This window comes from Protofrankia symbiont of Coriaria ruscifolia (genome assembly GCF_900634745.1).
In the GTDB taxonomy this organism is placed as follows: domain Bacteria; phylum Actinomycetota; class Actinomycetes; order Frankiales; family Frankiaceae; genus Protofrankia; species Protofrankia californiensis.
In genome coordinates, this window is sequence record NZ_CAAAFR010000032.1 from 1 (window position 1) to 57671 (window position 57671).

Consider the following 57671-nt stretch of genomic DNA (forward strand, 5'->3'; position numbering starts at 1 on the left):
ACGATGGTGGAGCAGCTGTCGTCGTTCGCGGCGGAGGTGACGCGGGTCGCCAAGGAGGTCGGCACCGAAGGCAAGCTCGGCGGCCAGGCAACGGTCGACGGGGTGGACGGCACCTGGAAGGCCCTCACCGACAACGTCAACCAGCTCGCGTCCACGCTGACCACCCAGCTCCGGGCGATTGCCGAAGTGTCGACCGCGGTCACCCGTGGTGACCTTACACGTTCGATCACGGTGGAGGCCGAGGGCGAGGTCGCCGAGCTCAAGGACAACATCAACCAGATGATCGCCAACCTGCGGGAGACGACCGAGAAGAACGCCCAACAGGACTGGTTGAAGTCGAACATCGCCCGCATCGGCAGCAAGATGCAGGGCCAGCGTGACTTGTACGCGGTCTGCCAGATGATCATAAGTGAGATGACGCCGGCGGTCGGTGCCCAGCTCGGCACGGTCTACCTGCTCGACTTCATAGAGGGTGACAAGCTGCGGCATGTCGCCGGTTATGGTTCGGCGCCCCGCAAGCGTTCCGACGGCACCTTTCTCTTCGGCGAGGGCCTTATCGGCCAGGCCGCGCTGGAGAAGAAGCGTATCCGGGTGGAACAGGTACCCACCGGCTACCTCTACATCCGCAGCGGTCTCGGGGAGGCCCCACCGGGTGATCTCGTCGTCGTGCCGGTCCTCTTCGAGGAACAGGTGCTCGGGGTCATAGAGCTCGCGTCCTTCACCCGGTTCTCCGACCTGCACCTGCACCTGGTCGACCAGCTTGTCGGCACGATCGGCGTCGTCCTGAACACGATCATGGCGAACGCGCGGACGGAGGAACTGCTCGCCCAGTCGCAGCGCCTCACCCAGGAACTGCGTTCGCAGTCGGTGGAGCTCCAGCGCACCAACAACGAGCTGGAGGAGAAGGCCGCGCTGCTGGAGGAGAAGAACCGGGAAATCGAAATGGCCCGCATAGGTCTGGAGGAGAAGGCCGAACAGCTCGCCCTGTCGTCCCAGTACAAGACGGAGTTCCTGGCGAACATGAGCCACGAGCTGCGTACACCGCTCAACAGCCTGCTGCTGCTCGCGAAGCTGCTCGCCGACAACCCGGAGGCGAACCTCACCACTAAGCAGATCGATTTCGCCGAGACGATCCACTCGGCCGGTTCCGAACTGCTCGAGCTCATCAACGACATTCTCGATCTGTCGAAGGTCGAGGCTGGCAAGATAGACGTCGAAGCCACCACGCTCCGCACCACAACCCTCTGCGACGCGGTCGCGCAGATATTCGGCCCGCTGGCCGAGGAAAGGGGGCTGGCATTTGAGGTGACTGTCGCGAGCGACGTCCCGGCGGAATTCGTCACCGACGAGCAGCGCATCCAGCAGGTACTGAAGAACCTGCTGTCCAACGCGGTGAAGTTCACTGATTCCGGTGAGGTGCGCCTGGACGTGACCGTCGCCTCCGACGAGGTCACGTTCACAACGCCGAGCCTGTCCGCCGCGCCCGTGGTGCTGGCGTTCAGCGTGTCCGATACCGGTATCGGTGTGGCGGCCGACAAGCTCCGCATGATTTTCGAGGCATTCCAGCAGGCGGACGGGACGACGTCACGCCGCTACGGCGGCACCGGACTCGGTCTGTCGATCAGCAAGGAGCTCGTGCGGCTGCTCGGCGGGTCCATCGGGGTTGCCAGCGCTGTGGGTCAGGGCAGCACCTTCACCCTGTACGTGCCGTCGGTGATGCCCTCGGAGGTCCTGCCCTCCGCCACTCCCGGGGACAACGATGAGATCATCATGCTGTCCGGGGCACCCCGCGTGGCGCTGCTGCGGCGACCGGCCGGGGCGCCGGTCAGGCAGCTGTCGGAGGGATCCCAGCCGGCGGGGGAACCGGCCGGAACCGGTCGGGGCATCCGTGCGTCCGGGTTCGTCGACACGTTGGACCAGGAAGTCAACCGTGAGCCGACCGTCACGACCTGGCCGGGCAAGGAGGGGCTGGGCACGGTGTCGGTGCCGGCGGCACGCCGTTCGTTCCGCCCGGGCGCCAGCCCTGGGCTGGTGACGACGGGCATGTCGTTCCTCACCGAACCGCCTGAGGAGCTCACCCGCCGGGAGCTCGTGAGCGGGCCGGACGAATCCGACCCGCTGGTCGGCTCGACCGTGCTTGTCGTCGACGACGACGTCCGCAACGTGTTCGCGCTCACCAGCGCGTTGGAGATGCACGGCATGCGGGTGCTGTACGCGGACAACGGTCACGACGCGATCCGGCTGCTGCAGCAGGAGGGCTCGATGATCGATCTTGTGCTGATGGACGTGATGTTGCCGGGCTTGGACGGGAACGAGACGACGTCGACGATCCGGCAGATGCCCGCTTTCGCCACCCTGCCGATCGTGGTGCTGACCGCGAACGCGATGCCGGGCGACCGGGAGAAGAGTTTCGAGGCAGGTGCAACCGACTACATCACCAAGCCTGTCGATCTCAATCATCTGCTCGGTGCCATGCGGTCACAGCTGTAGAGCACCGAAGTCGCTGATGCTCGCTGATGTGGGAGCCCGAGGATAGGGCCCAGGGGGCGCAGGTGTGGTCCGCGGGTACCGCGGGCACCGCAACGGCAGGGCACTGTCTGGCCGAGCGCTTTGTCGGTGATACTTCCGGAGAACGGAACGTGAGTATTGCGGAAGGCGCGTGGCCGTAGATGCTCGCACAGTTGAGGTTGCTTGTACGGTTGAACTTTGATGCATGTCCCAATGGTGGCGACACGCCGTGAGCGAGGAGGCGGGCAGGTGACCGAGCGCAAGGGCAGCCTCGTGGGCGCTGCGGACGCCGAAGACGCGCACGGTACGGAGCGTCCGCGCAGCAAGATCCTTCTGGTGGACGACAGGCCCGACAACCTGATGGCCCTTGAGGCGATCCTGGCCTCCCTCGACCAGGACCTGATCACCGCGTCGTCGGGGGAGGACGCCCTCAAACGCCTCCTGGTGGACGATTTCGCCGTGATCCTGCTCGACGTCCAGATGCCGGGCATGGATGGTTTCGAAACCGCACACCGCATCAAGCAACGCGGCCGGACGCGGGATACCCCGATCATCTTTCTCACCGCGATCGACCGGGAGCCCCATCACGCGTTCCGCGGTTATGCCGTCGGCGCGGTCGACTACATCGCCAAACCGTTCGACCCGTGGCTCCTGCGCGCGAAGGTCACGGTGTTCGTCGAGCTGTTCGAGAAGAACGAGAGGGTCGCCGAGCTCGCCCGGGCAAGGGTCCGTGACTTCGACCTGATGACCGAGATCGCCGAACGGCTCTCCGCGCTTGAGGTGCTGCTGGAGGGTGTATCCCCGAGCGTGCCAGAGGAGACCATTGCCGCGGCCGCGGCCGAGGTTCGCGGCCTGGTCGCGCGGCTGCGACCGTTTTCCCGGGCCGGCGGTGGCGGTTCGGCCGCGGCATCCTGACGCCTCGCGGCTGCGGGAGGCGGGCCTCCCCGACCTGCCGGATCCGGCAGGAACCCCGGCTGTGAAAACATGATCGCTCCGCTTTTGCTCCTCGCGGTCACGGATGATTGTCGTGATCGGGCCGCGGATGCTGTCGAGTGGTGCTGTGGTCGGCCAGGGCGTCCACCAGGTGGGTCAACGCGGGCAGGGCGGCCATGATCGCCTCCCGGTCCGGGTCCGACAGGCGGCCGAGCGCCTCCCCGAGCCGGCGCTCGTGCGCATGCTGCCAGCCGGCAAGCCGCTGGGAGCCGGCGTCGGTGAGTGACACCTGGGCGGCGCGACGGTCGAGCGGATCCCGGTCACGGCGGACCAGGCCGGTGTTGGCGAGCTGCTGGACGAGGGTGGAGACACTGTTGGGAGCCAGGCGCAGCAGACCGGCGAGTTCACCGACCCGCGTGCCGTCCCGCTCGTCCAGGCATTGGAGAAGCTCGATCTGGGCCATCGGCACAGACTCCCATGGATAGTCCGAGCGGATGCTCGTGCGTAGGACACGGCGCAGGCGGGTCACCACCTCGGTGAGACCTCGGACGTCCGGGTCGGCCACGGTCACAGACACAGACGGTACGCCCGAGGTGTCACCTCCGGTCGGGTCAGGACTTGTCGAAGTTGAGCAGGACCTCTATGACCCCGTTCTGCTCGACCTTGATCCCGCCGATGTTCGGCGGGCTGACGTCGTAGTCCCTGAACGTGACCGGGATCTGCCCGCTGGCCCGGATCTGCCCGCCGGCGCGCTGGGCGTCCAGCGAGATGGTGACGGTCCTGGTGACGCCGTGCAGGGTCAGGTCACCCGTTGCCTGGTAGGTCCTCTTCTCGCCCTCCGCGGGCACCGATCCGAGGTCGATCGGCCTGGTCAGTTTGAAGGTGGCCGTGGGAAACCGGGACGTTTCCATGATCTGACCGCGGAACTGGCTGTCGCGCTGTGACTGGTCGCTGGTGACCGTGGTCATGTCCACGGTGAAGTCGGCGGACGGCACGGTGGTACCGCTGACGACCAACTGCCCGGTGACGCCCGAGGTCCGACCGACCGCGGTGGTGTCCTGCCCGAACAGGACCTCCTTGACACGGTAGCCGGCCTGCGAGCCGGAGGCGACCTTCCACGTCCCGTCGAGCGTGGCATATGCGGTCCCACCGGCGGCGCCCCCGGCGGTCGCGGCGGTGCCCGGCGCCGGCTGGCTGTCCAGCGACAGTTCGGCCGGCGGATCCCCCTCGATGAAGTTGATGTAGACGAACGGCCCGCCGACCACGAGGGCAGCCACGACCACCCCGCCGATCACCACGCCCTTCAGCCAGCTTGGCCGTTTCTTCTTCGGCGGACTCGGCGGACTCGGCGGACTCGGTGGATCCGGAGGACCCGGCGGGTTCGTCTGCCGGGAGGTGTCGGCTGTCATGGATTACTCCTCGTAATTACATGGTGAATTGTGACCGGTTAGTGGCATTACGGTCTGGCGGACGATCGTGTCCGTGGCCGGCTGCATGAATTGGATGTTGCACGGGCAACATCAGGAAATCATCAACCTGATTCGGTCCAGCAGTCTGTCAGCGCGGCGCCAAAGATGGCTACGGACTGTCGCTACCGGGACGTCCGGGTCGCGGCGGTGAGTCAGGCCGGGGGAGCGCCGAGCGCGCGCAGGTCGGTCTGCATCTGGTCGATCTCGACCGCCTGGTTGATGACCATCGCTCGGGCCAGGGCTCGTACGTCCGATTCCTGCGCGCGGGCCGCGGCCTGCTGGGCCATCGTGATCCCACCGCGATGGTGGCGGATCATAAGAGTGAGGAAGAGGACGTCCAGATCCCGACCCTGCGCTCTGGACAGCTGGGTCAGTTCGGGATCAGTGGCCATACCAGGCATTCGTGATGAATCCGGCGGGATTCCGGCGGCCGCGCTGCCGGTCGAACCGCTGTGCGCGACGTCGTGGCCGGTCTCGGCGCTGTGGGTGTCATGACCGCTGTCGTGCATCCAGCGCATCGGCGGTTCGGTCGAGACCTGCGGCAGGTGCCAGCTGGTGAGCCAGGCCGACATGATGCCGATCTCCCGCTGCTGGGTGAGCGCGATGTCCTGAGCGACGCTACGTTGAGTCATGTCCGCGCCGCCGCGGAACTCCACCATCGCCATCTGGACGGCCTGGGAGTGATGGGCGGACATGTCATAGGCGAACCCGGCGTCCACGGAGTCCGCATCCGGCGGACGATCGACGAGTCCCCGCAGGCCCGCACCGGCCGCCACCAGGGCGAGCGCCACGACAGTCAGCGCAACCACCCACGGCGCCCGAGGCACGATCCGGCCCCTGCGCCTGACCGCGCTCCCGCCCGCGGCCTCGTCCGCCGTCTCGTCGGTGCTGTCGTCGACCACCGTGGTCAGATCTGCATCTGGGAGTTGAACACGAACGTCCGCTTGCCCACCTGGACCCGGGTTCCGGGGACCAGCGGAGCCGGCTCGTGCGGGTTCAGCGGGGTCCACACCGTCGCCTCGGGCGGGGCGATGTAGGTACCGTTCGCGGAGCCCTGATCCGCGATCACCGCGTCCCAGCCGTTGAGCGTGATAACCGCGTGGACGCGGGAAACCGCACTCTCGCCGTCCTCGACCAGTAACGGAAGCGCGCGGCCGGCGCGGACGGCGTCGTCACGGTCGGGCTGTCTGCCGATCACGATGTCCCTGTCCACGTTGATGGTCCGCCCGTCCTCGAAGACGATCACGCCGATGGTCGGTCGGGGTCCCCGGACCGGATTGCCGGTCTGCTGGGCCAGGGACAGCCCGCACTCGGTGCAGTAGGGCGCGGCCGGGTGGTTGAAGTGGTTGTTGGCGCAGAGTATGCCCTCGACCTGGGCTTCGGACCCGCCTGGCAGCATGGTCGGAGCATCCTGGTCGTCGAACAGGTCGGCGACGTCGAATCCGCGGCCGGGCAGCTCGGTGAGTGCCTCGCTCTCGGTGTCCTCGATCCGCGCGGCCGGGTCACGCCCGGCAAGCTCGGTCGGCGGATCGTCGCCCGAGGCGGTGAGGGTGGCGAAGTCCGCGGCCTGCGTGGGCTGGCCGGCGCGCAGGTGAGCGGCAGTGTCGATCTCCTTGCCGTGCAGCGGTGTCAGAGCCGGCGGAGCCGTCGACACCGACTCGGCGGAGGAGCCCTTGGACGGGCCGGCGTCCGCTGACGGGATCGGCGCCGCCCCGGTCATCGGGTCGCGGGGCCCACCGAAGCCGGCCGCGAAGTCCTCCTCGGTTCCCCTCTGCGGGACGAACACGGGCACGTCGCAGGCCACCAGGCTCGCCCCGATTCCGGGTACCGCGCCTATCCGCAGGTCCAGCGGGAAGGCGTCGGCGGCCGGGCTGTTCGCCGCGCCCCCGACACCGGCGACACCCGCGACACCGGCCGGTCCGAGCGTGCCGGCCGGGCCTATGTCCAGGCGGCCGAGTTCGGCCGGAAGCAGACGGTCCACCCAGGTGGCCGACTCGATCCCGGAAAGGGTGAGCGGGGTCGGGCCGTGGGCGGCCACCTCCATCGAACCGTGGATCAGCACGGCCAGCCGGTCGCCCACACCTGCCAGCAGCGCGAAGTCGGGTACGGCCTCCGGGTCGGCGTCGGCGAGCAGCCCGGCGACCCGGCGCACCAGCCGGCGGCCCGCACCCGAGGCCGGCCCCGCCTCCCCGGCCACGTCGGCGCACAGCGCCAGCAGGGTCTTGGTCATCTCCGACGTCCCGGGACGTCCGGTGCTGGCAACGACGAGAACATCCGACAGGCGAACCACCACACCGGTCTCGGCTCCACGCCCGGCTGCCACCACGACCCGGAAACCGTCAAGTCCCGCCATCGTCGCGCCCCTCGTCCCTCGTCCCTGGCCTGCCTCGGCCTCTGCCCCGCCCCTGCCGGCGCGTCCAGCCCGCCGGGGGCGGATCATCCGCCGGCATCCGGCGTGTCCTACCCCGGTGAGCCACGTGTACCCACCCATCCTGCCGGTGGATCGGGCACACGTCAGCAACATGTCAGCTACCAGCTGACTTTCCGTCGGAAGCGGGCTTTCACCTGGTCGCCGCCGGGATGCTGTCTGGTCGGCGCCGGGATGCGCTCAGCCGAGGGTGAGGCGCTCAGCCGAGGGTCCTGTCCAGATGGAGGGCCGCGCTGATCAGAGCGAGGTGCGTGAACGCCTGTGGAAAGTTACCAAGCGCTTCTCCGGACGGCCCGATCTCCTCGGCGTACAGGCCGACGTGGTTGGCGTAGGTCAGCATCTTCTCGAACACCAGCCGGGCCTCGCCGACCCGGCCGGCCCGGGTGAGCGCCTCGACGTACCAGAACGAACAAAGGTTGAAGGTGCCCTCGTCCCCGTGCAGGCCGTCGCTTCCGTCTGCCGCGTAACGGCGCACCAGACTGTCACTGACCAGTTCTTCGCCGAAACGGTCGAGGGTCGACAGGAAACGGGGGTCGGTGGGCCCGGAGAACTTGACCAGCGGCATGCACAGCAGGGAGGCGTCCAGCCGTGACGACCCGGGATGTTCCATGTATGCGCCGCGGGCCGGATCCCACGCCGCGTTCTGGACGAACCGGTATGCGCGGCCGGCGTACTCCTTCCACTCGTTGGTGGGGCCGGGCAGGCCGCGCTGTCGGGATATGCGGCACGCACGCTCGAAGGCCACCCATGTCATCAACGCCGAATAGGTGAAGCGCTGCCGGCCGCCACGAGTCTCCCAGATGCCCTCGTCGGGCTCCTCCCAGTGCTTGGCGAGCCAGTCCAGCTGACGGGAGAGCGCCTCCCAGAGCTGGAAGGAGATCGGCGCGGCGAGCTTGTTGTAGAGGTACACCGAGTCCATGAGCTCGCCGTAGATGTCGAGCTGGAGCTGCCCGGCGGCGCCGTTGCCGATCCGCACCGGTTTCGAGCCGCGGTAGCCGCGCAGATGGTCGAGCACGATCTCGTCGAGGTCGGCGTTGCCGTCCACGCTGTACAGGACGTGCAGGCCCTTGTCGCCTGGGGCCTCCTGGCAGCGCTGTTCCAGCCAGTCCATGAAGGCGGCGGCCTCGTCGGTGAACCCGAGCGTCATGAGTGCGTAGATGGTGAACGCGGCGTCACGGATCCACGTGTACCGGTAGTCCCAGTTGCGGATACCGCCGAGTTCCTCCGGCAGGGAGGTGGTGGGCGCCGCCACCAGCGCTCCGGTGGGCCGGTAGACCAGCAGTTTGAGCACGAGCGCGGAGCGGTGCACCATTTCGCGCCAGCGGCCGTGGTAGCGGCTGCGGCGCAGCCAGTTCTGCCAGTAGGTCAGGGTACGGTTGAACAATCGTTCGGCCTCGCCCTCCACCAGCGGGCGGATCGGAGTGTTCCACTCCAGGACGACGTCCGCGCTCTGCCCCATGTCGAGTGCGAACGTCGCCGTGACACCGGTGCCGTCCCTGGCAAGCGGAATGGAGGTGCGCAGGGTGAGGCTGCCGACGGGAGAGTCGAACACCGCTCCCTGACCTTCGACAATTGTTACCGTGTGCGACGCCCGCCCGTAGTCGAAGTGCGGGTGACAGCGCAGCGAGAACTCTGCCCGACCGCGTACCGCCCTGGCCTGCCGGACGACCACGTGTGGCGACTCGGTGACGTCGCTGTCGACCGGGACCATGAAGTCGACGACCTCGCCGACGGCCTGGGGGGCGAGGAAGCGGGTCATCAGGACGTTGGAGTCCGGCAGGTAGAGCTGCTTGGCCCGGGAGCCAGGGCAGTGGATGCGGAAGGCTCCGCCGCGTTCGACGTCCAGCAGGCTTGCGAACACCGAAGGTCCGTCGAAGCGCTGCGGGCAGTACCAGTCGATGGTGCCGTCGGTCGCAACGAGCGCCACCGTGCGCAGGTCGCCGATGACCGCATGCTCCTCGATGGGCGGATAGCCGGTGTCGCGCATGGGTGGCCTCTCCGGTGGGCTGCCAATAGGATCATCGTTTAGGGCTCCCGCGAACGTACGTCCGGCCACCGGCTCGTGAGCGTCAACTTCTCGAAGTGTCGGGCGATACCGATCATTACGTGTGAACGTCAGATCACGCGGACGCCGCTGCCAGCGTTGCGGAGCCGGCTTGCGGAAGCCCGGGGCCATACAGAATTGATCATCAGGTCGGATCGCCGGTGGGGTGCCTGCCGATGATGGCCGAGATGGGCTGGCCCTGACCTGGGGCTATCATAAATTCATAACAAAAAGTGTTCAGATGGGCGCAATCCGGGCTGGGGGTTTGGGCGTCCGTGCTGGTAGCCGTCGATACCACTCTACGATCACGCCATGCCGGCACAGAGGCCAACGGCACAGGATGGTCAAGGCGGTCTTGTCATGTTCGCCAAAGGTGACCGGGTGTCCCCAGTTGATGATCTTGGCGGCGGGGTCTGGTCACGCTGCGGGACCGTCCTGGCTGTGCACGCGGCACCGCGCCGTGAACTCGCGCCGGGTGAGGACCGGGTCCGGGTCGAGGCGGCCGGATGGCTGCCGTCCAACGCGGCCCGGGCAACCGTGCTGTGGGACGACGGCACGGCAGAGATCATCGCGGAAGACCGACTGCTCATGGTGTACGACCGGGCGGAGCCGCTGGGCATCCGGGTCGTGACCATGGCCATGACGGCCCCTGCCGACGTTGTCGAGCACGGCGGGCATGTTGTGCTGCTCCTGCGCGAGGGTCTGCTACCACCGCAGGAGGTCCAGTATCTGCGGGAGAAACTGCGCGGAGTCCGTGCGTCGCTCGCCCCGGCCGGCCCGGACGGCCGTTCGCCGGCGGAGATCCGCCGCCGCGATCTCGAACTGCTGCGAGCACTCATCGCCCAACTGACAGATTAGCGGCTCTGCGCACCCGACTGGATATCGTAGCCACTCGATCGCAAATGGTTACCATCTGGCGTCCGTGTTCTGGCCCAAGTACGCCGACCTGGGCAAACGTGGCGACCGAGTTGAACGGATGAGCTGCGGGACGCCTTCTTCTCCAGGCTTGCCTGAATACACTTTCCGGTCAGCTGCGAAGAGCCGCTTATCAGGGGGAAGGATGTGAATGCGGTGCTGTCACAACAGCACCGCATTCACATCCTCGGGCCTGGTCGGGGACAGTACGTCTGTGGTTGGTATTTGTTTATGGCTTGGCGATCACCTGTCGGCGATCACCAAGGGGGCTCGTGTAGGTGGAGTTGCTTTGCGACAGTACAGAAACCCTTGCGTCTGCGGTTGGCCGTTTCCGGTGGATCAACGATCACCTGACCGGTGCTCCGGAGGGCCAAAGGCGGCGCGATCATGCTTTTCTCGCGCTGCCGGCGGCCCAGGTCCCCGGGGCGCTGGTGGTTGTCTGCTTGGTGACGGTGCGGGGCCCCTGCGTCTGTGGTTGGCCGTCAGGAAGTCGAGTAGGGGCCGGGGCGCACGGACGGACCGCCGTAGGAGTTGCCGTTGAGGCTTCCTCGTGGCGGCTGTTCCGTCATGGCCTGACTGACCTTGGATGCGATGGCTTCGGTCAGTCGGATCGCCTGCGTGAGTGACAGGTTCAGCACGATCTCACTGTCATCGGTCATCGCAAAGCGTACCGAGACATCCGCCATAGTAGTTCCTTCCCTCCTGTGTCGGCCGCGAGAAGCCGGTTTGGTCCCTCCCACCATCCCTGATTGCGTCGCCGTGCTGGCAGGCACCCCCTGGCAGCCTATGGGCGCATCCTCGGAGTTCGGTAAATGATATTTCTAAATGCAAGGTATATCTTACTCAAAGTAGGCGACCCGCGGTTCACTCCCGCCACTCTTTCACTTTAAGTGTTAGTACCGTCACCGATAGTGCCTATTGTTGATCACAACGGGAGGTCTGGTGACTGAGAACTCGGTGGCCCTTACGACCCGGCCGGCGGCCCCGGGCTGCCCAGCACCGCAGGGCCGACAGCGGCGTGATCATGCTTCTTGCGCGCCCGGGGCTCCGGCCGGATCTGCAGTCCGGAAGCCGATCCGGGAGGTCCGGCAGGCCCGGGTTCCCGGGCCGCTGAGCGGATCAGCCATCGGCGGTTCCGCCGCCGGCGTCACGCAGGAGACGGGCATCACGGTCACGATCGTGGAGTCTGCTGCGGACGGTCCCGCCGGTCCCGCCGGTCCCGCCGGGCTCGGCGCCGTTGCCGTCGAGCTCTGCGTTGTTGAGCCTTCTGCCGTCGAGCCTTCTGCCGTTGATCTTTGCGCTGTCGAGTCCGGCGCAGTCGAGGTCTCCGTGGTCATGCCGTGCCTCAACGAGGAGGCATCGGTCGGGATCTGCGTGGCCAAGGCGTTCGCCGGCATCGCTGATGCCGGGCTTACCGGCGAGGTAATCGTCGTCGACAACGGTTCCGCGGACGCGTCGATCTCGGTTGCTCTCTCGGCCGGCGCACGCGTGCTGACCGAATCGCGACAAGGCTACGGAAACGTCTGCCTAACCGAATTCGCGGCGGCGCGGGGACACTACCTGGGTAATCCACTGCTCACCGGGATGCTCAACAGGCTCTTCGGCGTCACCTCGTCCGACGCCCACTCCGGAATGCGCGCGTTCACCCGCGCCGCGTACGAGCATATGCGGCCCCGATGCGAAGGCATGGAACTCGCCTCGGAGCTGGTCATCTCGGCTGCCCGGGCCGGCCTGCGGGTCGAGGAGGTGCCGATCACCTACCATCGCCGGGTCGGCGCGTCCAAACTCCGTTCGCTGCGGGACGGCTGGCGGCACGTTCGCTTCATGCTCCCGCTCGCGCCCCGCCACCTGTTCGTCATCCCGGGCCTGGTGTTACTCGCCTTCGGTGTCGCCGGACAGCTCGTGCTGCTGCCGGGAGTTTTCGATCTCGGTTTCCGCCGTCTCGACGTCCATGTCTGCGTGCTGTTCGCGATGGTCGCCGTCCTCGGCTGGCAGGTGGTACTGCTTGGGATCTTCGCTGATGCCTACAACCGTGCGCTTGGCCGGGCCCGGTGCCCTGGCCCGCTGCTCGCCCGCGCGTACCGGCACTTCACGTTGGAGCGCAGCCTGGTGGCCGGTTGCGTCCTGTTCGTCATCGGCTCCGCTGTCGACGGGGTCGTCCTGGGACGCTGGATCGCCGCCGATCCCGGCCCGCTGGAGGAACTGCGGCCGGCGCTGCTGGCTATGACGTTGACGGTGCTCGGTGCCGAGACCGGATTCGCGTCCTTCTTCCTGCATCTGCTGACCGCCGGGAGCGCTGCCGGTGTCCGCGGCGGTGTCGGCAGCTCGGAGCCTGGCGTGCCGGTTGGTGGAAAATGACCACGGTAGCCGGGGCCACCGCTGCCGCCGCGATCCGTCTGCCGGGTGGCGTCGACCCGCGGGCGCTGGAGAATCACCTGGGCGGCGCTGCTGCGGCCAACTATCGGCGTTTCGAGCTCGATCTGGTCTCGCCGTACTGCGGTCGCCGGATCCTGGAGGTCGGGTCGGGCCTGGGCGAGTTCGCCGCTGGACTCCGCGGATACGACTATCTGACTGTCTCTGACACCGACACGTTCTGTTTGCAGACTCTACGTGACCGATTTGCCGGGCGGGCCGACGTCGACGTGGTTGCCCTCGATGTGGCCGGGGTCGCTGCCGGGTTCGAGGCTGGGGTTGAAGCCGGCGGGCGGGTCGTTCCGGTCGACACGCTGATCATGATGAACGTCCTGGAGCACGTCGACGACGACGTCGCCGCGTTGCGACGGCTGGGGAGCCTGGTGTCACCGGGTGGTCGGGTAGTGCTGTGGGTACCGGCGTACCCGGCGCTGTACGGGGAGTTCGATCGCATGGTGGACCACTTCCGCCGCTACACCCCGGCCACGCTGCGGGCGCGGGTCCACTCGGCCGGCCTGCGCGTCGAGCGGCTGGGGCCGGTGAACCTGCTGGGTGGCATCGCCTGGTGGGCGGCGGTCCGCTGTGCCGGGCAGCGGAGCGCCGACCCGCGCCTGGTGGGCGTCTACGACCGGATCGTCGTGCCGACCACCCGGTTCATCGAACGCTGGACGAAGGTCCCGTTCGGGCAGTCGCTGCTGTGCGTGGCGGCCCTGCCGACGGCGTGACCGCGACCGGGCCTGTGCCGGCACCGGCCGACCTCGGTTCTGCCATCCCGGAGCTCGCTTCTGCCGCCCCGGACCTGGCTCCTCTCCCCCGGACCGCCGCTCGCCGGCTGCGTGCTGGTGGGTGTGCTGGCGTCGATGGCCGCCTCCGGCTATGGGATCGTCCGTGTCCGCCACGACTGTCTGCTGGTGGTGGGCATGGGCCTGGCCCTGCTGGTGGTGCCCTGCGCGACAGCGGTGTTCGACTACCGTTACATGCTGCCGGCGCTGGTCTGCCTGCCGCTGGCAGGGGCGTTCGGAGTAGCGCAGCTACGGCTCGTCCACGCGCAGACCCGCCAGGTCAGGCAGGCCAGCCGGGCCGTCCGATCCGGCCGGCCCGGCCGATCCAGCCGGGCCGGCTGGTGGCAGCGCGTCAGATCCAGCCCGGAAACCACATCCGGACCCGCCATGCCGAGGCCGGGATCACCTGCGCCGCCATGATCGGATAGAAGTAGACGAACAGCAGGACAACGATGATCGCATAGATGCCGACCGTCAACGAACCGACCAGTCGCCGGACGTCCGAAGCGGTCCGGGAACCCATCGCGACCCCCGCGAGCGCGGTCAGCCCCAGGACGAGGAACGGCAGCAGCGGCAACGCGTAGAACAGGAACATCGTCCGGCTGGGAAACGCCAGCCACGGCAGGAACGACGTTGCGAAGCCGACGAGGACGAGGGCCGCCCGCCAGTCCCGCCGGCTCACCCACAGCGCCAACACGCCGACCAGCGCCAGCGTCCCGACCCACCAGATCGCCGGATTGCCGATCGCGAGAATTTCCCGGGAACAGCCGGCCTGGGTAGCGCACCCGGCTTCCCCGGCCTTGGGCGTGCTGTAGAAGTAGGCGACCGGCCGGGCCAGAACCAGCCAGCTCAGGGGCTTGGACGCATACGGGTGCGAGGCGTCGAGGTGCTCGTGGAAGCGGAAGATCTGCTGCTGGTAGTCCCACCAGCCGTGTAGTGCGGCCCACGTGCCGTTACCGAAACGGTGACGGTTGTAACCGCCGTCGGTGACGAACCAGCCGGTCCACGTCGCGAAGAACACAATGATCGGAAGCGCTCCGAAGCTTGCGAACCACTGCGGTCCGTCCCTGCGCACAGCGGCCAGGACGGGCCGCCGGACGCCCGCTGTCCGGCGCGCGCCCGCATCCCAGGCGATCGCCAGCGCGGCGAATCCCACGAGCGTGTAGACAGCGCTCCATTTCACTCCCATGGCCGCGCCGAGACACAGCCCGCACGCCAGCCGCCACGGCCGAGCGCCAAGCCGCGCGCCGAAGCGCGCACCCCTGGTCCTCCCCTCGGGGGCGTCGCCGGTGTCCGCGAGCCTGGAGGCGAGCCTGGCCCGTCCATGATCCCGGTCGAGAACCAGGCAGGCCAGGGCCAGAACGAGCCCGGTCATCAGGAAGATGTCGAGGATGCCGATCCGGCTCTGGACGAACTCCAGCCCGTCGAAGGCGAGCAGCAGGCCGGCGAAGCAGCCGAGCAGAGTCGACCGGAACATCCGCCTGGCGATACGCGCGAGAACGAGCACCGCGAGCGTCCCCGCGACGACGGAGGCGAAACGCCATCCCAGTTCGGGGTTGCCGTGACGTACATCGGCGCAGTCGGTGTACCCGAAGATCCATTCCGACGCCGCCATCAGCCACTTGCCCAGCGGCGGATGGACGACGAACCCGGCGCCGTTGCAGCCGCTCTTGATATCGGTCAGCTCATAGCCGTGGGTGAGTAGACCGTAGGCGTCGTGGGTGTAGTAGACCTCGTCGAAGTAGATGCCGCGCGGCTCTGTGAGCTGCCAGAACCGCAGGACGCCGGCGACCGCCGCAATGGCCAGCGACGCGAGCCAGCCGGCGATCCGGTCGGTCGGCATCGGCGGTACCAGCCGGTCCCGTAGTGGCGGGCCGCCGCCGTCGCTCTCGGTGACAGCGGTAGCCCGCGGCTTACCGCTGTCCACGGTCGGATAGGTCGCTGTCACCGCCACCGCATCAATGTAGGTGGTGGAACCTGGCAGACTCGGCGGGTGTCCGGAACTCTGATGCTCTGCGGTGCGCCGATCGGTGACGTCCGCGATGCCAGCCCGCGCCTGGGCGAGGTCCTCGCCCAGGCCGACATCGTCGCGGCCGAGGACACTCGCCGCCTGCGCCGGCTGACCGCGGCCCTCGGCGTCACCATCTCCGGGCGGGTGGTCTCCTGCTTCGACGCGAACGAGTCCTCCCGCGCGGACTTCCTGCTCTCCCGGCTGCGTGCGGGAGCCACGGTCGCGCTCATCACGGATGCGGGAATGCCGGCCGTGTCGGATCCGGGTTTCCGGGTGGTGGCCGCCGCCGCCATGGCCGGGGTGGCGGTGACGGTCGTTCCGGGACCGTCCGCGGTGACCGCCGCGCTCGCGGTCAGCGGGTTGCCCACGGACCGTTGGGTGTTCGAGGGCTTTCTGCCGCGCCGGACGGGTGAGCGCCGGTCGCGCCTTGCCGAACTGGCCGGGGAGCGGCGCACGCTGGTCATCCTGGAGGCTCCGCACCGGTTGCCCGCGACACTCGACGATCTTACCGCGGCCTTCGGGGCCGACCGCGCGGCAGTGGTGTGCCGCGAACTGACCAAGACGTGGGAGGAGATCGTCCGAGACGATCTCGGTGCGCTGGCGGCATGGGCCCATGGGCGGGAAGTCCGAGGCGAGATCACTCTGGTGGTGGCGGGCAGGCCGGCGACGTCCCCGCACGCGGCGGCGGAGCCCGGCACGCCGGCCGCGGCGGCCCTCGCCGTTGTGCTCGCGGCCGAGGTCGCCGCTCGCGAAGCCGGCGGGACACCGCGCAAGGCGGCCATCACGGCAGCGGCGGCCGAGCACGGGGTACCCCGTCGAGTGGTCTACGACGCCGTACTCGCGGCCAAGGCTCGCGGAGATGGCGGGTGAGCCGTCCTCTCCGCTCGCCTCTCAGCGGCCCGGGACCTGGGGATTACGGCATCCGGGCCGACGTCCTCGCCCCTCAGCGGTTCGGACCTGGACCCCCAGGCTTCCCGGACCCGCAGGAATTCCGAGCGTGAGGAAAGCATGATCGTGCTGCCGTCGGCCCTCTGAAAGCCTCGAGGGCGATCAGCAGCCTCGCTGGATGGTCAACGCCTTGACCATGGCAGCCCATTCGTAGCTGATCGCGTATGGCCAGCTGCGTAGCCGTGGCGACACGGTGACGAACAGGGCACGGCCCTCGTAGCACCGTTTCACCCGGATCCGCGCCCGGGTGTCCTGCGAGGTCCCCACGATGATCAGTACGGATCGCCAGCCGTGACGGGCGGCCAGTTCCGCGGTCATCCGCGCTTCGCCCTGGGTGGTGATCGGGTTCGGGCGGAAGCAGATCACCTGAACGCCGGGAAGGGCGACCGGGCACGGATCGGCCCCGAACGGGGTCGACACGGCGAGCACCGGCGCATATCCGGCCCGGGCCAGATCGACCGCCTTGGCCAGCCGGCCGGGGCTCCCGGCGTACACCACGATCGCGTCGACCGGCTCCGGGACGTCCCTGACCGGCCAGACGAACAACCGCCCGGTCGCGGTGAGGAACACCGCGGCGGCCAGACCGATCCCGATCCTGACCCGTCCGCTCGGCATCCGCACGGATCGACCTGGTATCCGGACGAATCGGCTCGGCATCCGCACGAATCCGCCCGGCATCCTCATGAAGCGGTCATGGCGCGCTGCCCTGCTACCCCGATCTGCGAGCGCGGATAGGCCAACGGGGACTGGGCCCGGTTGGCGGGCCAGACCACGCGGGCAACGCCGTCCTGCCACTGCACGAGATGACTGTGGTGGCCGACCTGCAGTCCGGTGGCCCGGTCGAGGCGGAACCGGCCTAGCAGGGTGGACGTGTCGAGCGTGCGCGCGGCGGCAAGCACGCAACGGTCGTCGGCCCGGCCGTTCGCCCGGATACAGCGGCCCAGAACCAGCCCGGCCGTGTAGGCCACCGCCGCGGTTGCGGCCGGTAGCTGGTCATACATCCGCCGGTAGTAGGCCACGAACTCGGACACGCTCGGCCCGGTGCCGGCCGCCGCGGGCAGCTGCGGTGACCAGGCGCGCGGCCCTAGCAGACCATCGCGGCGATTACGCAGGGTGGTCAGCGCGTCGTCGTGCCCGGCGGTGGAGAACGCCGCGGCCCGCCACGGCCTGCGCAGCAGCACTTCGGCCGCGGCGGTCTCGTCGTCCGGATCGCCCTGGACGATCAGGACGTCCGCGGGCGGGAGCCGCCGGGCGGCGATCATGGCGCGGCCTGGGCGGAACACGCTGGAGGTGACCTCGAAGCCCAGCCGGGTCGCGGCGGCCCGCACGACAGAGACGACTTCCAGCGCCCGGTCGTCGGACGCCACCAGCACCGTGACCTTGCGGGCCCGCCGGTCGGCGGCACGGACCGCGGCGAGCAGCCCCCGCGTCCACGTCGAGTGCGGGGAGAGCAGGTTGACGACGTTCGGGAACGTCTGGCGGACGAATCGTGTCGAAGGCGCGCCGATGTTGAACACGACCCGGTCGGTGGCGGCACATGCGGCCAGTGCGCTGCGCTGCCCGTACGGGCCGAAGATGGCATCTGGCTCCGCCGCGGCCGCGGACCGCATCGCCGCCGCGGGATGCGGATGTGCATCGTACGCGGTGACGTTGACGTCGTCCCATGGCAGTGGAAGCTGCTCGTCGCGGGCCCACAATGTGGCCGCGCGGAGAGTGGCCAGACCGTATGCGGCCGCCGGACCGGTCAACGGAGTCACCAGTGCGACGGTGAGCGACGAGGACATTGGTACCTGTCTACCAGGTGATGGGTCTGCGGTGTCCGACGGTGGGTCGACGTTGTTATGACACCCGGGCCATGGGAATTCCTTGCCCTGTCACCGGTGGCGTCCCCGCACGCCGGCGGCGGCCCGCGTCCGCGGTTCGTGGTCGTCGGCTCCTACGTCGCGGACTGCCTGGTCACCACGTCACGGCTGCCCGACTGGGGAGATGATCTCAAGGCGGACGGTATCCGCACCACGCCCGGCGGCAAGGCCCTCAACCAGGCGGTGGCCCTCGCCCGGCACGGCGCACACGTCACCGCCCTTGGTGTGGTGGGCGGGGACGCGGTCGGCCGGCACATCCGGGACGTCCTGACCGGCGAAGGCATCGATGTCAAGTCCCTGCACGTCCAGCTTGCTGCGCCGACGCCGGTCTGCGCGCCATCGTGCAACCTGTCGCCTGCGTCCTCCCCGCGATCATGATCGTGCTGTTCGCCGGCCTCCTCGCTCTCCTCGCTCTCCTCGGCCTCCTGGTCGGAGCCGACCGGCGCGCCTACGCCCTGGACTACGTCGACCGTCTCATCGACCTCGCCGCCGTCCTCGTCGGCCACCCTCGCCCCAGCCCTCCACGACCCCGGCAGCGGAGTCCGGCAGCTTGACACCGTAGACGCATCGGATGTCCTGCTGTCTTCTGGATCCTTGCGGTCTTGGGCCGGTTGCGCGTCATCCGTAGGATCGGTCCAGGATGCGGCTCCCACCATGGGTACGGTCCATGTCCACAGGGTGTGGTTCACACGCCCCCAGGACGGGCTGAAGGCGAAGCGATCATGTTTTTCATGGTCGGGGATCCTGTCGGCTCCGGGGTTCCTGCAGGATCGGCGAAGCCGGTCGGGAAGTCCGGGCCGGTCGGGGAGGTCCGGAAGCCCGTCGGGGAAGGCCGGAAGCCGGTCCGGAGACCCAGAAGCCGATCTGGGAGGTCCGGGAGGCCCACGGCCGGGTCGCCAACGGGATGGAAGGGTGGGTGAGCGGTACATGGCACGCGACGGTGAACGTCGTGGCGACCCTCCGCCCGCGCCGCCGCCGCTGTCGGTGGAGGCGCGGGCGGAGGTGGTCGACAGCCACTGCCACCTCGACATCATGGGCGGGGATGTGGACGCGGCCGTCGCGGCGGCGCAGGCCGTCGGCGTCCGGCGGCTGGTGACCGTAGGGGTCGACCTGCCGACCAGCCGCTGGCAGGCGCAGGTCGCGGCCGGGCATCCCGACGTCTACGCCGCTGTGGCGATCCACCCGAACGAGGCCGCCGGCGGTGTCAGCGAGGAGACGTTCGCCGAGATCGCCGAGCTGGCCGCCGCGCCGAAGGTGCGGGCAGTCGGGGAGACCGGCCTGGACTACTACCGCACGCCACCCGAGCGGCACGCCGCCCAGCGGGACAGCTTCCGCCGCCACATCGCGATCGCCAAGCAGACCAGCCGCACCCTCATGATCCATGACAGGGATGCGCACGAGGACACACTGCGCATCCTCACCGAGGAAGGCGCGCCCGACCGGGTGGTCTTCCACGCCTTCTCCGGCGACGAGGCCATGGCGAAGGTCTGCGCCGACGCCGGCTACGTGATGTCCTTCGCCGGGAACGTGACGTTCAACAACGCCCAGAGCCTGCGGGACGCCGCCGCCGTGGCACCCCGTGACCTGCTGCTGGTCGAGACGGACGCACCGTTCCTTACTCCCGTCCCGTGGCGGGGCCGACCGAACGGCCCGTACCTGATACCGCTGACGCTGCGGGCGCTGGCCGCCGCCCGGGGGGAGGACGTCGACACCCTCGCGTCGGCGGTCGCCGCCACCTCTGAACGGATGTTCGGGCCCTGGTAGCCCCCGATCCGCGCTCTCCTGATCCGCGCCTTCCCGACGGCCTGCTCACACCGGCGGACGTACGGTCGATCAGCGCCGCTGTCGGCGTGCGGCCGACCAAGCGCCGCGGCCAGAACTTTCTCGTCGACCCGAACACCGTCCGTCGACTGGTGCGCCTGGCGGGCGTGGAGCCGGACGAGACCGTCCTGGAGATCGGTCCCGGGCTGGGCTCGCTGACCCTCGGGCTGCTGTCGGCCGCCCGCCGGGTCGTCGCGGTCGAGGTGGACGAGCCCCTGGCCGCGGCACTTCCGGCGACCGCCACGGCGCGGGTTGGGCCGCAGCTGGCAGCCCGCCTGACCGTGCTGGCGGCGGACGGGCTGCGCCTGGAGCCCGCCGACATCCCCGGCGACCCGCCGAGCGTCCTCGCCGCGAACCTGCCCTACAACGTGGCCGTACCGCTGCTGCTCGGCGTGCTTGAGCGCTTTCCGTCGGTCGGGCGCGGGCTGGTCATGGTGCAGGCCGAGGTGGCCGACCGGCTGACCGCGTCGCCGGGCGGTCGGGTGTACGGCGTGCCGAGCGTAAAGATGGCCTGGTATGCCTCGGCTCGTCCGGCCGGCCCGGTGCCGCGGGCGGTGTTCTGGCCGCAGCCCAACGTCGACTCGTCCCTGGTGGCGTTCACCCGTCGTGATCAACCAGGGTCGCCGCAGTTGCGCCAGTCTGTTTTCGCCGTGGTGGACGCGGCCTTCGCGCAGCGCCGCAAGACCCTGCGGGCGGCGTTGTCGGGCTGGGCGGGGTCGGCGCGCCAGGCCGAGCGTCTTGCGCTTGCCGCAGGCGTCGACCCGTCCGCCAGGGGCGAGATCCTGGACGTGGCCGCCTTCACCCGCCTCGCCCTCGCCCGTCTCGATCCCGGGTATGAGTGGCCGCGAGCCGGCCACTGACCGACGAACTGGCGTTGACCAGCGCTTCCCCGTACCGGCCCGCGCCGGAAGTGCCGGCACGAAAGATCGACAGCGGTCTGGCAGGGCGGCACGTCACCGTGGCCTGCCTCAGCGTCCTCTCCTGCATCCTGCGGCGGCGGGAGGGGGCGCTGCGGGGAACAGGGGCAAAAGATGTTATCCATATGACATCCGCTGTGGGGGTAGATGTCCGTACAGGTCCGTTGTTCCGGCCGTCGCAGCGGAACGGATCAGGGTGGGGGGTGAGCATGTGTCCGAAGACACCGAGCCGCGCGCCAGGAGCCTGCTTCCCTGGGAGGGAGTCCCCGGGACCGACCGGCCGCCCGGAGCGGACGCGGCAGACCAACAAGGCCGTGATCGGTTCGTGCGGTCGGCTGCGAGCCCGCCGAACGACGGTGTCGGATCGGTACAGCCGACCCGGGGATCTGGGCCTCCCGGACCTCCCGGATCGGCTGTACCGATCCGGGAGGAACTCCGAGCACGAAAGAAGCATGATCGCGCTGCCCTTGACTCCTCGACCGGCGGGCCGGCGTCCGCGCGGCGCGGCGGACAGGAAGCGGACAGGCCCGACAGCGGTGTTCCGCCCGATCCCGCAGGCTCGGCCATCCGGGTGTTGCGGGGCGCCGCAGCGAACCGGACAGCTGTTGCGCAACGGCATTCTCGGACGGGCGTGGCACTGACGATCGTCATGGTGGTGTGCGCGTTCGGTGCGCTTTTCGGCATCGTTGTGATGCTGGGAAGTCAACGACCACATACCGTGACGGATCGGCCCGTAACGGGCGGGAAGCCGGTCGACGGCGAACCCCCGCCTCCGGCGTCGTTCACCACAGCCACGCCACCGGCCGCGGTTACGGTACAGGTGGCTCCGTCCGACATTGCGGCGGGCGTGGGTCCGGTCATCCCGACAGCGACTCCTCCGGCACCCCCGGCATCTGCTTCGGGCCTGTCCGTGACGTCGCCGGGCGCCGTGTCCGCCAGACCGCCCACGGTGATGCCCAGCGTCACGTCGTTGCAGCCGCCGCCGGCCGAACCGTCCTTGTCTGGCCCGTCGTGCCACCCGGGTCAGGGACGCGGCCGTCGACCGCAGGACTGTTGACCGAACTTCCGGGGGGCTCCGCGCGCGAAAGGACGACGATCGCTCGTTCTTCGGCCAGGTGACTTCCCCGGGGCCTCCGCGCGCGAACAAATGATGATCGCGCGCTCTTCGGCTGGTGGGCGGCTGCGTGTGAGGACGTGCTCAGCGCACGCGGTCGCTGCGGTGCGCGCCTGGGACGAGCTCGAGCTCGACGGTGAGGTTGGGGCGTGCCGCGGTCTCGCGGGCGTGTGGCAGGGCGATCTGTTCGATCTCGGAGCGGATCCGGTGGATGTCCGCATCGGGTTGCACGGTCACGACCACCTGCAGCAGTGGGTGCTCTTCGCTGCCCAGTAGCCGCGCATGCACCTGCCGGACGCCGTCGGTGCCGGCCAGCTCGTTGCGCACCGCCGCTGTGAAGGCCCGCCCGTCCACCCGGACGCGCCCGAACCTGTCGTCCATCACATGCAGTGCGGACAGCCGGCCCGAGGAGAACTGCGCCGACAGCCAGATCAGCGCCAACAGCACGATCGCGGCCGTGGCCACTCCCACCACGGGCCAGAACCACGCGTGGCTGGCGGCGAAGGCCCGGTTGCCTGGGGTGAGCGTCGGCCGGTTGGCGCTGTCCGTCCCGAACACACCGTTACCAGCAAGTAGAGCGACCACTCCGGCACCAAGCAGTATCAGCCCCAGCAGGGTGAACATCACCCGGTTGAACCGGTCGATCCCGCGTGTGACCGGACGCCTGTGCTGCCGGGACGGGTCCGGCGGTCCTGCCGGTTCGGTGCTCTCCACCTCGCCTGGCCCTGTCGGTGCTCCCAGATGGGGGATCGGGCTGTCGGCCCGCGGGTCACTGACCGGGGTGGTGGTTGCGCTCATTGTTCGTTCTCCCGGTCGTTGGCTGGATCGGGCTTGGTCAGGTCCAGGCCCACCGGATACGGCCCGCGGCGCGCCGGCGCGCCGAAGTTGGCCTCCGTCACCGACGTGGACGTGGACGTGGAACCACCCGACGCCTCGGGGGCTGCGGTGGGAGACGGCGCGGTGAAGGACGCGCCCGACGCCGTGGGAGGCGACGCCGTGGGAGGCGACGCCGTGGGAGGCGACACCGTGGGAGGCGACGCCGTGGGAGGCGACGCCGTGGGAGGCGACGCCGTGGGAGGCACGGTGGGCGACGCCGTGGGAGGTGTTGTGGGATGCGGGGCGGGTTCCGGCACGACGTTACGGTCACGGGCGGGGCGACGGGAGGTCTTCACCTTCGTTTTCGGTGGTGCCACCAGATCGAACAACGCGAGGTGCTCACGGACCCGGTCGAGCACCTGTGCCGGTGTGTCCGCGCTGCTTCGGGGGTGCAGCTCGACCATAATTGTCATGGTGTGTCGCTGGAGGCGCACCTTTGCCCGGCTCACGTCGTCCACCTCCGTGACTGCGCTGTCCAGCGAACGGCTCAGACCGGAACGGGAGACGAAGCCCCGGGTGCCGGTCGAGATCGGCCGTAGCGCGAGCCATTCCGCCGGGCCACGCAGTATTCCCAGGGTGAGCAACAGCACCCCGGCTATGATCAGGACAACGGCGAGAACCGCCGGGCCTGTGTTGGACCAGGTGTTACGTGTCATGACGTCAACGGCTGACCGCCAGTCGACGATGGCGTACCCGTTGTCCAGGGCCGCGTTCACCATCTCGACTATCGCGATCACGCCGGCCGCGGCAAGGGCCGCTGCCAGCAGCGCCGCGACAATCCTGTTTGTCAGGCGCACAGTGGTGACCTTTCGTAAGCTAGCGCACCCGGGCGCCCGGGTCTGAGCCGAGATCCAACGCGGAGACGTCGATGTCGAGGCGGGTGACCCGCAGACCGGCGAGATCGGCCACATGCCCGGTTACCCGCGTCCGCACTCCATCGCATATCTCCATGATTCGGGCAGGGTACCGAATGGACAACGACATGGAAATCCGAGCCGTGCCCCGGCCGACGCGGGCTGACACCCGGGGAGGGCGGTCGTTGCCGGTCGACCGGGCCCGCCCGGGGAACCTGTGCCGCAGACCCCCGACGGATTCGACGTCCCGCACGGCCTCGGCGGCGATTTTCTCGACGACCCGATCGGCGATGAGCAGCCTTCCCCGGATGGCCGGATCGGCTCTGCTCCCGGTGCGCTCGTCGATCCCGCCCGGGACCGCCCGCCGCGCCGGATCCGCCGGTTGGGTCAGGCTGACGCCCGCCGGCCTGACCGGCACCGTGCGCACCGGGGTCTGCGGATTCACCGGGGCTCCCGCCGCCGGTCACCACCGAGGTACCGGGTGAGGTCGACCTCTCCGTCCACCACCTTGCCGACGAGGAGGCCGATTGCCCCGAGCAGTAGGACGATCAGAAAGTCGCTGAAGTCGCCGACGGCGAGCGCGAGACCTGAGACCAGTCCCGCGATGAGACCGAGTGCGCCTGATCGCATCGGAGCCTCCTGTTGTCGAAGGGGTTGTATGCACACCGTGAGTAAAGATCCATCGGGCGCGGTCCACCGGCCTGGCGCACCTGCGGGGGCTAACGCACCGGTCAGGTAGTCACACGTCCCGTTTCGATCAAGGGATTGAGTGTGGAAACGGCTGCTATCACGACCGTCTACTCCCTCACTTTCATGATTCGACGGTTTTCAATCATGGATCCTTGGCCGACTTCGGAGCGGATCTGCGCTACTTGACCGACGCCTTAGCGCACCCGCGGAGGCCTGCGCGATCCTGTCCGCCCTGTCCGCCGCCGCTGGATCGGCTGCCGCCGGATCCAGCCGATGACGAGCGCAAGGCCCGACTGCTTGCGGTACGCCGTCACCTCGCCGCAGGTGGGTCGCGGCGACCACTGCGTGCGCAGAGCGTGCAGGCCCGATACGAACGCGTCAGGATCTCCGCCGAGATCCGGATGGTTCTCGCGGACGAACCTGCGGATCTCGGCGCGGTGGACGGCGGTGTCGGGCGTTGCCCGGCGGTGTTCGGACGCCATGTTCACCGTCTCTTTCGTCGTTTACCGTCCCTGTTCGTCCGCCGTCCCTGGAGCGCCCACAGTCCCTCGTTGTCTCATCCTCTTTCGTCCTGTCGTTTCTTCCCGTTTCCTGCCCCTGCGGACGCCGCGGGGGACGCCGATGCACTCCTGCGTTTCCTTCTCGCAGGCCCGGGTTGCCCCGGCTGTTCGGGTTGCCCGCGGTCGGCGGTCGCGCCCCCGGATCTCCCGGATCCCGGCCCCGGCCCCGGCCCTGGCCCTGATCTGGCACCGGCCTCGTCCTGAGTGCCGGCGGTATCGACACCAGCGGTACTGCTGGCGGTACTGCCGGTAGCAGCGGTAGAGGTAGCGGCAGTGACGGGTCCGTCCGGGGGGAGTTCGAGATCGTCGATCACGACGTCGATCCGCTCGCATTCCGGCGCCACCGCCGTAACCGCCGAGCGAACCTGGCCGGCGACCTCGGCCATGGTGGGGCCGAACCACGCGACGACATGGACGGCGACGCCCCCCGGTGCCTTGCGGACGCCGACGACGCGACGACCGGGAAGGTAACTGGCCACGTCACCGGTTGTTCCGGCGGAAAGCGCGGCCACCGCTGGACAGCCGGCAACCGCGGCCGCGATTGCGGCCGGTCGGCTGGACACAGCCAGGCGGACCATGATCTCTACTGTGCCTTCTCCACTGCCTCTGCTGCACTCGGGCTCTACTGCACTCGGGCCGGCTGTTCCTCGTCCTCTTCGGGGATGAAGATGTCGTCGATAGCGATGTTGACCTCGGTGACCTCCAGGCCGGTCATCCCCTCGACGGAGCTGACGACATTGCCGCGGATCGTCTGGGCCAGGTCCACGATCGACACGCCGTAGTCGACGACGACGTCGAGGTCGATCGCGGCCTGACGTTCGCCGACCTCGACCCCAACTCCCTGGGACACGTTGCGCCCGGACGAGCCTGGTATGCGCTGCCGCAGCGAGCCGACCGCGCGGGAGCCGCCGGAGCCGAGGTTGTGGACGCCTTCGACCTCCCGGGTCGCCACGCCCGCGATCTTGCGGACGACCGAGTCCGCGATCGAGGTCTTACCCCTGCCCGTGACGAGTTCGGTGGATGCCCGCCGCGACACCCCGGCGCCGTCACCCTGCGGCGACTCACGGGTCGCGGTAGCGGTCTTCTCGGTGGTCGTCGTGCTCATGATGTGCCTCCGCCCTCGTCAGAATCGCTCGTTGTAGCTCCGGTCCTGGTGATCGGTCGTGGGAATCGGGGATGAGTCCTGAACCGGATCGGCTGGTCGTGCTCGGTGGGCCAACTGCTGGCATGGTCAACTGCTGGTGTGACCAACCGCTCGTGTGCATCGTCTTACCCGGCGGTGGCGAGGGCACTCGCCTCTTACCGGCCGGATAGGTTCGTTGGTGCCCGGTGTCAGAACACGCCCCAGGAGTGAAGGAGAGTCCGCTGCCTCGGTCTCACCAGCACCCTTCCGGTGCCGCCGGCGCCGATCGGCCGCCCGCGCCCGTTCCGGGTAGCCGGGTGACTGTCCGTACGCCGGCCAAGGTCAACCTGCATCTCGGTGTCGGGCCGCGCCGCGATGACGGCTACCACACGGTCATCACAATCTTGCAGGCCGTGTCGCTCTACGACGAGATCACGGTGACTGCGGTCGACGATGCCGCGGTCGACCCGGACACCGTGGAGCCCGCCGTGTCCGTGGAGGTCACCGGTGAGGGTGCCGCCGGGACCGCGTCGCCGGCTGCCTCGCCGTCCGGTTCGTCCGGGCTGCCCAGGTCGTCCTCGTCGTCCGGTGACACCGCGGCGAGCTCGGCCGCGGCCCGGATCTCCCTGGTCCCGACCGGGGTGGACAACCTGGCCGTCCGCGCTGCCCACGTACTTGCCGCGCGTGCCGGTGTGCGGGGGGCGGCGGCCCACATGACCATGGCCAAGGGCATTCCGGTCGCGGCCGGGATGGCCGGCGGCAGCGCTGACGCGGCCGGTTCGCTGGTCGCCTTCGACACTTTGTGGGGCACCGGCCTGGATCGGTCGGTCCTGTCCGAGCTCGCCGCCGGACTCGGTAGCGACGTGCCGTTTCCGCTCACCGGTGGGACGGCGCTGGGCACCGGCCGCGGCGAGCAGCTCACGCCTGTGCTCGGGCGCGGCGAGTACCACTGGGTGTTCGCGCTGGCCGACGGCGGCCTGTCCACGGCGTCGGTCTACGCCGAGTTCGACCGGTTGTCCCAGGGGCGTCTGCGTACCGAGCCCACCCCACCCGACGCGGTGCTGGCCGCGTTGCGCACCGGTGATCCGGTCGAGTTGGGCAGGGCGCTGGTGAACGACCTGCAGCCGGCCGCGCTGCGGTTGCGTCCGTCGTTGCGCCGGGTGCTGGAGACCGGCGTCGAGCTCGGGGCGGTTGGCGCCATCGTCAGCGGGTCCGGGCCGACCTGCGCTTTCCTGGCGCGGGACGCGGCGCAGAGCGTGGCCTTGGCGGCGAGCCTCGCCGGGATGGGCGTGTGCCGGGCGGTGCGCCACGCGCACGGTCCGGTGTCGGGCGCTCGCGTGGTCGATCCGGGTGCCCCCGGGTGAGCCGGCTGGTGAGCGGATGACCGGATGAACGGCGTCCTGGTGACGATGGAGGCGGTGGTGGCCGCCTTCGGTACCCGTACCCTGCTGGACGGGGTGAGCCTGGGCATCGGGACCGGTGAGCGCATCGGTGTGGTCGGCCGCAACGGAGCGGGCAAGAGCACCCTGCTGACGTTGCTCGCAGGCCAGGCCCGGCCGGACGCCGGCCGGATCGTGCGGGCCGGTTCCGTACGGGTCGGCCTGCTGGCTCAGGACGACCGGCTCGCGCCCAGCGCGACCGTACGCCAGGCCGTGGTCGGCGACGTGCCCGATCACGTCTGGGCGGCGGATCCACGGCGCCGGTCGGTGCTCGCCGGCCTCGGACTGCTCGACCGCCTCGACGCCGTGGTCGGGCGGTCATCCGGCGGTGAGCGCCGCCGCATCGCACTGGCCGCGCTGCTCGTCGACGATATCGATCTTCTGATCCTGGACGAGCCCACCAACCATCTCGACGTCGAGGGCGTGGCGTGGCTTGCGTCCCATCTGCGGTCGTGGCGGGGAGGGCTGCTCGTCGCCACCCACGACCGGTGGTTCCTCGACGAGGTCTGCGAGCGGGTCTGGGAGGTCGTTGACGGCCGGGTGGACGCCTACGATGGCGGTTACTCCGCGTATGTGCTTGCCCGGGCGGAACGGGCGCGGCAGGTCGATGCCGCCGAATCGCGGCGGCAGAACCTGCTGCGCAAGGAGCTGGCCTGGCTGCGCCGGGGGCCGCCGGCCCGCACCAGCAAGCCGCGCTTCCGGATCGAGGCGGCCAACGCCCTGATCGCCGACGAGCCGCCTGCCCGCGACACCCTTGGCCTGCGCACCTTTGCCGCCTCGCGCCTCGGCAAGGACGTCTACGACGTCGAGGACGTGACGCTACGGCTGGGCGGCCGGGCGTTGCTCACGAATGTGACCTGGCGGCTGGGCCCGGGGGACCGGGTGGGTCTTGTCGGGGTCAACGGCAGCGGCAAGACGACGCTGATGCGCCTGCTGACGGGGCAGGTGGGCCCGGATGCGGGCACTGTGCGGGTCGGCAGGAGCGTGCGTCCCGCCATGCTCTCCCAGGAGATCCGTGAGCTGGACCCGGACCTGCGCGCACTGGAGGCGGTGGAGCAGGCCGGCCGGGTGCTGGAGGTGGGTCGCGGCCGGGAGGTGACCGCCGGTCAGCTCCTGGAGCAGTTCGGCCTGCCGTCGGCCCGGCAGTGGACGCGGGTCGGTGACCTCTCCGGTGGGGAACGCCGCCGGCTGCAGCTGCTGAGGCTGCTCATGGAACGGCCGAACGTTCTGCTGTTGGATGAGCCCACCAACGATCTGGACACCGACACGCTGGCGGCGCTGGAAGACGTCCTGGACTCCTGGCCGGGCACGATCGTTGCCATCAGTCATGATCGTTACTTTCTAGAGCGAACCTGTGACACGATCTTCGCCATGCTCGGCGACGGGTCACTTGTCATGCTGCCCGGCGGGGTGGACGAATACCTGTCCCGGCGGGAGCTTGCCACCACGCAGGCCGGGACAGCCGGTGCCGCCGGGAGCGCCGCCGGCACCGGCACGACCGCCGGTTCTGGTGCCACCGCCACCGCCACCGCCACCGCCGGCTCCGGTGCCACCGCCGGCTCCGGTGCCACCGCCGGCTCCGGCGTCGGTTCGCTGTCGGCCGGGCAGGTGCGGGTCGCGCGCAAGGAGCTGACCCGGCTCGAACGGGCCCTGGAGCGACTGGCACGGCGGGAGACCGCGCTGTATGCCGCACTTGCCGAGGCGGCCACCGATCACCAGCGCCTGCTCGTTCTGGATGCCGAGCTACGCGAGGTCGTCGCCGAGAAGGCCCGCACCGAGGACGCCTGGCTGACCGTCGCATCCGACCTCGAGGACGCCTGACGCACTGTCCCCAAATCGTTGCGAAGCAACCTCGCCTGGATGTGTGTTCCCTTCGCGATCATCGTTGGATGATCGCGAAGTCGTAGGCGGACACCAGCCCAGGAGGCCGGGGTCCTCAAATCGTCGCGAAGCGACTATTTGAGGGAAGCAAGCTTTGCCTTCAGGCGTTCGGGGTCGGGCCAGCGGACGTCGTGGACGAGCCGCAACGTTTCCATCAGCTTGATGAGGTAGGCGCTGGAGTCCACCTGCCAGGGCTTGACCCCGTGGCGGGCCAGGGTGGGGTCGGCATGGTGCAGGTTGTGCCAGGATTCGCCCATCGACAGGATGGCAAGCGGCCAGACGTTGCCGGAGTGGTCCCGCGACTTGTACGGGTGCTTGCCCGCGACGTGGCAGATGCTGTTCGTCGACCATGTGACGTGGTGGAGGACGCACACCCGGACCAGGCTCGCCCAGAAGAACGCCTGCACCGCCGCTTCGAAGGAGCCGCCCCACAGGCCGCCGATCAGTGCCGGGGCCGCGAGGCTCACCCCTGCGCAGAGCCCGAACAGGTGGCTGACACGGACGATGTCGGTGTCGTCGAGCAGGTCCGGGGCGTACCGGCGCTGGTCGGTCTGTTCGACGTCGAACAGCCAGCCGATGTGGGCGTGCCACAGACCCTTGGTCAGGGCGTGGACGCCGGTGCCGTACCGCCACGGCGAGTGTGGGTCGCCGTCCCGGTCGCTGAAGGCGTGGTGGCGCCGGTGGTCGGCGACCCAGCGGATGACCGGGCCCTCGATCGCCATGTTGCCGGCGACGGCGAGCGCGATGCGTATCGGCCTGGAGGTCTTGAACCCGCGATGGGTGAAGTAGCGGTGGAAACCGATGGTCACCCCATGGCCGGTGATCGCGTACATGACGGCGGCGAGGATTACGTCGCGCGGACTGATCCATCGGCCCCACAGCAGTGGTACCGCGGCGGCGAGGGCTGCCAACGGTATGATGATGACCATGGCGAGGGTGACCTGTTCCCCCCGCGCCTTCAGCGCGGACTTCGGCGCTATGGTGTGGTGGGTGGCCGCACTTGCCTGGGTCGCAGGGGCCGCGGCACCCATCGGGCTCACCGTATCGGTAGCGGTCATGACATAACCCCGTCCATCAGTGCCGTCCGCCGGTTTCGTTGTCGCGATGGTTTCCGTTGGGACACCGTAGCTCGCGACGGTAACGCGCGGTGCCCGCGGCGGGGAACATCGCAGAAAAACAATTCCGCGTGTCCGGGGATCTGCGGGTCAGGGCGCGGTACTTGTCGCAGGGAGTCGGCGGGAGCGGCGGGCGGCGGCCGGGTGCCGTAGTGGGCTGGGAGTCGTAGCGGTGCCCCGAGCCCGAGAAAATCATGATCGCGTCGCCTTTGGCTCTCCCGTACCTGGGGACCTGGGCCTCCGGCAGCGCGAGAAAAGTATGATCGCTCCACCTTTGGCCCTCCCGTGGTGATACACTGCCAAAGATTTTTCCTCGGTCCGCCGTGGTGTAATTGGCAGCACGGAAGATTTTGGTTCTTCTAGTCCACGTTCGAGTCGTGGCGGCGGAGCTCGGGGTTCGATCGGTGGGCGTGCTGGTCCGCGCGAACTATTTCCGCTCGTCGGAATTGTCCGTGATATCCCCTGGTCGCAATCCGGTAAGCTCGACACGCATCGAGTTGATGTCCACGATCAGGGGAGCTCGTGTGACCCAACCACGTTTGGCGGCGGTTGTCGTCCTTGCCGCGGGTGAGGGTAAGCGGATGCGGTCCGCAACCCCCAAGGTGCTCCATCGTGTTGCCGGGCGCACCCTCCTGGAGCATGTTCTCGCTGCGGTCACTCCGCTCGGGGCCGACCGGCAACTGGTGGTCGTCGGGCACGGGCGTGAGCAGGTGATCGCGGTGCTGGCCGATCGCACACCCGAGGTCGCACCGGTCGTGCAGGCCAGCCAGCGCGGTACCGGCCACGCTGTCCGGGTCGCCCTGCCCGCGGCGCCGGACATCCGGCCGGACGATCTCGTGGTCGTCGTCCCGGGTGACACCCCGCTGTTGACCAGCACGACGATGTCGGCGCTGGTCGCGACGCATGCGCGCGAGGGTGCCGCGGCGACGGTGCTGACCGCGCAGGTGGCTGATCCCTTCGGGTACGGGCGGGTGGTCCGTGAGTCGTCCGGCCAGGTCCGGAAGATCGTCGAGCAGGCCGACGCCGACGCCGCCACCGCCGCCGTCCATGAGATCAACACCGGCGTGTACGTGTTCACGGCCGGTCCGTTGCTCGCGGCGCTGACATCCCTGACGGTCGACAACGCCCAGGGTGAGGAGTACCTGACCGATGTGGTCGGCACGCTCTTCCGCCGCGGACAGGTCGTTCGTGCGCATCCGCTGGACGACCCCGGCGAGGCGTCCGGGGTGAACGACCGGGTCCAACTGGCGGCCGCCGGGGCCGCCATGCGGGACCGGCTGGTGACCGCGGCCATGCGGGCGGGGGTCACCGTGGTCGATCCCGCCACCACCTGGATCGACGCCGACGTGACCGTCGAGCCGGACGTGATGTTGCTCCCGCACACCTTTCTACACGGCAGCACCCATGTGGCGGCCGGTGCCGTGGTCGGTCCCGACTGCACGCTCACCGACACGCTGGTGGGCGCCGCGGCCACGGTGAGCAGGACGACCGCGGTCAGCTCGGTGATCGGTCCGGACGCCTCGGTCGGCCCCTACACGCACCTGCGCCAGGGCACCCACGTCGGACGGGGGGTCAAGCTCGGCGCGTTCGTGGAGACGAAGGCGGCGGAGATCGCCGAAGGGGCGAAGGTGCCGCACCTGGCCTACGTCGGGGACGCGGTGATCGGCGCGCGTAGCAACATCGGGTGTGGCACGATCGTTGCGAACTACGACGGCGTTGCCAAGCACCGCACGGTGATCGGTGCGGATGTCAAGATCGGAAGTGACACCGTGTTGGTCGCACCGGTGCATATCGGTGACGGCGCGTATACCGGTGCTGGTTCGGTCGTGACCGAGGACGTGCTGCCGGGTGCACTCGCGGTCCGGGAGGGCCGGCAGCGGACGATCGAGGGATGGGTGGAGCTACGGCGTCCGGGCACGGCGGCGGCGCGGGCCGCGGCCTCCGCGCGGGGGCATGCCGAACAGCCACGTGACGACGGCGACGCGGGTAAATTGGATCACGCAGGACCGACCCCCGTCACGGTTGCCGGTATTTCCGACAACGGGCGTCGAACGTAGGAATCTGCCGCGGTGCGAAGGACCGACCATGACGGAGCGGGACGAGGGTGGAGAACCTTTGATGGCCTACCAGACGGAGAATCGGCGCAACCTGATGCTTTTCGGTGGCCGTGCGCACCCTGAACTGGTGGCGGAGGTTGCCCGGGAACTCGATGTCGAACCGGTTCCCACCAGCGCATATGAGTTCTCCAACGGAGAGATCTTTGTCCGGTTCGAGGAATCCGTCCGCGGGTGTGACGCGTTCGTGCTGCAGTGCCACTCCTCGCCGGTGAACACGTGGCTCATGGAACAACTCATCATGGTGGACGCGTTGAAGCGCGCGAATGCGAAGCGTATCACCGTGGTCGCACCCTTCTACCCCTACGCCCGGCAGGACAAGAAGCACCGTGGCCGGGAGCCGATCTCGGCCCGGCTGATCGCCGATCTGTTCAAGACCGCCGGCGCGCACCGGCTGATGTCGGTGGACCTGCACACCGCCCAGATTCAGGGTTTCTTCGACGGCCCGGTGGACCATCTGTTCGCGCTGCCGCTGCTCGCCGACTACATCGAGGCCAAGCTCGACACGTCCGCTGTCACGGTTGTGGCCCCGGACGCCGGCCGGGTACGGGTGGCCGAACGCTGGACCGACCGGCTCGGCTGCCCGCTGGCGATCATTCACAAGCGCCGTGACCGGGAGGTCCCCAACCAGGTGAAGATGTTCGACGTGGTGGGTGAGGTCAGGGGCCGCACCTGCGTCGTCGTCGACGACATGATCGACACTGCAGGCACCATCACCAAGGCGGCGGAGTCGCTGCGCGAGCACGGCGCGACCGATGTGATCGCCGCGGCAACCCATGGTGTGCTCTCCGGCCCGGCCGTGGACCGCCTGAAGAACTCCGAGATCAGCGAGGTCGTGCTCACCAACACCCTCCCGCTGCGCAGCGAGGCCCGCATCGATAAGATCACCGAATTGTCGATCGCGCCGTTGCTGGCCGCCGCCGTCAGGGCGGTTTTCGAGGACGGTTCGGTGACCGAACTCTTCGGCGGCGACGCGTGACCGCCCGGTGATCCGTCCGGCTTACCGACTGAACGCCGTCAACCTGTGTCGGCTGTTGCCGGCCCGGGTCTGTCGCTCGTGCCAGCAGATGGTTTTTGCCTTCTCCACAATCGGGTCGCCGCACCGGTGACCGGTGGCTGCGTGACCGGTGGCTGTGCGGGCGTGGGGCTGGGACGGACAGCCTGGCGATGAGCGGGTTGTCGGTGTTGTGCGGTGGATTCATCGGTGGTCTGTTCGCGGCGGCGGTGACCGCGTGGATCATTGTGATCCGGATGCTCCGCAGGTGGCCGAGGCCGACCAGGGCGCTGGCCCTCCCCATGGCGATACTTCTGACGGTCGCGGCCTCGGCCGATGTGGTCAACGCCTACTTCAGCTACTTACCCCGGCTCGGGGACGTGATGGGAGCGGCGACGGCGGGCGGCTCTGATCCACGCCTGAAGACCGCGGACCTACGCTCCTCGGTGTCATCAGCTGTTCTGCGTTCGCATCCCGATGGAGCCATCCTGGCCCTGCCGGTCCCTGACCGGGGCAGTGGGTTCGGGAGGACGACCGCGCTCGTCTACCTTCCGCCCCAGTACTTCGACCAGCCGCAGTGGCGGTTTCCGGTGCTCTATCTGATCCACGGGTCACCTGGAATCCCCGCTGACTGGCTGCGGGGCGGGCAGGCGGCCGATGCCGGTGCCCGGGTCGCCGCCGCTGGCCATCCGGTGATCATCGTGATGCCGCGTATGAGCCATGGATGGCTCGATGACCCGGAGTGCGTTGACGGAGTGAGCGAGCGTGTCGAGACCCACCTGGTGATTGACATCATACCGGCGGTCGAGTCGACCTTGCGCGTTGAGTCCGGATGGGCCAGCCGGGGGATCGCCGGAATGTCGGCAGGTGGTTACTGTGCACTCAACCTCGGCCTGCGACACAGATCCATGTTCGGGACGATCATAGACATGTCCGGGCTGACCCGCCCAACCCACGCCGACGGCCTCCGCCCGTTGTTCGGTGCCGGTCCGGCGGCCCAGGCCGCCGCGGCCGCGAACAGTCCCGATCTTTATGTCGGCGGTTTCGGACCGGGCCCCCGGCCGCGGATCTGGCTCGACGTAGGGCGCCGTGACCACGATGTCGCCGTCGCCATCCGGCACATACGCGATCTTCTCAGCACTGATGGCTACCCGGTGCAGTTACATGTGCGGCCGGGAATACACACGTTCACGGTATGGCGACCCGCGCTGCGGGACGCGCTTGCCTGGTTCGCCGGCAGTACCACGTCGGTGTCCACCATTTAGGTCAGGTTAGGTCGGGTTAGGTCAGGCCGTGTCCGTCCTGCGTACGACTGTGCTTTTCATGCTGGCCGCGTTTGCCGAGATCGGCGGGGCGTGGCTGGTGTGGCAGGGGGTCCGAGAGCATCGAGGCATCCTGTTCGTCTGCGGCGGACTGATCTCCCTGTGCGTCTACGGCTTTGTCGCGACCCTCCAGGCGGAGGCGTCCTTCGGACGTGTGCTGGCCGCCTACGGCGGTGTGTTCGTCGCCGGATCCCTTGTCTGGGGCGCTGTCGCCGATGGTTACCGGCCCGACCGCTACGACGTTACCGGCGCGCTCGTCTGCCTGATCGGGGTCGGCCTCATCATGTTCGCGCCCCACCGTTGACGAGTTCCACCCACAGATGCCCGGAGTGTGGTGTTCCTGCCGGGTGGTGTGCGGCAAGGCCGTCCTACTCGGCGGGTGACACCGACAGCGGCCAGGTGCCGCCCCGCACGCACCGCCCGGTGGCGAGGTCCCAGGCCCAGTGATGGCGCGGACACTCCAGCACCCCGTCGATGATGGCGGCGTCGGCAAGGTCCTCGCCGGCATGAGGGCAGTAGCGCTGGATCCGCAGACCGTCGCGCACGATCGTCTCGTCCGACACGGAGCTGTCCCGCCGAAGCTGCCAGGTCACCACCGGAGTTTCGCCATAGCGCAGCAGGCCCATCAGGGTGACGTCGAACAGGTCCGGATCGCGCCGCAGCTCTATCCGCATCGACAGCAGCGCCTCCTCCCAGGTCGCCTCCCCATCGACGATCGCACGCAGGACGCGCGGTGGGACGCGCAGCTCGTAGCTGCCGGACGGGTCGCCAGTCGTTGCGGCGTCGCCGGATGTGCCGTCCCCGGCTTCGGACGCCGGTGGCCGGCCCTCCACGACCGCCGGGTGCGGGGGAACCGGACGGATCATCACCGTCCACTCCCGGGTACCGGAAAGGATGGTGAGATCGCGCTGGTAGTTCTCCAACAATGGGCGGTTCCGCCGGATCAGCCGGGAGAAGTACGCGTCGAGTTCGATCGTGCTCACCGGTGTGTCAGGGCGTTGCTCGTGAGCGCTCCATTGCGCGCTCCGGCGCCGGGCATAGTCGGCGACGTCGGTGGGCGCCGGTGACGATGCCGCGATCGTCACCGGCTTGCCGCCGACGATGTCGATCCGGTCACCGGGTTGGACGTTGACGATCTCCACCTGTGGAGCCGCTTCGGCGAACGGGGCCGCGACGTCCTCCCAGTGCGGAAAGATCGTCTTGTCGCGGTCGTTGTGGACGCGCAGGAGCGGATCGAGGAAGACCGGCGGACCCGCGCAGGGTACGTAGGCGCGGGCATCGGTCGCGGCGACCGTTCGTACCAGAGTGTCGAGGAGACCGGAACGCACCTGGACGACCTTGTCCCGCATCACCGAGCGGGGATAGGAATAACAGTTCGGATACCACATGGCCCCCGAGAACTGCGCGGTGAGAAGGTCGACGTTGCGCGGCAGTTCGGTGAGCTTGGGGTGGCAGTCGTTGAGGTCGAGGAAGCGGAAGCCGTCCAGCTCGACCAGGAGCGCGCTGTCCTCCTTGTGACTGGTGTCCAGCAGCATGGTCACCTGGATGCCGGGGCTAAGCGGTACCGACTCGCCGTGACCCAGAACGGTGATGTCGCTGAAACCGAGGTCGCGCATCTCCCGCAGCAGCTCCCGGGAGCGGAAGGCTGCGCAGAGCACGGGCAGCGACCGGGGAAGCATGCGCAGCAGCGTCCGGTCGAAGTGGTCGGTGTGAGTGTGCGAGACGTACAACGCGTCGTAGGAGCCGGCGGCGACCGGGCCAAGCAGGTGTCCGTTGTCAGGAAACGGAAACCAGGACTCGAGGAAAGCCGGGTGAAACCACGGGTCGATGAGCAGCCGGAATTCGTCGTGTCGCACGACGAAACCGGCGTGGCCGATGTAGTCGATGGACCTTTTTTGTGCAGCCGCCGTTGGCATGTCGGTTTCCGCCCCCCTGTCGCGCCTATTGGCGTGGGCCTCGGTCAACGTGCGCTGTCGACTATAGCGAGGGTGGGTTTGCCGCCTGGCGCAGGAACCGGGCCGGGTTACCCACCCACACCTCGGCTTCGGGAACGTCGGTGAGTACGACCGCCCCCATGCCGAGCGTCGACCATGCGCCGACCGTGAGGTTCTCCCGGACAAGCGCGCCCTGGCCGAGGTAGGCGCCGGCCCCGACGTGCACCCGTCCGGCCAGCGAGACCGATCCGCAGATCGTCGCGAAATCGGCGACGACATCGTCGTGGGTGAGCACCGTGTTCGGCATCACCGAAACGTGATTACCAACGGTAACAGATGTGGTCAGGGTCACTCCAGCGAGAAGGACGGAACCGTGACCGAGCGTGCATGAAGGCGGTAGGTGCACGCTCGGGTGGACGACCGTGGCGAAGCGGTCCGGGCCGATGCCGCCGGCGGCCAGGCGGGCGGCGAGTTTGGCCCGTATCGCGCCGGAACCGGGGCACAGGATCACGGCCACATCCGGCATTCCGCCGACCACGTCCGTGCCGCCGATGACGGGCAGGCCGTCGACCTCGGTGCCGTGGCGGGCCGGATTGTCGTCCGTGAAGCCGATCAGCCGATATCGCCCGGCGGCGAGAACGGCCTGCGCCGTCTCGCGGGCGAACCCACCGGCGCCGACCAGCAACAGGGGCTGCGGTGCTTGGGCCGTCATCGGACTGTTATAGCTTATAGCTGTCTGCACACATTGTGCGGCGACGGGTCTACCCGGCTGAGGGCGGATCCGCCGGTCCGCTCTGCGTCCGGTACTCTGAAGGACCGCGTCGTGGCGCCACCGCTTCCCTTGTTCCATGCGGCGCCGATGTCCACTGAAGATCGTAGGAGGATGAGTACCGCCATGTCCGAGGTCCGCATTGTCGCGGAGCCCCGCACCGAGTTCGGCAAGGGCGGGGCTCGTCGTACCCGCAAGGCCGGCAAGGTCCCGGCCGTCCTGTACGGCCACGGTCAGCCGCCCCGTCACATCTCGTTGCAGGCTCACGATCTTCTTCACGCGTTCAAGACCGACGCCGGTACGAACGTGCTGCTCCGGCTGGAGCTGTCTGACGGGCCCCAGCTTGCCCTCCCCAAGGACGTCCAGCGCCATCCGATCAAGGGCAGTTTCGAGCATGTCGACCTGGTCATCATCCGTTGGGGTGAGCGGGTCACGGTCGAGGTTCCGGTAACGCTCGTCGGAAACGCCGAAAGCGACACCCTCGTCGACCAGCAGTTGACAGTTGTGTCGTTGCAGGCGGACGCGACTGACATCCCCGGGTCGATCGAGGTCGACATCACCGGTCTCAAGCCGGGTGCGAACGTCAGCGCCGGTCAGCTCGTCCTCCCGGAGGGTTCGGTGCTGGAGACCGACGCCGAGCAGGTCGTGGTCCAGGGGCTGGCGAGATTGACCGCAGCCCAGGTGGATGCCGATCTCGCCGGGGGCGAAACGGCTGGTGGGGCCGCGGCCGCCGCGGGCGAGCAGGCGCAGGCCGGCTCCTCGGCCTGATGACGTTTCCGGCCGGGTGACGCCGCGATGAGTCCGCTGGAAGCCGACGTCGTGGCCACCGGGCCGTGGCTGGTCATCGGACTGGGTAATCCCGGCCCGGCGTATGCCGGCAACCGGCACAACGTCGGATTCATGGTCCTCGACCTGCTGGCCGAGCGGGTCGGGGACCGTTTCCGAACTCATCGGGGACGGGCGGATGTCGCCGACGTTCGGCTCGCCGGGGTGCATGTCCTACTCGCCAAGCCTCGCTCCTTCATGAACACCTCGGGTGGACCCGTAGCCGCTCTGCGTACTTTTTCCAAAGTCGATGTCGGGCAAATCGTAGTTATCCATGATGAGCTGGACATCCCTTTCGGAACGATCCGGCTCAAGCTCGGGGGCGGCGACAACGGGCACAACGGCCTGCGTTCGGTCACCGCCTCGCTGGGGTCGCGTGACTACCTGCGGGTCCGGGTCGGCATTGGACGCCCACCGGGGCGGATGGACCCGGCCGACTTCGTCCTGCGGGACTTTTCGGCCCCTGAACGCAAGGAACTTCCGTTCCTGCTGGACCGGGCGGCCGATGCCGTGGACTCGCTGGTCGGCAGGGGCCTTGAAGCCACCCAGAACATGTTCCACGCCTCGACCGCCAGACCTCATCCTTAGCTTTTCTCCAGGGCCCCTCCCTCCTCTCGCCCCGCGAGCCATCCATCTGGATGCCCCCGCCCTCGGTCCCTCCCGGCCGTATCCGGTCGGATGGCGATCCTGTCTGTGAACGGCTACGCGGCTCCGGGTGTCAGCCGATGGCGGGCCGGTTTCCGACAGTGGACTGAGAACGGGCTACGCGACCCTGGGCGTCAGACTCCGCCCGGTTGTCAGCCGACCGCAAGATCGCACCGAAGCATGTAATGATCGCTTTCTGGTCCCGGAAACCTGTTGCCGGTTCAGCTTGACCGCCGTTGTTCTCGGCGTGAGGTCATTTCTCAGCGCAAGGCCACTTTCAATCGCCCTGACAGCCCTGACACGCCTCGGTCAATCTTCAGGGCGCGACAGAGGTGGCCTTTTGCATGGAGGGCATCACTCGTTGTAATAATTTCCCGTAGTTTGCCGCAATCTGTTGTCACCGGGTTCGGTCCGGTCGTCTAATCTGGCAGGATGGCACTTCCATCAGGTACTGCTGGATGTGTCACGCGGGCAACACGGAACGCAGGGGACGTCACCGTGTGGTCCGGGCTTGTATTTCCGTGCTCCGTTGCCTTCGGGGGGAAGGTTTAGCCGGTCGGCCTGTCATCTGGGGTCGTCGCGTGGGCGGCGGTCTGGATTTCTTGGGGGATGATTGTGGACCCGTATCGCCGGGTTTTCAGCGGGCGGAATTGGTTTCCGTGCGTTGGGGGCTTCTTTGAATCCGAGTCGGACTGTTTATTTTTTGGCCATCCGGTGGGTGAACCGGTCCGTGACGGTGGGCAGGGGCTGTCATGAGCGGGTCCGGTGGCGGTCTGCGCCGGCTGCGGCTGCGGGTCACCCGCAGCCGCGCGCTGGTCACAGGTGTGGCGGTGGCGGTGGCGGTCGTGGCTGTGCCGCGGCTGGAATCGGATGTGCATGCGACGCCGACCGCGAGCACGGTGACGGAGGCCGATGCCGGTGCGACGACGGCCTCTCCAACGTTGTTGTCCGGTGTGACGAACAACATCGGGCAGGCCGCGACCGCCGTGATCGACCAGTCGACCGTGCCACTGTCGGCGGCGTCGTGTGATCCAGCGGTATCGGGGAAGATTGTCTGTGAGAATCTGCAGCCGGGTAGTCCGCAGTCGGAGTGGGATCTGGATAATGCCGATGCGGGTGATCCGACGTTGCAGGGTTTCGCGACGGATATCAGTGTGAACGTGAGTGGAACGGTCTCCTTCAAGATTAACAGTACCGCTTCCGCGTATCGGCTTGATATTTACCGGCTTGGTTACTATGGCGGTGACGGTGCGCGGAAGGTAGCGACGGTGAATCCGTCGGTGGCGTTTCCGCAGGTGCAGCCGGAGTGTCTGAACGATGCGGTTACCGGTCTGATCGACTGTGGGAACTGGGCGGTGTCGGCGTCGTGGACGGTGCCGTCGACAGCGCTGTCGGGTCTGTATGTCGTGAAGCTGGTGCGTACGGACGGTCGGGGTGCGAGCCACGTGCCGTTCGTGGTGCGGGATGACGCGAGTCATTCTGACATGTTGCTGCAGACGTCGGATTCGACGTGGACGGCGTACAACGCCTACGGCGGTAACAGTCTGTATAAGGGGAGCCCGGTGGGGCGGGCGTACAAGGTGAGTTACAACCGGCCGTATCTGTCGCGGGTGAGCGAGACGGACGGTCATAACTGGATCTTCGCCGCGGAGTATCCGATGATTCGGTTCCTGGAGGCGAACGGGTATGATCTGACGTACACAACGGATGTCGATTCGGCGCGGCGCGGTACTCTGATCAAAAATCATAAGGCGTTTATCTCGTCGGGGCATGATGAATACTGGTCTGGTGAACAGCGGGCGAATGTGCAGGCCGCACGGGACGCCGGGGTGAATCTGGCGTTTTTCGGCGCGAACTCGGTCTATTGGAAGACGCGCTGGGAGCCCAGTATCGACGGTTCGGCGACGAACTGGCGGACAATCGTCTGTTACAAGGAGACGAAGAATTCCAGTCCACAGGATCCGCAGTATCCGGGGGAGTGGACGGGTACCTGGCGGGATCCACGGTACAGCCCCCCGAGCAATGGTGGGCGTCCGGAGAACGAGTTGCAGGGCACGTTGTACATGGTGGACCCGCCGACGGATTTCGCGATGAAGATTCCGGCGGCGTTTTCGAAGCTGCGGTTCTGGCGGAACACCTCGGTGGCGAGTGCGACATCCGGCTCGACTGTCACGCTCGCGAACGCCACCCTGGGGTATGAGTTCGACACCGATGCGGACAATGGGTTTCGGCCGGCGGGGGCGTTCGACCTGACCGCGCAGACCGAGACCGTCCAGCACAAGCTATTGGATTACGGTAGTCAGGTCGGCCCGGGTCAGGTGACCCACAACATGACTCTCTACCGGGCGGCGAGCGGTGCGCTGGTGTTCGGTGCCGGCACCGTCCAGTGGGCCTATGGGCTGGATGCTGTGCATGACGGTCCGTTGACCACGGCGAGCCCGGCGATGCAGCAGGCCACGGTGAACCTGTTCGCGGACATGGGCGTGCGGCCGAAGAGCCTGATCAGCGGTCTGGCCGCGGCTTCGGCGAGTACGGACACGCAGGCACCGGGTGTCGTGGTGACCTCGACGGCACACGGCGTTGTCGGGCAGTCGTACACGGTGACGGGTACGGCGACGGATGCCGGTGGTGGTGTGGTCGCGGGGGTGGAGGTGTCGACGGATGGGGGGTCGAGCTGGCATCCGGCGCAGCTCGCCGCAGCCGCATCCAATGTGAGCTGGTCGTACACGTTCATCCCGAACGCGCCGGGCACCTTCGCGCTCAAGGTCCGTGCCACCGATGACAGTGCCAGGTTGAGCAGTCCGGTCACGGCCTCGCTGATCGTCGATGCCCGGCTCTGCCCGTGCACGATCTTCGGTAACGCGCTGCCGACCAACCCGGCCGACGCGGACGCGAGCGCGATCGAGGTCGGTGTCCGTTTCCGGACGACGATCGGCGGGGCAATCACCGGGATCCGTTTCTACAAGGGTTCGGGTAACACGGGTACCCACACCGGTACGTTGTGGTCGAACACGGGGACGCAGTTGGCCACGGGGACTTTTAGTAACGAAACTGCGACCGGGTGGCAGACGTTGACCTTTGCCCAGCCGGTGGCGGTGCAGGCGAACACCACCTATGTGGCGAGCTACTACGCGCCCAGCGGCCACTATGCCGGTGACGGAGGTTATTTCACCGGGAAGTCGGCCTACACCGCTCCGTTGCTCGCGTTGCCGGACGGGATGGACGGTGCCAATGGCGTCTTCCGTGCCAGCTCGGCCGGTTTCCCGGCGAGTACGTTCAACGGTACGAACTACTGGGTGGACGTGGTGTTCACCGGCGACACATCCACCGATACATCACCACCCCAGATCGCATCGGTATCCCCGCTGGCAGGTAGTTCCTCCGTGCCGCTGAACACCTCGCTCAAGGCTGCGTTCGGTAAGCCGTTCAACCCGTCGTCGGTGACCTTCACGCTCAAGACGAGCGGCGGTACCTCGGTGGCGGGAACAGTGTCGGTCAACTCGGCGGCGCTGAGCGCGACATTTACCCCGAACGCGGCTCTGGCGGCCGGCACGACGTTCACGGCGGGGGTCACCGCTGCCGACTACCAGGGGCATGCCATCAACCCTGCGTACACATGGACGTTCACCACCGGCGCCGTCCAGCCGGCACCGGGTACATGCCCGTGCACCATCTGGAGTGACCAGCAGCAGCCCGGCAACGTGACCGTCAACGATGCGTCCGCGCTCGAGCTCGGTGTGAAGTTCCAGGCGAGCCAGAATGGTTGGATCACCGGGATCCGCTTCTTCAAGGGGCCGAAGAACACCGGTACCCACATCGGCACGTTGTGGTCCACCACCGGTACCCAACTGGCCACGGCCACCTTCACCAACGAGACGACGACGGGTTGGCAGCAGGTCACGCTCGACCCTCCCGTGCAGGTCACCGCGGGTACCACTTACGTAGCCAGCTACCACACCTCCATCGGTTATTATTCGGCGACAGCAGGTTACTTCGCCTCCGGTGGGACGTCGTACGGACCACTCACCGCGCTCGGTAACGGCGTGGACGGGCCGAACGGTGTGTTCGCCTACGGAGCCGGCAGCGTATTCCCGAACCAGAGCTACAACTCGAACAACTACTGGGTGGACGTGGCGTTCTCCCTCACCCAGCCCGCGCCGACGCCACCTCGTGTGACAGGGGTCAGCCCGGCGAACACCAGCACGGGCGTCGCGCTCGGAGTGCGACCGACGATTACCTTCGACCGGTCGCTGGATCCGGCCAGCATCACCTTCACCCTCAAGGCCGGTACGACGAACATCAGTGGCTCGGCTGCGTATGACGACGCGACCCGTAGGATCACCTTCACGCCGTCCACTCCATTGCAGTTCACCACCACCTACACCGCCTCGGTGAACGCGGCCGGAGTAAACGGCGTGGCACTCGCGTCGCCGTACACGTGGACCTTCACGACCGGGACACCCGCCACCTGTCCATGCACGTTGTGGCCCACGTCGACCGTGCCTGCGAATCCGTCCAGCAATGACACCTACGCCTATGAACTCGGCGTCGGATTCCGTAGCGACGTCACCTCCTGGGTTACCGGGGTGACCTTCTACAAGGGCGTTAACAACACGGGTACCCACACCGGGTCGTTGTGGTCGGCGTCCGGTCAGCTGCTGGCGACCGGCACGTTCACCAACGAGACGGCAACCGGCTGGCAGACGCTGACCTTCAGCACGTCGGTGCAGATCAGCGCGAATACCACCTATGTGGCGAGTTACTACGCCCCGAACGGTGGCTACGCGTCAACCCCCGCCTACTTCGCGACCGATGACTGGAACGCGACACCGCTGCACGCCCCTGCCTCCGGCGTGGACGGGATGAACGGGGTCTTCCGCAACGGCTCCGCAGGATTCCCGACAACCAGCTACAACAACACCAACTACTGGGTCAGCCCGGTTGTCGCCACGCAGGAGCCGGTGGCGACCTGCCCGTGCACGCTCTTCAACACCCAGGTTCCCGCGAATCCGTCGAGTACGGACACCGGTGCCATCGAGTTGGGGGTCCGTTTCAGCTCGGACGTCAACGGCACCATCACCGGCGTACGGTTCTACAAGGGCGCGAACAACACGGGTACCCACACCGGGTCGTTGTGGTCGGCATCCGGTCAGCCGCTGGCGACCGGCACGTTCACCAACGAAACCGCGACCGGTTGGCAGACGCTGATGTTCGCCACTCCGGTGTCGATCACTGCCGCAACGGAGTACGTGGCCAGCTACCACACCGCTGTCGGCGGGTACGCGAATACCGGTGGCTTCTTCAACAGCCAGTACCGGGCCGCTCCCTTGACCGGCTTCGCCGGTGGCAACGGTCTCTACCTTTACGGCGCAGGTGGATTCCCGGTGAATAGTTACGACAACACCAACTACTGGGTGGACATAATCTTCCAGAAGGCCGGATGATTATGACCATGAGTTACTAAATACCTGGAAGTTACCAAACATCCGGAATTGTCTGTCGGTCGGCGCCGAAGTCCGGTCTCCGGCGCCGACCTGTCTTGTGCCCACGTCCCGGCCCGTCGGGTCGAGCCGACGTGGGGGTGCCTGTCATGTCAGACCCTGTTGGCATAATTGGCGCCGTCCATCGCGACTGATGATCGCGAATGGTGATCGCATACTGGGGGGTAGCGAATCATGTCGGAAGCAATGGGTGTCGCCGTCGTGGGGGCTGGGTACTGGGGCCCGAACCTCGTCCGCAATATCCAGAATTCACCGCGGATGCGGCTTCGGTGGCTCTGCGATCTCGATGTTGAGCGAGCCCGTCGGGTCATCGGTCCGTACAGCACCGTGCAGACGACATCCTCACTCGACGACCTGCTGGAAGACCCCGACGTCGTCGCTGTGGCCGTGGCGACTCCGGCGGCGACCCACGCGGATGTCGCCATGCGGGCTCTCGACGCCGGCAAGCACGTCCTTGTGGAAAAGCCTCTTGCCTCGTCGTCGGCGGAAGCGGTCAAGCTGGTGGATGCCGCGGAGGAACGCGGACTGGTCCTCATGTGCGACCACACCTACTGCTACACGCCGGCCGTGATGAAGATCCGTGAGTTGGCGCACGCTGGCGAGCTCGGCGACATCCACTACGTCGACTCGGTACGTATCAACCTGGGACTGGTCCAGCGTGACGTCGACGTGCTGTGGGATCTCGCCCCGCATGACCTGTCGATTCTCGACTTCATCCTGCCCTCGGGCGTGGTCCCGGAGGCGGTTTCGGCGCAGGGCGCTGATCCGATCGGCGCGGGCCGGGCCTGCGTCGCCTATTTGACGCTGTCGCTCACCGGTGGCGCGATCGCCCATGTCCACGTCAACTGGCTGTCCCCTACAAAGATCCGAACTACGATCGTCGGGGGTTCCCGGCGGACGCTGGTATGGGACGACCTCAACCCCACACAGCGGTTGGCCATTCACGACCGGGGTGTGGACCTCAGTTCCGCCGACAACCTGGGTGACCAGGCCCGGCGCGAGATGATGATCTCCTATCGCAGCGGTGACATGGTCGCCCCGGCACTTGTCGAACGCGAGGCGTTGGCCTCGGTGATGAGTGAGTGGGCGGACGCGATCAGTGAGAGCCGTCCGGCCCGCACGGACGGCCGTGCCGGGCTGCGTGTACTGGACGTGCTGGAAGCCGCGTCCCGAAGCCTCGAATACCACGGCGCGACGGTCCCGCTGCGTGTCGATCGTTGACGCGGTCCGCCCGGCCGGTGCCGCGGCACCCGGTCATGCGCTCATCCTGACGACGGAGGGAAGTACCCGAAGTGGACAGCACCCAGGCGGCAGCGGTGCCGCTGGCAGGGTCCCGATGCCTGGTGACAGGCGGAGCCGGCACGATCGGTTCGTCGATCTGTGACCGTCTGGTCGCTGCCGGGGCGGCGGAGATCGTTGTTGTTGACAACCTGGTCCGTGGCAGAAGGGCCAACCTGGAGCATGCCCTGGCGTCCGGCCGGGTGCGCCTGGTGGAGGGTGACATCCGGGATCGGGCTCTGCTCGCCGAGCTCACGACCGGTGTCGATGTTGTGTTCCACCTGGCCGCGATCCGGATCACCCAGTGCGTGGCGGAGCCGCGGCTGGCGTTGGATGTCCTTGTCGACGGCACCTACAACGTGGTCGAGGCCGCGCTGGCCGCCGGCGTCGGCAAGGTCGTGGCATCGTCATCGGCATCCGTGTACGGGGCGGCCGTCGCCTTCCCGACCCGCGAGGACCATCATCCATACGGCAACGACACCCTCTACGGTGCCGCGAAGTTGTTCAACGAGGGCCTGCTGCGCAGTTTCCAGGCCATGCACGGCCTCAACTATGTCGCACTGCGTTACTTCAACGTCTATGGGCCGCGGATGGACATCCACGGTGTGTACACCGAAGTCCTGGTTCGCTGGATGGAGCGGATCGCCGCGGGCAGGCCACCGCTGATCCTCGGTGACGGAAGCCAGACCATGGACTTCGTCTTCACCGAAGACATCGCGCGGGCGAACCTGCTCGCCGCCGAAGCAGACGTCACCGACGAGGTCTTCAACGTCGCTTCCGGGACGGAGACATCCCTGCGCGACCTGGCCGAATCCCTCCAGGCGGTCATGGGCCGCACCGACCTCGGGCTGGAGTTCGGCCCGGCCCGGGCGGCGAGCCCGGTACCCCGGCGCCTCGCGGACACCGCGGCGGCAGCGGCACGGTTGGGCTTCAAGGCCGAGGTCGGTCTCACCGAGGGGCTGGGCCGGCTGGTCCAGTGGTGGCAGGCCGAGCAGCGCCCGGTCCGGGACGGTCAGAGCGGCGGCGAATCCGGGGTCTCCTCATGACGATCCCGGTCATGAAGCCTTGGCTCGGCCAGGAGGAGGCCGACGCGGTCACGGAGGCCCTGGCAAGCGGCTGGATCGCGCAGGGCCCGCGGGTCGCTGCTTTCGAACGGGCGTTCGCCGAGCATGTCGGCACCGGTCACGCGGTCGCGACCAGCTCCTGCACCACCGCCCTGCACCTCGCCATGATCGGGGCCGGAGTGGGCCCCGGGGACGAGGTGGTCGTCCCGTCGTTCTCGTTCATCGCGACGGCGAACTGCGTGCGCTACGTCGGAGCGGACGTCGTGTTCGCCGATGTCGAGGCCACTACCGGGAACCTCACCGCCAAGACCGTGGAGGCGGTGCTCACCGCGCGCACGAAGGCGGTCATCCTCGTCCACCAGGGTGGGATGCCGGCGGACGCCGAGGCGGTGCGGGCGTTGTGTGACCCACTCGGTGTCGCCGTGGTCGAGGACGCCGCGTGTGCGGCCGGTTCCACCTACCGCGGTTCCCCGGTGGGCGCCGGCGCGCGGATCACGGCGTGGTCGTTCCATCCCCGCAAGCTGCTTACCACCGGTGAGGGCGGCATGCTCACCCTCGACGACGAGGCGGAGGCGACCAGGCTGCGCCGGCTGCGTGAACACGCCATGAGTGTGAGTGCGGCGGACCGGCACGCCAGCGACCGGGTCGTCCTCGAGCGCTACCTGGAGGTCGGGTTCAACTACCGGATGACCGATCTGCAGGCCGCGGTCGGGCTGGTGCAGCTCGGCCGCCTGGGGGAGATGGTGGCCCGCCGGCGTATGCTTGTTGCCCGTTACCGCGAGTTGCTCGCCGACATCCCCGGTCTGGTCGCGGTACAGGATCCGCCCTACGGCGAGTCCAACTTTCAGGCCTTCTGGGTCATACCGCCGGAGGATTCCTCGCGCTCCCGCGACGACGTCCTGGCTCTGCTGGCTACCAGGGGAGTGTCCGCACGCCGCGGGATCATGGCGGCGCATCTGGAGCCGCCGTACGCCGATGTCCCGCATGGCGACCTTTCTGTCACCGAGTGGCTCACCAGCCGTTCCCTCATCCTTCCGCTGCACCATCACCTGACCGAGGATGACCAGCGGACCGTCGTGGGCGCACTGCGCGACGCCCTGGCCGTATGAGTGGTCGCCCGTGATTGTCCGCCCGGCACAGAACAGGATCCGCCCATCATGATCGCCCTGCCCAGTCGGAGATCGACCAGGCATGGTGCCGGCCCGGCGGTCGGGCCTGTTCGTCCGCTCCCGGACTCCGGCACCCGTCCGCTGGTCTCGATCTTCGTATCGTCCTACAACTACGCGCGATTTCTGCCGCAGTGCCTGACATCCGTGCTCACCCAGGACTACGACAACATCGATGTCTACGTCATCGATGACGCTTCGACGGACAACAGTGCCGAGGTGGCCGGGGTTTTCGCCGCGGCCGACCCACGGTTTCGGATCATCCGGCGTCCGGTGAACCGTGGCCACATGGAGGCCTTCAACGAGGGGCTCGCCGCGGCGCGCGGCGAGTACTTCATCAAGCTGGACGCGGACGACCTGCTCACACCTGGTTCGCTCGCGCGTTCGGTGGCATTCGCCGAGCACAATCCGAATGTGGGTTTCGTGTACGGCGAACCGATCGCGTTCTCCGAACCCCCGCTGCCGCTTGCTCGGACGACGCCGACGTCCTGGTCGGTCTGGCCCGGGCACGACTGGCTCGCGCACGTCTGCCGGCTCGGCTACAACGCCATAGCGCAGCCGGAGGCGCTGATCCGCACCGCGACGCTCCGGGCGGCAGGCTGCTACAACCCGGCACTTCCGCACACATTCGACATGGAAATGTGGATGCGGCTCGCGGTGCTCGCCGACGTCGGAACGATTGACGCTGTGGATCAGGGCTACTACCGGATCCACTCCGCCAGCATGCAGCACACAATCAATTCCGGGGTAATTCGTGATCTTGAAGGGCGGCGGGACGCGTTCATCAGTGTCCTGACCGGCCCCGGAAAGGATGCGGTGAACGCCGAGGAGCTGCTTGCCACCGCCTGCCGGACGTTGGCTGTCAAGGCGCTACGCCATGCGTGTGATCTCCTGGACGCTTCCGGTGGGCGGCGTCGCGGTGACCGGGCCACCCTGGGTTCGCGGACGGACAGCCAGGATCGGGTCGAGGGTTTCATCGCCTTCGCCGAAGAGGTGTACCCGGCCGTCCGGGAGCTTCCGGTCTGGGCCACGGTGGACGGCCTCCTGCGCGCGGATCCGCGGGTGATGATGCGGCACCGCGCACGGACCACCGCCCGGGTGGTGGTCCGACAGGCCCAGGCGCACGTCCGGCTCCCCGGCGCCTGACGCCGTCCGTCAGCGACCCTCCAGTGCGGGGTTGCTGACGGGGATGGTCACCGCGGTGGTGGGGCTCGCCTGAGGCGGGACAAGCCTGGCGGGCCCCGGCTCCCTGGACTTTCCGCGGTTGCGCACATCCGCCCAGGAACGGGCGTGGATGAAGGGTTCCTCGAACAGCTTGAAGAACCCGAAGCACACGGCGAGAACGGCCGGGATCGTCACGGCCAGCAGTGTGACCAGTCCCGTCATTCCCGTGGCCACATGCTGGATCAGTTCGAGCCAGAGCACTTCCAGCACGAGCGGGTGGATCAGATAGATGGAGAAGGCGAACAGCCCGACGGCGGTGAACGGCCGGGAGGCCAGCAGGTCACGGACCCGGGATGCCGGCGCGGTCGCAATGCCGCGAAATGCCACGGCTGTGATGCCGCCGACGATGATGCCGACCCAGAAGTAGTCGGCGACAACCCGTTCGGAACCCAGCACCGCGAACACCACCACGCAACCCGCGATCAGCAGACCGGTGAGCGCGAGCAGCGGGACGCGGCGGCCTCGGATCGTCGGCGCCCGCCCCGAGTCGGCGGCGAGCATGCCCAACGCGAAACAGGCGAGCATCTGCGGGCTGAGATGCTCATACCGCGCGAATTCCGGAACATGCAGTGCCACGATCTCCAGGCCGCACACCGCGATGACGGTGGCGGTGACCGTGACCACCGAGCCTGCCCGCCGTCGGAGCAGGAGCAGGATCGGGAAGAGAACATAGATCCATGATTCGACCGCAATAGACCAAAATGTCCCATTGGGCCGTTCGGTGCCTACGATGTCCTGCAGCATGAATACGTGGACGATGAATGCCCGGATCCCGGTCCGGACGCTGCTGACATTGTGGCTGACCCACAGCGCGACCGGCATCGAGATCACGAGCGCGACCCAATAGGGAGGGAGGATCCGCCAGGCCCGCCGGCGGGCGAAGGTACGCCAGCCGCCCCTGAGCCGGTGCGCGTTGCGCGCGGGGGAGAGGCTGAGGGAGTAGCCCGAGACAACGATGAAGACCACGACCGCGAGCTGGCCGTGGAGCATCCACCCGACGAACCACGGACCGCTGTTCCTCGGGTAGGAGGGGAAGACCGCCAGCCAGCAATGGTGGAGAACCACGTACATCGCGGCCAGCCCCCGGACGCCGTCCAGCCACGCGGTGGGACCATGCGACCCTCCGCGGGGAGCGCGGTGGCGGCCGGAAGTGGTGCGCGCGGGCGCGGTGGCGACCGGACGGTGTTCGGAGACATCCACACCGGTGGCGGCGGGGGCGGGATCCGGCGGGGCCGCGTCGCCACCGTCTCGTCCATCCCGCCGGGACCGCAGCCGCCCGATGACGCGGACGATCTGTGACCACTGACATCCGGCGAAGACCACGAACCCGGCTGCCGACGCGGCCGGGAGCGCGAGCCAGACGGGAGCGACAGCCGAGGCGACGAGCCAGGACACCGTGCCGGCCGCGCCGGCGGCCAGCACCTGTGGACCGATCGCCCGTGCCAGCAGCCAGGGGGTGATCCGGAAGGGGCGCAGTGCCAGCACGTATATCGGTAGCGTGACCCCGACGATGACCACCGCGTGGGCCGTGCCCGCGCCCACGATCCCGTCGCGCCTGACTCCGATGATCATAGTCGGGATGAGGGCCGCGATCCACACCACCTGGATGATGAAGATCGCTCGGGTTCTACCGAGCGCGACCAGGAAGTCCGACAACAGCTCGACCATCGTGCGGGCGGCGCCGAAGATCGCAAGACCCGCGAGCGCGCCGGCGGCCGCCTGCCACTTCGATCCGTAGACCACGGCGACGATCGGTCCGGCCACACCGCCCATGATCAGGCATACCGGTATCGTGATCGTCGCGACCATGGACGCCGCGGCGGCGAACCGGGTCGGGAGCTGCTCGCGGTCCTCGCTGACCCGGGCGAACGCCGGCATGGACACGGCCCGCACCACGGCGCTGAAGACGTTGATCGGCCAGCCGGACATGTTGAAGGCGAGCATGTACAGGCCGAGCTGGACGGCGCCGAGAAGCCTTCCGATCACGATGTAGTCGACGTTGAGCAGGGTGAATGCGACGACGTTGGCACCTGTGAGCGGAAGCCCGAACGCGAGCAGCCGGCGGGCCTCCGTCCGGCTGAACCCCGGCCGGACATGCTCGGGGGTGAAGCGCCGCAATAGCACGATCGAGACGACCTGGCCGGCGACCCGGGACCAGGCCAGCGCCATCGCACCCCAGCCGGTCACGGCGAGAAGGACGACGACGACCGCGGACACGACGGTGTTCGCGGAGTCGGCCATGAACTGCTTGTCCTGAGCGAAGTCCCGCTTGAGCAGGGCCGAGGGCACCGCACCGAAACCGGCGACTAGAACAGTGATGGACAGTACCCGTACGGCTTCCGCGGCCTGGGCTGATCCGAGCGCCCGGGCGAACACGTCCGCCGTACCCACCATGACCGCGCTCAGCACGGCCGCGGTGCCGATGGAGATGGTCGCCACGGTCGGTGCGATCCGGCGGCACTCCTCACGGCTGCCACGGACGAGTGCCGCGCTGACTCCGAGCTCGCTGACGTTGATGACGATCGAAAGGACGGTCAGGGCGACGGCGAAGACACCGAAGTCCTCCGGGGCCACCATGCGGGCGACAAGGATACCGACCCCGAACTGGCCGAACCGGGACAGCGCCACGTTGAGCATGGTCCACATCGCGCCGCGACGGACCAGTTGGTCAAGATTTTCCGTGCCGCCGGTCGCAGGGTCCGTGCCATCCGTCGCAGGGTCGGTGCCGTCCGCGCCGCCGGTCGCGCTACCGCCACCCGCCGGGGAGCTGGGAAGCGGAATCCTCCTCAACCGCAAAGTGGTCTGCTCGACAGGCGAATCCCCGATCGGCGGATCGTCACCTGTCCAGGTGACTTTGTGACCGGGACGCATGGCGCCAGAGGTCATGGCGCGTGGCTGCCGGCCGTACCGGTGCGTGCCATGTGATCACACGCCGTTCCAGCGCCATCGCCGCCAGCGAATCTTGTCCTCGATCGTGCGGTAGGCGTTGAGCGCCGCCACGGCGGACCTGTGTTCCCCGGTTCGACGTGCCACGGGGATCGTCCGCCACGCGCTCAGCGCCGGTGTGTCCGGATAGAGTTCCCGGGCGAACTGCAGATAGGAGTCGACGAGGTCGGCGTCGGGGTCCTCCCGGCCGTCCGAGTAGATCCGGGAGATCTGGCCGAGTGCTTCGTTCGCCAGCGTGCGCTGAACCGTCGCCAGCATCTCGCCGGATCCCGGTATGCCTTCGGCGTGTTCGGTGAGGACGACCCGGAAGGCGTCCCAGCGGGCCTGTAGATCGGTCAGGTGCCCGGCATACACGGTGCGTTGCATACTGGCCGCGTGTACCCGGTAATAGGCCTGGTCGGCACCGTTGACCCGGCCGACATCCGCCACGGAGGCCGCCCGCATCCACATTTCCAGGTCACCCGAATGTGGAAGATCGGACCGGTATCCGCCGATCTCGCGCTGTACCGACGTCCGCAGCACCACTTCGGGATTGAAGATGCAGTTGATGCCTGCCCGGCAACGTAGCCGGATCCACTCCGGCCCGCTCCAGATGGTCCAGTTCCGGACGCGGGTGCGCGGCGGTTTCGGCTTCGTGCCCTCGTACAGGTGGGTCGGGTGGCCGTAGACCATGCCGACGGAGGGGTTTGCATCAAGCAGGGCGGTGGCCCTGGCCAGCGAACCAGGTAGCAGCAGGTCGTCCGCGGACAGCAGGACCACGTAGTCGCCGGTTGCCTCGGCCAGACCGTCGTTGTAGGTCGCGATGTGACCGCGGTTGGTCGGATGCCGGATGACGCGGACCCTGTTGTCGGCGGTTGCCAGCGCTTCCGCAACGGTGGCGCTGGCGTCGGTCGAGGCATCGTCGACAATGATGACTTCCGGGTCGACATCCTCCTGTGAGAGGACTGTCTCAACGCATTCCACAAGATAGCGCGCATAATTATAACACGGCACCACGACGGAGACCGTCGGACGTCGATTCAATGTTCCGGCCGGAACACATCTGCTCATCTACCGCTACCCCCCGTTGGTGTCGACGCGGCGAGTGTCCGGCTCCAGGCAACAGCTGAACCGGCCGAAGACGGTTAGATCATGGCCCGTGCCCGGGTCTCCTGCCGCCGGGATCCCTGCCGCGTCCGTGGAACCGATCCGGAAGATCCGCAATAGTGACCTGGGGACCTGGGTCTCCGCAGATCGGCTTCCGGACTTCTCGGATCCGGCGGGAACCCCGAGTGCGAGAAAAACATGATCGCGTTGCCTTTGGTCCCCTGGTGACATGACAGTAAGACGGACACGCCTTGAACCCGGACGCACTTTAGCACTCCCGACGACATCTACCGTCATGTCCGGTTGGCGCAGGTTGGAGCCCTGCCGTGCCCGTTGGAGCGATTGAGGGATTCCACGGATTCGCCGGACCCTGTGCGGAGCTGCCCGCGCGGGCACGCCATCATCTACGGGGGTGCGGGCACGGCATGGGGGAGCCATGAACGATTCGGTCAGGAACTGGCATGCCGCGCGTGGCAAGGTCGTACGCCGCGCGGGGCAGATCGCCCGGGTGATACGCGAAGACGGTACGCGCGGGCTCGCCGGGCGCGCGCTGCGTGCGGCGTCCCGGCGCCTGGACGACCCGTCGAGCACGTTGCCGGTTCGCGCGCAGGAGGTACTGCGGGCAGGTCCGTTGACGCCGATGCCGTCCAGGGCGGAGCATTCCGCGTCCTTACGGTCGCCAGGGGCGACAGCGTCGACCCTGGCAGGGGCGTCGGCGCCCGAGCCGCGGGCGTCCGAGCCGTCGGCGGCTGCGATCGCGGGGACCGGCCGCCCGGTGCTCCCCGCCGCTGCGCGCGGGGATGCCTCCCTGGTCGTCAACTGGGTGATGACTCCGCCGCCGCCGGGTTCCGGCGGGCACACCACCCTGCTGCGGCTGGTCGAACATCTGGAGCGCTCCGGTCACACCTGCCGGCTGTACTTCTACGACCGGTACGCCGGCGACATACGCACCCATACCGAGGTTTTCCGTGGCTACTGGCCGCAGATCCGCGCGGAGGTCGCCGACGCGACCAGTCCGATGCAGCCGTGTGACGCCGTCTTCGCGACCTCGTGGCAGTCGGCCTATGTCGTGGCCGATCCGCGGACCCCGGGCCGCCGGTTCTACTGCGTCCAGGACTTCGAACCGCTGTTCTACCCGGCCGGTAGCGAGAGTTTGCTGGCCGAGAACACGTTCCGCTTCGGCTTCCACGGCATCACCGCCGGCCGCTGGCTGGCGGAGAAACTGGCCGTCGAATACGGGATGCCGTGTGACTACTTCGAGTTCGGCGCGGACACGGACATGTACCGGGTGGATGCGGGTGCGCAGCGGCCCGTCCGGGACGGTGTGGTCTTCTACGCCAAGCCGAGCACACCACGGCGTGCCTACTCGCTCGGCCTGCTGGCGCTGGAGGAATTCCACCGGCGCCATCCGGACGTGCCGATCCATCTGTTCGGCGAGAACGTGGGAGCGCTGCCCTTCCCGGCGCAACGGCACGGCGTCATCACTCCGTCCGAGCTGAACGCCCTGTACAACCGGTGCCTGGCGGGGCTGTGCCTGTCGGTCACGAACATCTCGCTCATCCCGTTCGAGTTGCTGGCCGCCGGCTGTATACCCGTTGTCAACGACGCCCGGCACAACCGGTTGGTGCTGGACAACCCGTATGTCCGCTATGCCCAGCCCACTCCCGGTGAGCTTGCCGCCGCCCTGTCCGACGTGGTCAGCGCGACCCCGCCCGGGCAGCGGGAGGAACGTGCGCGGGCCGCGGCGGCCGGTGTGGCGGATCTGCCGTGGGACGCCGCGGGCGCGGCCGTCGAACGGGTGCTGCTGCGAGAGCTGCGCGGTGTCGCAGCGCAGTCCTCGCAGGCGTCCGAACTGGCCGAGCCCGCCGAGCCCGCCGGGCCGGCTGGGCCCGCGCTGGTCAGCGTCTTCGGCGGTGCACCGCGCGAGGACTTCCGCGGCGCTCCTTCCGAAGCCGGCGTCGAGTAGCCCGGAACCGGAACCGGAACCGGACCGCCCGCTCCCGGTGGCAACTACTGTGCTGGCCGGATTGCCGCGTGGCCGGAGGTTTCCGCGCCCACCGACTTCTGACAACTGTGAGGACGACGATGACCCATATTCCTCTGGTGGACCTCCCAGCCCAGCATCGGGAGATCGCCGCCGAGATCGAACCCGCTCTGACTGAGGTCATGCGAACGGGTGCGTTCATCGGGGGCAAGCCGGTCGCCCTTTTCGAACAGGAGTACGCAGACTTCCTCGGTGTCGGCCACTGCGTGGGCGTCGGAAACGGCACCGACGCCCTGGAGATCGCGCTTCGCGCGCTGCGGATCGGCGCCGGCGACGAGGTGGTCCTGCCTGCCAACACCTTCATCGCCACCGCTGAGGCCGTGGTTCGCGCGGGTGCCCGCCCGGTGCTCGTGGACGTCGACCCGGCCACCTATCTGATCGATTCCGGTGCCGCCGTCGCGGCGATCGGGCCACGGACCAGGGCCGTGATCCCCGTGCATCTGTACGGCCAGGTTGCGCCGGTCGAGGAACTGCTGCCGGCGGCCGCCGCGGCCGGGGTGGCGGTGGTCGAGGACGCCGCCCAGTCGCAGGGCGCCACCCGGCACGGCAGGCACGCGGGTACGTTCGGTGCGGTCGCGGGAACGAGCTTCTACCCCGGTAAGAATCTCGGTGCCTACGGCGACGCTGGTGCCGTGCTGACGTCGTCCGCGCAGGTCGCCGCGGCGGCCCGCACGATCGGCAGCCACGGTAGCGACCGCAAGTACGTGCACAGCAGGCTCGGGGTCAACTCCCGCCTGGACACGCTCCAGGCCGTGGTGCTACGGGCGAAGCTCGCACGGCTGGCCGCCTGGAACACCGCCCGTGTCGACGCCGCGGCCCGTTACGACGAGTTCCTGGCGGACCTGGCCGATGCCGGGGCGGTCACCCGGCCGGTGATCCTGCCCGGAAACACGCACGTCTGGCACCTGTACGTCATCGAGGTGGACAACCGGGACACCGTGTTGGAAAGGCTGCACGGCGCCGGTATCGGAGCCGGTATCCATTATCCGATTCCCGTGCACCGCCAGGAGGCGTTCGTTGACCTCGGGTACGCCCTCGGGGCCTTCCCGGTGAGTGAGCGGGCCGCGGAGCGCATTCTGTCGCTGCCCCTGTACCCCCAGATCACCGCCGACCAGCAGTCGCGGGTCGCTGACGAGCTGCGGCGGGCCCTGCGGTGACCGCCGCGACGAGCCGTGCGACGGTCGGCACGACAAGCGGCTCCGGGGCCGTCTTCGTCCACCCCCGGGGACTGTGCGAAAGCGACCACGTCGGCGCCGGCACGAGAATCTGGGCGTTCGCGCACGTCATGCCCGGTGCCCGGATCGGCCGGGACTGCAATGTCTGCGACCATGCGTTCGTGGAGTCCGGCGCGGTGGTGGGCGACCGGGTGACCATCAAGAACGCGGTCCTGATCTGGGATCTCGTGACGGTCGAGGACGATGCCTTCCTCGGCCCTAATATGATCTTCACCAACGACATGAACCCGCGGGCCGAGGTGAAGAAAGGCCCCGACCGCCTCGACCGCACCCTGGTACGCCGGGGAGCCACGATCGGAGCGAACGCCACGATCGTATGCGGCACCACGCTGGGTGAATACTGCTTCGTGGCGGCCGGTGCCGTGGTCATCCGTGATGTCGCGGCGCATGCGCTGGTGGTGGGTAATCCCGCGCGGCAGGTCGGCTGGGTGTGTGCGTGCGGTGAGCGGCTCGACGACGAACTGTCCTGTACGTGCGGGCGGACCTATGAACATCGGCCGGCCGATATCGAAACCGCGGCCCTCGCGGGACTATGTCCAACGCAAGAATGACGATGATCTCGCGGAACCAGGCAAGGTGGCGCGTTAAAGTACACATGTGTACCTCCCCGGTGAAACCGGCTGCCTCCGGATCTCGCGGATCTCGCGGATCTCGCGGGTGTCGGTGATGATCTTTTCGTGGCTCCGGTCGGGCCGCTACCGGGCGTCGAGCGCCGTGGTGGCATCGAGGTGGGGTACTTCGCGTGTGTCACGATTTGTCGGTTCGACGCCGGCCGTTCCGGTGTCCTATGGCGGCTGACCCGCCGACAGACGTTCGCCGCCG

Annotated in this window: 48 protein-coding genes and 1 pseudogene; 28 read left to right on the plus strand and 21 right to left on the minus strand. The window is 68.2% G+C overall.

Annotated elements, in window-relative coordinates:
• Both CV1CTNOD_RS03515 and CV1CTNOD_RS03520 read left to right on the plus strand, forming a co-directional pair.
• On the plus strand, positions 1-2490 hold a 2490-nt coding region (locus CV1CTNOD_RS03515; protein WP_131784728.1), incomplete at its 5' end, for an ATP-binding protein.
• Between the two features lie 267 nt (positions 2491-2757).
• A complete protein-coding gene (locus tag CV1CTNOD_RS03520) occupies positions 2758-3423 on the plus strand; it encodes a response regulator (RefSeq protein WP_207386160.1) in 666 nt (221 codons plus the stop codon).
• A 97-nt stretch (positions 3424-3520) separates the two neighbouring features.
• Here the strand turns inward: CV1CTNOD_RS03520 and CV1CTNOD_RS03525 are convergent, their stop codons facing one another.
• The 5 genes from CV1CTNOD_RS03525 to CV1CTNOD_RS03545 all read right to left on the minus strand — a co-directional run bounded on the left by CV1CTNOD_RS03525 (position 3521) and on the right by CV1CTNOD_RS03545 (position 9325).
• Positions 3521-4012, minus strand: a complete 492-nt coding sequence (locus tag CV1CTNOD_RS03525; protein WP_242606333.1) for a MarR family winged helix-turn-helix transcriptional regulator — start codon at positions 4010-4012, stop codon at positions 3521-3523.
• Between the two features lie 40 nt (positions 4013-4052).
• A complete protein-coding gene (locus CV1CTNOD_RS03530) occupies positions 4053-4850 on the minus strand; it encodes a YceI family protein (RefSeq protein WP_131784729.1) in 798 nt (265 codons plus the stop codon).
• Positions 4851-5062: 212 nt separating this feature from the next.
• Positions 5063-5812 carry a DUF305 domain-containing protein gene (locus CV1CTNOD_RS03535; RefSeq protein WP_347402884.1) on the minus strand — a complete coding sequence of 250 codons (750 nt, stop codon included), beginning with the start codon at positions 5810-5812 and terminating at the stop codon, positions 5063-5065.
• Positions 5813-5817: 5 nt separating this feature from the next.
• The gene (locus tag CV1CTNOD_RS03540; RefSeq protein WP_131784730.1) at positions 5818-7263 is read right to left on the minus strand and encodes an FHA domain-containing protein; all 1446 of its coding nucleotides are present in this window, start codon (positions 7261-7263) and stop codon (positions 5818-5820) included.
• A 274-nt stretch (positions 7264-7537) separates the two neighbouring features.
• Complete coding sequence (locus CV1CTNOD_RS03545; RefSeq protein ID WP_131784731.1) at positions 7538-9325, minus strand: glycoside hydrolase family 15 protein; 1788 nt, start codon at positions 9323-9325, stop codon at positions 7538-7540.
• Positions 9326-9763: 438 nt separating this feature from the next.
• On the opposite strand from CV1CTNOD_RS03545, the gene CV1CTNOD_RS03550 reads away from it, so the two are divergent.
• Complete coding sequence (locus tag CV1CTNOD_RS03550; protein ID WP_242606334.1) at positions 9764-10240, plus strand: hypothetical protein; 477 nt, start codon at positions 9764-9766, stop codon at positions 10238-10240.
• 539 nt (positions 10241-10779) lie between these two features.
• Here CV1CTNOD_RS03550 and CV1CTNOD_RS03555 read toward each other — a convergent pair.
• Entirely contained in the window at positions 10780-10983 is a 204-nt protein-coding gene (locus CV1CTNOD_RS03555) for a hypothetical protein (protein ID WP_131784733.1), read from the minus strand.
• Between the two features lie 256 nt (positions 10984-11239).
• Between CV1CTNOD_RS03555 and CV1CTNOD_RS03560 the strand changes: the two genes are divergently transcribed.
• The 3 genes from CV1CTNOD_RS03560 to CV1CTNOD_RS03570 all read left to right on the plus strand — a co-directional run bounded on the left by CV1CTNOD_RS03560 (position 11240) and on the right by CV1CTNOD_RS03570 (position 13911).
• Complete coding sequence (locus tag CV1CTNOD_RS03560) at positions 11240-12655, plus strand: glycosyltransferase family 2 protein (RefSeq protein WP_242606335.1); 1416 nt, start codon at positions 11240-11242, stop codon at positions 12653-12655.
• A complete protein-coding gene (locus CV1CTNOD_RS03565; RefSeq protein ID WP_131784734.1) occupies positions 12652-13434 on the plus strand; it encodes a class I SAM-dependent methyltransferase in 783 nt (260 codons plus the stop codon). Before CV1CTNOD_RS03560 ends, CV1CTNOD_RS03565 begins: the two co-directional genes overlap by 4 nt.
• Before the next feature lie 117 nt (positions 13435-13551).
• Positions 13552-13911 (plus strand): hypothetical protein, encoded by a 360-nt coding sequence (locus CV1CTNOD_RS03570; protein ID WP_131784735.1) that lies wholly within the window; start codon positions 13552-13554, stop codon positions 13909-13911.
• Here the strand turns inward: CV1CTNOD_RS03570 and CV1CTNOD_RS03575 are convergent.
• Positions 13844-15445: a dolichyl-phosphate-mannose--protein mannosyltransferase gene (locus tag CV1CTNOD_RS03575; RefSeq protein ID WP_431607063.1), complete on the minus strand. Its 1602-nt coding sequence runs from the start codon at positions 15443-15445 to the stop codon at positions 13844-13846. The two genes, CV1CTNOD_RS03570 and CV1CTNOD_RS03575, sit on opposite strands and share 68 nt — an antisense overlap.
• A gap of 39 nt (positions 15446-15484) precedes the next feature.
• On the opposite strand from CV1CTNOD_RS03575, the gene rsmI reads away from it, so the two are divergent.
• Entirely contained in the window at positions 15485-16372 is an 888-nt protein-coding gene (gene rsmI, locus CV1CTNOD_RS03580) for a 16S rRNA (cytidine(1402)-2'-O)-methyltransferase (RefSeq protein WP_131784736.1), read from the plus strand.
• A gap of 180 nt (positions 16373-16552) precedes the next feature.
• On the opposite strand, the gene CV1CTNOD_RS03585 is transcribed toward rsmI, so the two are convergent.
• Together CV1CTNOD_RS03585 and CV1CTNOD_RS03590 are read right to left on the minus strand one after the other, a co-directional pair.
• The gene (locus CV1CTNOD_RS03585; RefSeq protein WP_242606351.1) at positions 16553-17065 is read right to left on the minus strand and encodes a YdcF family protein; all 513 of its coding nucleotides are present in this window, start codon (positions 17063-17065) and stop codon (positions 16553-16555) included.
• A 65-nt stretch (positions 17066-17130) separates the two neighbouring features.
• Positions 17131-18234, minus strand: coding sequence for an ABC transporter substrate-binding protein (locus tag CV1CTNOD_RS03590; RefSeq protein WP_131784737.1), 1104 nt, complete (start codon positions 18232-18234; stop codon positions 17131-17133).
• A 57-nt stretch (positions 18235-18291) separates the two neighbouring features.
• Between CV1CTNOD_RS03590 and CV1CTNOD_RS03595 the strand changes: the two genes are divergently transcribed.
• From CV1CTNOD_RS03595 to rsmA, 4 genes are all read left to right on the plus strand, one after another.
• Positions 18292-18690: a carbohydrate kinase family protein gene (locus CV1CTNOD_RS03595; protein ID WP_131784738.1), complete on the plus strand. Its 399-nt coding sequence runs from the start codon at positions 18292-18294 to the stop codon at positions 18688-18690.
• Complete coding sequence (locus CV1CTNOD_RS03600; RefSeq protein WP_242606336.1) at positions 18687-18866, plus strand: hypothetical protein; 180 nt, start codon at positions 18687-18689, stop codon at positions 18864-18866. The genes CV1CTNOD_RS03595 and CV1CTNOD_RS03600 overlap by 4 nt, the downstream gene beginning before the upstream one ends.
• A gap of 373 nt (positions 18867-19239) precedes the next feature.
• The gene (locus CV1CTNOD_RS03605; RefSeq protein WP_131784740.1) at positions 19240-20076 is read left to right on the plus strand and encodes a TatD family hydrolase; all 837 of its coding nucleotides are present in this window, start codon (positions 19240-19242) and stop codon (positions 20074-20076) included.
• 86 nt (positions 20077-20162) lie between these two features.
• Complete coding sequence (gene rsmA, locus CV1CTNOD_RS03610) at positions 20163-20993, plus strand: 16S rRNA (adenine(1518)-N(6)/adenine(1519)-N(6))-dimethyltransferase RsmA (protein ID WP_242606337.1); 831 nt, start codon at positions 20163-20165, stop codon at positions 20991-20993.
• Between the two features lie 1255 nt (positions 20994-22248).
• Here rsmA and amaP read toward each other — a convergent pair.
• From amaP to CV1CTNOD_RS03645, 7 genes are all read right to left on the minus strand, one after another.
• Positions 22249-22962 carry an alkaline shock response membrane anchor protein AmaP gene (amaP, locus tag CV1CTNOD_RS03615; protein WP_131784742.1) on the minus strand — a complete coding sequence of 238 codons (714 nt, stop codon included), beginning with the start codon at positions 22960-22962 and terminating at the stop codon, positions 22249-22251.
• Positions 22959-23837, minus strand: coding sequence for a DUF6286 domain-containing protein (locus CV1CTNOD_RS24375; RefSeq protein ID WP_165485297.1), 879 nt, complete (start codon positions 23835-23837; stop codon positions 22959-22961). Before CV1CTNOD_RS24375 ends, amaP begins: the two co-directional genes overlap by 4 nt.
• Positions 23838-23856: 19 nt before the next feature.
• The gene (locus tag CV1CTNOD_RS03625; protein WP_242606338.1) at positions 23857-24339 is read right to left on the minus strand and encodes an Asp23/Gls24 family envelope stress response protein; all 483 of its coding nucleotides are present in this window, start codon (positions 24337-24339) and stop codon (positions 23857-23859) included.
• On the minus strand, positions 24336-24524 hold the full coding sequence (locus CV1CTNOD_RS03630) for a hypothetical protein (RefSeq protein WP_131765283.1): 189 nt from the start codon (positions 24522-24524) through the stop codon (positions 24336-24338). The genes CV1CTNOD_RS03625 and CV1CTNOD_RS03630 overlap by 4 nt, the downstream gene beginning before the upstream one ends.
• A gap of 254 nt (positions 24525-24778) precedes the next feature.
• Positions 24779-25066 carry a hypothetical protein gene (locus tag CV1CTNOD_RS25370; RefSeq protein WP_207386161.1) on the minus strand — a complete coding sequence of 96 codons (288 nt, stop codon included), beginning with the start codon at positions 25064-25066 and terminating at the stop codon, positions 24779-24781.
• Positions 25067-25140: 74 nt separating this feature from the next.
• Positions 25141-25722, minus strand: a complete 582-nt coding sequence (locus CV1CTNOD_RS03640) for a hypothetical protein (RefSeq protein WP_207386162.1) — start codon at positions 25720-25722, stop codon at positions 25141-25143.
• A gap of 44 nt (positions 25723-25766) precedes the next feature.
• Positions 25767-26249 (minus strand): Asp23/Gls24 family envelope stress response protein, encoded by a 483-nt coding sequence (locus CV1CTNOD_RS03645; protein WP_131784745.1) that lies wholly within the window; start codon positions 26247-26249, stop codon positions 25767-25769.
• 335 nt (positions 26250-26584) lie between these two features.
• On the opposite strand from CV1CTNOD_RS03645, the gene CV1CTNOD_RS03650 reads away from it, so the two are divergent.
• From CV1CTNOD_RS03650 to CV1CTNOD_RS03655, 3 genes and pseudogenes are all read left to right on the plus strand, one after another.
• Positions 26585-27631, plus strand: coding sequence for a 4-(cytidine 5'-diphospho)-2-C-methyl-D-erythritol kinase (locus CV1CTNOD_RS03650; RefSeq protein ID WP_165485298.1), 1047 nt, complete (start codon positions 26585-26587; stop codon positions 27629-27631).
• Between the two features lie 45 nt (positions 27632-27676).
• A pseudogene (locus CV1CTNOD_RS28100) lies at positions 27677-28127 on the plus strand (ATP-binding cassette domain-containing protein); the annotation flags it as partial.
• A gap of 2 nt (positions 28128-28129) precedes the next feature.
• Positions 28130-29527 carry an ABC-F family ATP-binding cassette domain-containing protein gene (locus tag CV1CTNOD_RS03655; RefSeq protein ID WP_431607067.1) on the plus strand — a complete coding sequence of 466 codons (1398 nt, stop codon included), beginning with the start codon at positions 28130-28132 and terminating at the stop codon, positions 29525-29527.
• 134 nt (positions 29528-29661) lie between these two features.
• On the opposite strand, the gene CV1CTNOD_RS03660 is transcribed toward CV1CTNOD_RS03655, so the two are convergent.
• Entirely contained in the window at positions 29662-30645 is a 984-nt protein-coding gene (locus CV1CTNOD_RS03660) for an acyl-CoA desaturase (RefSeq protein ID WP_131784748.1), read from the minus strand.
• 557 nt (positions 30646-31202) lie between these two features.
• Between CV1CTNOD_RS03660 and glmU the strand changes: the two genes are divergently transcribed.
• From glmU to CV1CTNOD_RS03685, 4 genes are all read left to right on the plus strand, one after another.
• Positions 31203-32759, plus strand: a complete 1557-nt coding sequence (gene glmU, locus CV1CTNOD_RS03670; RefSeq protein WP_431607064.1) for a bifunctional UDP-N-acetylglucosamine diphosphorylase/glucosamine-1-phosphate N-acetyltransferase GlmU — start codon at positions 31203-31205, stop codon at positions 32757-32759.
• Between the two features lie 61 nt (positions 32760-32820).
• Entirely contained in the window at positions 32821-33795 is a 975-nt protein-coding gene (locus tag CV1CTNOD_RS03675; protein ID WP_131784850.1) for a ribose-phosphate diphosphokinase, read from the plus strand.
• Positions 33796-33983: 188 nt separating this feature from the next.
• A complete protein-coding gene (locus tag CV1CTNOD_RS03680) occupies positions 33984-35075 on the plus strand; it encodes an alpha/beta hydrolase (protein ID WP_131784750.1) in 1092 nt (363 codons plus the stop codon).
• Positions 35076-35103: 28 nt separating this feature from the next.
• Positions 35104-35436, plus strand: coding sequence for a YnfA family protein (locus CV1CTNOD_RS03685; protein ID WP_131784751.1), 333 nt, complete (start codon positions 35104-35106; stop codon positions 35434-35436).
• Positions 35437-35500: 64 nt separating this feature from the next.
• On the opposite strand, the gene CV1CTNOD_RS03690 is transcribed toward CV1CTNOD_RS03685, so the two are convergent.
• Both CV1CTNOD_RS03690 and CV1CTNOD_RS03695 read right to left on the minus strand, forming a co-directional pair.
• On the minus strand, positions 35501-37048 hold the full coding sequence (locus CV1CTNOD_RS03690; protein ID WP_131784752.1) for an MBL fold metallo-hydrolase: 1548 nt from the start codon (positions 37046-37048) through the stop codon (positions 35501-35503).
• Positions 37049-37109: 61 nt separating this feature from the next.
• The gene (locus CV1CTNOD_RS03695; RefSeq protein ID WP_131784753.1) at positions 37110-37778 is read right to left on the minus strand and encodes an acetyltransferase; all 669 of its coding nucleotides are present in this window, start codon (positions 37776-37778) and stop codon (positions 37110-37112) included.
• Between the two features lie 183 nt (positions 37779-37961).
• Between CV1CTNOD_RS03695 and CV1CTNOD_RS03700 the strand changes: the two genes are divergently transcribed.
• From CV1CTNOD_RS03700 to CV1CTNOD_RS03730, 7 genes are all read left to right on the plus strand, one after another.
• Positions 37962-38603 carry a 50S ribosomal protein L25/general stress protein Ctc gene (locus CV1CTNOD_RS03700; RefSeq protein WP_131784851.1) on the plus strand — a complete coding sequence of 214 codons (642 nt, stop codon included), beginning with the start codon at positions 37962-37964 and terminating at the stop codon, positions 38601-38603.
• A gap of 27 nt (positions 38604-38630) precedes the next feature.
• Positions 38631-39248: an aminoacyl-tRNA hydrolase gene (gene pth, locus CV1CTNOD_RS03705; RefSeq protein ID WP_131784754.1), complete on the plus strand. Its 618-nt coding sequence runs from the start codon at positions 38631-38633 to the stop codon at positions 39246-39248.
• Positions 39249-40057: 809 nt separating this feature from the next.
• On the plus strand, positions 40058-44749 hold the full coding sequence (locus CV1CTNOD_RS03710) for a DUF4082 domain-containing protein (protein ID WP_131784755.1): 4692 nt from the start codon (positions 40058-40060) through the stop codon (positions 44747-44749).
• 231 nt (positions 44750-44980) lie between these two features.
• On the plus strand, positions 44981-46027 hold the full coding sequence (locus tag CV1CTNOD_RS03715) for a Gfo/Idh/MocA family protein (protein ID WP_131784756.1): 1047 nt from the start codon (positions 44981-44983) through the stop codon (positions 46025-46027).
• A gap of 101 nt (positions 46028-46128) precedes the next feature.
• Positions 46129-47130 carry an SDR family NAD(P)-dependent oxidoreductase gene (locus tag CV1CTNOD_RS03720; protein WP_131784852.1) on the plus strand — a complete coding sequence of 334 codons (1002 nt, stop codon included), beginning with the start codon at positions 46129-46131 and terminating at the stop codon, positions 47128-47130.
• An 11-nt stretch (positions 47131-47141) separates the two neighbouring features.
• Positions 47142-48257, plus strand: a complete 1116-nt coding sequence (locus CV1CTNOD_RS03725; protein ID WP_131784757.1) for a DegT/DnrJ/EryC1/StrS family aminotransferase — start codon at positions 47142-47144, stop codon at positions 48255-48257.
• A gap of 48 nt (positions 48258-48305) precedes the next feature.
• On the plus strand, positions 48306-49460 hold the full coding sequence (locus CV1CTNOD_RS03730) for a glycosyltransferase family 2 protein (RefSeq protein ID WP_131784758.1): 1155 nt from the start codon (positions 48306-48308) through the stop codon (positions 49458-49460).
• A 9-nt stretch (positions 49461-49469) separates the two neighbouring features.
• Here the strand turns inward: CV1CTNOD_RS03730 and CV1CTNOD_RS03735 are convergent, their stop codons facing one another.
• Both CV1CTNOD_RS03735 and CV1CTNOD_RS03740 read right to left on the minus strand, forming a co-directional pair.
• Positions 49470-52409, minus strand: coding sequence for an oligosaccharide flippase family protein (locus CV1CTNOD_RS03735; RefSeq protein WP_207386163.1), 2940 nt, complete (start codon positions 52407-52409; stop codon positions 49470-49472).
• Between the two features lie 54 nt (positions 52410-52463).
• Positions 52464-53534, minus strand: coding sequence for a glycosyltransferase family 2 protein (locus CV1CTNOD_RS03740; RefSeq protein WP_131784760.1), 1071 nt, complete (start codon positions 53532-53534; stop codon positions 52464-52466).
• A 472-nt stretch (positions 53535-54006) separates the two neighbouring features.
• Here CV1CTNOD_RS03740 and CV1CTNOD_RS03745 point away from each other — a divergent pair, with 472 nt between their 5' ends.
• The 3 genes from CV1CTNOD_RS03745 to CV1CTNOD_RS03755 all read left to right on the plus strand — a co-directional run bounded on the left by CV1CTNOD_RS03745 (position 54007) and on the right by CV1CTNOD_RS03755 (position 57400).
• Positions 54007-55536 (plus strand): glycosyltransferase family 1 protein, encoded by a 1530-nt coding sequence (locus CV1CTNOD_RS03745; RefSeq protein ID WP_131784761.1) that lies wholly within the window; start codon positions 54007-54009, stop codon positions 55534-55536.
• A gap of 119 nt (positions 55537-55655) precedes the next feature.
• Entirely contained in the window at positions 55656-56771 is a 1116-nt protein-coding gene (locus CV1CTNOD_RS03750) for a DegT/DnrJ/EryC1/StrS family aminotransferase (protein ID WP_131784762.1), read from the plus strand.
• Positions 56768-57400, plus strand: a complete 633-nt coding sequence (locus CV1CTNOD_RS03755; protein WP_131784763.1) for an acyltransferase — start codon at positions 56768-56770, stop codon at positions 57398-57400. The genes CV1CTNOD_RS03750 and CV1CTNOD_RS03755 overlap by 4 nt, the downstream gene beginning before the upstream one ends.
• Positions 57401-57671: the final 271 nt, after the last annotated feature.

Coding starts and splice junctions, on each gene's coding strand:
- CV1CTNOD_RS03530 (WP_131784729.1), bottom strand. CDS start 4,850: ATGACAGCCGACACCTCCCGGCAGACGAACCCGCCGGGTCCTCCGGAT.
- CV1CTNOD_RS03540 (WP_131784730.1), bottom strand. CDS start 7,263: ATGGCGGGACTTGACGGTTTCCGGGTCGTGGTGGCAGCCGGGCGTGGA.
- CV1CTNOD_RS03545 (WP_131784731.1), bottom strand. CDS start 9,325: ATGCGCGACACCGGCTATCCGCCCATCGAGGAGCATGCGGTCATCGGC.
- CV1CTNOD_RS03555 (WP_131784733.1), bottom strand. CDS start 10,983: ATGGCGGATGTCTCGGTACGCTTTGCGATGACCGATGACAGTGAGATC.
- CV1CTNOD_RS03565 (WP_131784734.1), top strand. CDS start 12,652: ATGACCACGGTAGCCGGGGCCACCGCTGCCGCCGCGATCCGTCTGCCG.
- CV1CTNOD_RS03585 (WP_242606351.1), bottom strand. CDS start 17,065: ATGCCGAGCGGACGGGTCAGGATCGGGATCGGTCTGGCCGCCGCGGTG.
- CV1CTNOD_RS03590 (WP_131784737.1), bottom strand. CDS start 18,234: ATGTCCTCGTCGCTCACCGTCGCACTGGTGACTCCGTTGACCGGTCCG.
- CV1CTNOD_RS03595 (WP_131784738.1), top strand. CDS start 18,292: ATGACACCCGGGCCATGGGAATTCCTTGCCCTGTCACCGGTGGCGTCC.
- CV1CTNOD_RS03600 (WP_242606336.1), top strand. CDS start 18,687: ATGATCGTGCTGTTCGCCGGCCTCCTCGCTCTCCTCGCTCTCCTCGGC.
- CV1CTNOD_RS03605 (WP_131784740.1), top strand. CDS start 19,240: ATGGCACGCGACGGTGAACGTCGTGGCGACCCTCCGCCCGCGCCGCCG.
- amaP (WP_131784742.1), bottom strand. CDS start 22,962: ATGAGCGCAACCACCACCCCGGTCAGTGACCCGCGGGCCGACAGCCCG.
- CV1CTNOD_RS03630 (WP_131765283.1), bottom strand. CDS start 24,524: ATGCGATCAGGCGCACTCGGTCTCATCGCGGGACTGGTCTCAGGTCTC.
- CV1CTNOD_RS25370 (WP_207386161.1), bottom strand. CDS start 25,066: ATGGCGTCCGAACACCGCCGGGCAACGCCCGACACCGCCGTCCACCGC.
- CV1CTNOD_RS03640 (WP_207386162.1), bottom strand. CDS start 25,722: ATGGTCCGCCTGGCTGTGTCCAGCCGACCGGCCGCAATCGCGGCCGCG.
- CV1CTNOD_RS03645 (WP_131784745.1), bottom strand. CDS start 26,249: ATGAGCACGACGACCACCGAGAAGACCGCTACCGCGACCCGTGAGTCG.
- CV1CTNOD_RS03660 (WP_131784748.1), bottom strand. CDS start 30,645: ATGACCGCTACCGATACGGTGAGCCCGATGGGTGCCGCGGCCCCTGCG.
- glmU (WP_431607064.1), top strand. CDS start 31,203: ATGTCCACGATCAGGGGAGCTCGTGTGACCCAACCACGTTTGGCGGCG.
- CV1CTNOD_RS03675 (WP_131784850.1), top strand. CDS start 32,821: ATGGCCTACCAGACGGAGAATCGGCGCAACCTGATGCTTTTCGGTGGC.
- CV1CTNOD_RS03680 (WP_131784750.1), top strand. CDS start 33,984: ATGAGCGGGTTGTCGGTGTTGTGCGGTGGATTCATCGGTGGTCTGTTC.
- CV1CTNOD_RS03690 (WP_131784752.1), bottom strand. CDS start 37,048: ATGCCAACGGCGGCTGCACAAAAAAGGTCCATCGACTACATCGGCCAC.
- CV1CTNOD_RS03695 (WP_131784753.1), bottom strand. CDS start 37,778: ATGACGGCCCAAGCACCGCAGCCCCTGTTGCTGGTCGGCGCCGGTGGG.
- CV1CTNOD_RS03700 (WP_131784851.1), top strand. CDS start 37,962: ATGTCCGAGGTCCGCATTGTCGCGGAGCCCCGCACCGAGTTCGGCAAG.
- pth (WP_131784754.1), top strand. CDS start 38,631: ATGAGTCCGCTGGAAGCCGACGTCGTGGCCACCGGGCCGTGGCTGGTC.
- CV1CTNOD_RS03710 (WP_131784755.1), top strand. CDS start 40,058: ATGAGCGGGTCCGGTGGCGGTCTGCGCCGGCTGCGGCTGCGGGTCACC.
- CV1CTNOD_RS03715 (WP_131784756.1), top strand. CDS start 44,981: ATGTCGGAAGCAATGGGTGTCGCCGTCGTGGGGGCTGGGTACTGGGGC.
- CV1CTNOD_RS03725 (WP_131784757.1), top strand. CDS start 47,142: ATGAAGCCTTGGCTCGGCCAGGAGGAGGCCGACGCGGTCACGGAGGCC.
- CV1CTNOD_RS03730 (WP_131784758.1), top strand. CDS start 48,306: ATGATCGCCCTGCCCAGTCGGAGATCGACCAGGCATGGTGCCGGCCCG.
- CV1CTNOD_RS03735 (WP_207386163.1), bottom strand. CDS start 52,409: ATGCGTCCCGGTCACAAAGTCACCTGGACAGGTGACGATCCGCCGATC.
- CV1CTNOD_RS03740 (WP_131784760.1), bottom strand. CDS start 53,534: ATGAGCAGATGTGTTCCGGCCGGAACATTGAATCGACGTCCGACGGTC.
- CV1CTNOD_RS03745 (WP_131784761.1), top strand. CDS start 54,007: ATGAACGATTCGGTCAGGAACTGGCATGCCGCGCGTGGCAAGGTCGTA.
- CV1CTNOD_RS03750 (WP_131784762.1), top strand. CDS start 55,656: ATGACCCATATTCCTCTGGTGGACCTCCCAGCCCAGCATCGGGAGATC.